The organism is Flavobacterium olei, assembly GCF_039749035.1.
GTDB classification, from domain to species: domain Bacteria; phylum Bacteroidota; class Bacteroidia; order Flavobacteriales; family Flavobacteriaceae; genus Flavobacterium; species Flavobacterium olei.
Genome location: NZ_JBDKWC010000002.1, coordinates 458883 through 516553, shown reverse-complemented (window position 1 = coordinate 516553; position 57671 = coordinate 458883). Strand labels below are relative to the sequence as shown.

39 protein-coding genes (1 of these 39 only partly in view) are annotated in these 57671 nt (G+C 36.2%); 5 read left to right on the top strand and 34 right to left on the bottom strand.

Annotated features, from left to right (window positions below; translation table 11 throughout):
* Positions 1 to 106, top strand: the 3' end of a protein-coding gene (locus tag ABEB31_RS06145) for a DUF4403 family protein (RefSeq protein ID WP_347050470.1). It extends 1304 nt beyond the left edge of the window; 106 of the gene's 1410 nt are visible here — the last part of the coding sequence; its start codon lies beyond the left edge, outside the window; the stop codon is at positions 104 to 106.
* Positions 107 to 116: 10 nt separating this feature from the next.
* Here the strand turns inward: ABEB31_RS06145 and ABEB31_RS06140 are convergent, their stop codons facing one another.
* The 30 genes from ABEB31_RS06140 to ABEB31_RS05995 form a co-directional block, all read right to left on the bottom strand.
* Complete coding sequence (locus tag ABEB31_RS06140) at positions 117 to 341, bottom strand: hypothetical protein (protein ID WP_347050768.1); 225 nt, start codon at positions 339 to 341, stop codon at positions 117 to 119.
* 43 nt (positions 342 to 384) lie between these two features.
* Positions 385 to 969: a DUF420 domain-containing protein gene (locus ABEB31_RS06135; protein ID WP_347050469.1), complete on the bottom strand. Its 585-nt coding sequence runs from the start codon at positions 967 to 969 to the stop codon at positions 385 to 387.
* Positions 970 to 971: 2 nt separating this feature from the next.
* Complete coding sequence (locus tag ABEB31_RS06130; RefSeq protein WP_347050468.1) at positions 972 to 1658, bottom strand: SCO family protein; 687 nt, start codon at positions 1656 to 1658, stop codon at positions 972 to 974.
* An 11-nt stretch (positions 1659 to 1669) separates the two neighbouring features.
* Entirely contained in the window at positions 1670 to 2311 is a 642-nt protein-coding gene (locus ABEB31_RS06125; RefSeq protein WP_347050467.1) for a hypothetical protein, read from the bottom strand.
* A 78-nt stretch (positions 2312 to 2389) separates the two neighbouring features.
* Positions 2390 to 2740 carry a cytochrome C oxidase subunit IV family protein gene (locus ABEB31_RS06120; RefSeq protein ID WP_347050466.1) on the bottom strand — a complete coding sequence of 117 codons (351 nt, stop codon included), beginning with the start codon at positions 2738 to 2740 and terminating at the stop codon, positions 2390 to 2392.
* Positions 2741 to 2759: 19 nt separating this feature from the next.
* A complete protein-coding gene (locus tag ABEB31_RS06115) occupies positions 2760 to 3746 on the bottom strand; it encodes a cytochrome c oxidase subunit 3 (RefSeq protein WP_347050465.1) in 987 nt (328 codons plus the stop codon).
* A 42-nt stretch (positions 3747 to 3788) separates the two neighbouring features.
* Entirely contained in the window at positions 3789 to 4376 is a 588-nt protein-coding gene (locus ABEB31_RS06110; RefSeq protein ID WP_347050464.1) for a cytochrome c oxidase subunit 3, read from the bottom strand.
* Positions 4377 to 4378: 2 nt separating this feature from the next.
* Positions 4379 to 5281, bottom strand: a complete 903-nt coding sequence (gene cyoE / locus ABEB31_RS06105; RefSeq protein ID WP_347050463.1) for a heme o synthase — start codon at positions 5279 to 5281, stop codon at positions 4379 to 4381.
* Between the two features lie 157 nt (positions 5282 to 5438).
* Entirely contained in the window at positions 5439 to 7562 is a 2124-nt protein-coding gene (locus ABEB31_RS06100; RefSeq protein ID WP_347050462.1) for an energy transducer TonB, read from the bottom strand.
* An 18-nt stretch (positions 7563 to 7580) separates the two neighbouring features.
* Entirely contained in the window at positions 7581 to 8324 is a 744-nt protein-coding gene (deoC, locus tag ABEB31_RS06095; RefSeq protein ID WP_347050461.1) for a deoxyribose-phosphate aldolase, read from the bottom strand.
* Positions 8325 to 8439: 115 nt separating this feature from the next.
* Complete coding sequence (locus tag ABEB31_RS06090) at positions 8440 to 8823, bottom strand: VanZ family protein (protein ID WP_347050460.1); 384 nt, start codon at positions 8821 to 8823, stop codon at positions 8440 to 8442.
* Positions 8816 to 9196, bottom strand: a complete 381-nt coding sequence (gene gcvH, locus ABEB31_RS06085) for a glycine cleavage system protein GcvH (RefSeq protein WP_294782401.1) — start codon at positions 9194 to 9196, stop codon at positions 8816 to 8818. Before gcvH ends, ABEB31_RS06090 begins: the two co-directional genes overlap by 8 nt.
* A gap of 84 nt (positions 9197 to 9280) precedes the next feature.
* Positions 9281 to 16510, bottom strand: a complete 7230-nt coding sequence (gene sov, locus ABEB31_RS06080) for a T9SS outer membrane translocon Sov/SprA (RefSeq protein WP_347050459.1) — start codon at positions 16508 to 16510, stop codon at positions 9281 to 9283.
* A 24-nt stretch (positions 16511 to 16534) separates the two neighbouring features.
* Positions 16535 to 17116 (bottom strand): Holliday junction branch migration protein RuvA, encoded by a 582-nt coding sequence (ruvA, locus tag ABEB31_RS06075; protein WP_347050458.1) that lies wholly within the window; start codon positions 17114 to 17116, stop codon positions 16535 to 16537.
* 78 nt (positions 17117 to 17194) lie between these two features.
* Complete coding sequence (locus tag ABEB31_RS06070; protein ID WP_347050457.1) at positions 17195 to 19486, bottom strand: NADP-dependent malic enzyme; 2292 nt, start codon at positions 19484 to 19486, stop codon at positions 17195 to 17197.
* 155 nt (positions 19487 to 19641) lie between these two features.
* Complete coding sequence (locus ABEB31_RS06065) at positions 19642 to 20067, bottom strand: CBS domain-containing protein (protein ID WP_347050456.1); 426 nt, start codon at positions 20065 to 20067, stop codon at positions 19642 to 19644.
* Positions 20068 to 20642: 575 nt separating this feature from the next.
* Complete coding sequence (locus ABEB31_RS06060; protein WP_347050455.1) at positions 20643 to 22655, bottom strand: OmpA family protein; 2013 nt, start codon at positions 22653 to 22655, stop codon at positions 20643 to 20645.
* Positions 22656 to 22663: 8 nt separating this feature from the next.
* On the bottom strand, positions 22664 to 23572 hold the full coding sequence (locus ABEB31_RS06055; RefSeq protein WP_347050454.1) for a PorP/SprF family type IX secretion system membrane protein: 909 nt from the start codon (positions 23570 to 23572) through the stop codon (positions 22664 to 22666).
* 47 nt (positions 23573 to 23619) lie between these two features.
* Positions 23620 to 32805, bottom strand: a complete 9186-nt coding sequence (locus ABEB31_RS06050) for an HYR domain-containing protein (RefSeq protein ID WP_347050453.1) — start codon at positions 32803 to 32805, stop codon at positions 23620 to 23622.
* Between the two features lie 513 nt (positions 32806 to 33318).
* A complete protein-coding gene (queG, locus tag ABEB31_RS06045) occupies positions 33319 to 34242 on the bottom strand; it encodes a tRNA epoxyqueuosine(34) reductase QueG (protein WP_347050452.1) in 924 nt (307 codons plus the stop codon).
* Complete coding sequence (locus ABEB31_RS06040) at positions 34239 to 35588, bottom strand: cytochrome P450 (protein WP_347050451.1); 1350 nt, start codon at positions 35586 to 35588, stop codon at positions 34239 to 34241. Before ABEB31_RS06040 ends, queG begins: the two co-directional genes overlap by 4 nt.
* A 12-nt stretch (positions 35589 to 35600) precedes the next feature.
* Entirely contained in the window at positions 35601 to 36623 is a 1023-nt protein-coding gene (gene ruvB / locus ABEB31_RS06035) for a Holliday junction branch migration DNA helicase RuvB (RefSeq protein WP_347050450.1), read from the bottom strand.
* A 108-nt stretch (positions 36624 to 36731) separates the two neighbouring features.
* Entirely contained in the window at positions 36732 to 38534 is a 1803-nt protein-coding gene (locus tag ABEB31_RS06030) for a cytochrome c oxidase subunit I (protein ID WP_347050449.1), read from the bottom strand.
* Positions 38535 to 38564: 30 nt separating this feature from the next.
* Positions 38565 to 39752, bottom strand: coding sequence for a cytochrome c oxidase subunit II (locus tag ABEB31_RS06025; RefSeq protein WP_347050448.1), 1188 nt, complete (start codon positions 39750 to 39752; stop codon positions 38565 to 38567).
* 19 nt (positions 39753 to 39771) lie between these two features.
* Complete coding sequence (locus tag ABEB31_RS06020; RefSeq protein WP_347050447.1) at positions 39772 to 41169, bottom strand: quinol:cytochrome C oxidoreductase; 1398 nt, start codon at positions 41167 to 41169, stop codon at positions 39772 to 39774.
* Between the two features lie 27 nt (positions 41170 to 41196).
* A complete protein-coding gene (locus ABEB31_RS06015) occupies positions 41197 to 41742 on the bottom strand; it encodes a c-type cytochrome (protein WP_347050446.1) in 546 nt (181 codons plus the stop codon).
* 8 nt (positions 41743 to 41750) lie between these two features.
* Positions 41751 to 42275: a DUF3341 domain-containing protein gene (locus ABEB31_RS06010; protein WP_347050445.1), complete on the bottom strand. Its 525-nt coding sequence runs from the start codon at positions 42273 to 42275 to the stop codon at positions 41751 to 41753.
* A complete protein-coding gene (nrfD, locus tag ABEB31_RS06005) occupies positions 42268 to 43671 on the bottom strand; it encodes an NrfD/PsrC family molybdoenzyme membrane anchor subunit (RefSeq protein ID WP_008466839.1) in 1404 nt (467 codons plus the stop codon). Before nrfD ends, ABEB31_RS06010 begins: the two co-directional genes overlap by 8 nt.
* Before the next feature lie 38 nt (positions 43672 to 43709).
* Positions 43710 to 46763 carry a TAT-variant-translocated molybdopterin oxidoreductase gene (locus ABEB31_RS06000; RefSeq protein ID WP_347050444.1) on the bottom strand — a complete coding sequence of 1018 codons (3054 nt, stop codon included), beginning with the start codon at positions 46761 to 46763 and terminating at the stop codon, positions 43710 to 43712.
* Positions 46764 to 46795: 32 nt separating this feature from the next.
* On the bottom strand, positions 46796 to 48127 hold the full coding sequence (locus ABEB31_RS05995; protein WP_347050443.1) for a c-type cytochrome: 1332 nt from the start codon (positions 48125 to 48127) through the stop codon (positions 46796 to 46798).
* Positions 48128 to 48346: 219 nt separating this feature from the next.
* On the opposite strand from ABEB31_RS05995, the gene ABEB31_RS05990 reads away from it, so the two are divergent.
* Entirely contained in the window at positions 48347 to 48736 is a 390-nt protein-coding gene (locus ABEB31_RS05990) for an SPOR domain-containing protein (RefSeq protein ID WP_347050442.1), read from the top strand.
* Positions 48737 to 48867: 131 nt separating this feature from the next.
* Here the strand turns inward: ABEB31_RS05990 and ABEB31_RS05985 are convergent, their stop codons facing one another.
* The 4 genes from ABEB31_RS05985 to rimP all read right to left on the bottom strand — a co-directional run bounded on the left by ABEB31_RS05985 (position 48868) and on the right by rimP (position 54159).
* On the bottom strand, positions 48868 to 49377 hold the full coding sequence (locus tag ABEB31_RS05985) for a DUF4920 domain-containing protein (RefSeq protein ID WP_347050441.1): 510 nt from the start codon (positions 49375 to 49377) through the stop codon (positions 48868 to 48870).
* 119 nt (positions 49378 to 49496) lie between these two features.
* On the bottom strand, positions 49497 to 52367 hold the full coding sequence (gene infB / locus ABEB31_RS05980) for a translation initiation factor IF-2 (protein ID WP_347050440.1): 2871 nt from the start codon (positions 52365 to 52367) through the stop codon (positions 49497 to 49499).
* Positions 52368 to 52426: 59 nt separating this feature from the next.
* Positions 52427 to 53680 (bottom strand): transcription termination factor NusA, encoded by a 1254-nt coding sequence (gene nusA, locus ABEB31_RS05975; RefSeq protein WP_347050439.1) that lies wholly within the window; start codon positions 53678 to 53680, stop codon positions 52427 to 52429.
* A gap of 14 nt (positions 53681 to 53694) precedes the next feature.
* Positions 53695 to 54159 carry a ribosome assembly cofactor RimP gene (gene rimP / locus ABEB31_RS05970; RefSeq protein WP_347050438.1) on the bottom strand — a complete coding sequence of 155 codons (465 nt, stop codon included), beginning with the start codon at positions 54157 to 54159 and terminating at the stop codon, positions 53695 to 53697.
* 173 nt (positions 54160 to 54332) lie between these two features.
* Between rimP and ABEB31_RS05965 the strand changes: the two genes are divergently transcribed.
* The 3 genes from ABEB31_RS05965 (at position 54333) to ABEB31_RS05955 (ending at position 57621) form a co-directional block, all read left to right on the top strand.
* Positions 54333 to 55157, top strand: a complete 825-nt coding sequence (locus ABEB31_RS05965; RefSeq protein WP_347050437.1) for a universal stress protein — start codon at positions 54333 to 54335, stop codon at positions 55155 to 55157.
* Positions 55158 to 55335: 178 nt separating this feature from the next.
* A complete protein-coding gene (locus ABEB31_RS05960; protein ID WP_347050436.1) occupies positions 55336 to 56757 on the top strand; it encodes an aldehyde dehydrogenase family protein in 1422 nt (473 codons plus the stop codon).
* A 60-nt stretch (positions 56758 to 56817) separates the two neighbouring features.
* A complete protein-coding gene (locus tag ABEB31_RS05955) occupies positions 56818 to 57621 on the top strand; it encodes a helix-turn-helix domain-containing protein (protein ID WP_347050435.1) in 804 nt (267 codons plus the stop codon).
* The last annotated feature ends 50 nt before the right edge of the window (positions 57622 to 57671 follow it).

Genomic DNA, 57671 nt, shown 5'->3' with positions numbered 1-57671 from the left:
AATGGAAGACATACAATTTGACAAAATTCAACTTACCAATCAGGCAATTATAGCGTTCATCAAAATAAACGGAACCGTAAACGTTTCTGTTAACGGTCTTAAATAAAAAAAGCAGTCTAATTAGACTGCTTTTTTTTATTAGTATACATTCGGTAAATCAAATAACCAATTATTCCTACCAGTAAGTACGGAATTACCATTAAATAAACGATTCCATCATTTACTGCCTCAGCTTTTTTTGTATTGGAATCGCCCGATAATGCTGCCCGGCACATCGCACACTGAGCATTGGCTGAAATGCCAATGAGAAAAAAACAAATGCAAAAAAACAAAGTTTGCATTTGGTTTCTCAAGCGTCCGGATATATTTTGAATATTATTTTTCTTAGTTTGCATAATAAGGAGAAATCATTAAAAACACTATAACTCCAGTCACGGCAACATATAACCAAATCGGAAAAGTGATTTTCGCAATCTTTCTATGTCGGTCAAATCTTTGTGCCAGTGCTCTGACATACGTAATCAGGACCAACGGAATAATAGCTATTGACAGTAATATATGCGTTATCAGAATAATAAAATAAACTAATCTCAATGAACCAACTTTTGCACTTTCTGCTGCATCCAGAATACCATCGTGATTTAAATCTCCAAACTTTGTTGAATCCGACGTCATGTGATAAGCAACATACATTACTAAAAAAGCCAGAGACAAAGCAATAGCAAAAGTCATCAATCTTTCATGTAGTTTCTGTTTCCCATTTTTTATGGCTAAAACCGCCAGAACTAAAACAACAGCCGTAATACCATTTGTTGTTGCATAAATAGGAGGCAAAAAAGACAAAGGTTCAACATCAAAACCAAAATCTTTAAGTTTAACCGCAAATAAAATTGCTACAACAACAGGAATCACAATGGAAACCGCAATAATAAGTTTGTTATATTTTTTTTCTAATGAATGATCTTCCATTGTTATTCTTCTAATAAAATTTTAATGTCTTCCTGAATATCGCGAACTCCTTTTTTATCTAAACCATCATAGTAGATATTTGGATTCCCGAAGTCGTCTTTTCGGCAGCGAATATTTCCGTCTTTATCTATCAGTGCAAATAAGCCTGAATGCTCGAAACCGCCGCTTACTTTACTATTTTCACCTGCATACAGATTAAACCCTTTATTAGATAAATCCATAATTACCTCTCTGTCCCCGGTTAAAAAATTCCAGGTTGAAGATTTCACACCTAATAATTTGGCATGATCTTTTAAAACCTGCGGCGTGTCATGCTTTGGATCTATAGTGATGGACACAATTCCGAAATTCGGATTTCCGAAGAAGGTCTTTTCGATTTCCAACATGCTCATATTCATCTTCGGGCAAATTGAAGGACAGGTTGTAAAAAAGAATTCTAAAACATACACCTTTCCTTTGTACGTTTCATTAGAGATTTTTACATTATTCTGATTCGTCAATTCAAATTTTGGAGCCGGACCAATAGTTAATAGTTTGGCGTCTTTTGAAGATTTTGCATTAACATTATCCAGACGGTTTCCTTTTACAACATCGCCGTTTTTGACACGGTCAACAATTTTAGGAATGGCATAAATTCCAAAAATCAAAATGATAAAGGAAATTCCGATATATGATTTGTTTTTAAACATTATAAATGATTTTAAAGTTGCTTTGTGGCATTATGATTTTTCTTTAAAGCTGCGCGGTATTCGTATAAAATGATTTTAAAATCATCAAGCATCTCATTGCTTAATTCAGAAGGGTGAAAAGTATCGTAGCCTTCCTTATACTCTTTTTGCTCTTTTCTGCCTCTTAAATTTCTTTCCTTATCAACAATATAAACATTCGAAGTTCCCAGGTTTTCATTTAATTTTCCTTTCAAATGCAATCCGTCATAAAATTTTTGGATTTCGGCTTTCGGAGCAAAAACAAAATGCCAGTTTTTAACATCTGTAAAAGGCGACAATGCATCGACAATTTTCTGAGCTTCGCTTTCAGTTCCTTCGGGACACAATACTACAAACTGCAGATCTTCAAAACCATTATATCGTTTGTATATTTTTTCGTTTAGATTAAAGTAATTCCCACGATTCTTCAGAATATCAGTACCTGCAAATCCCAATACTGTAATCTTTTTATCCAGAGAGATTTTTTTTCCGCTGAGAGATTTCCAATTTCCAAAATCGGCCACTTTTGGTGTTATTACAGGAAGAGTTGTAAAACTATTTACACCCGAAGCGAAAAACAAATACGCTACAATTGGCAGAACAAAAAGTACAAAGAGAACTATATTTTTTTTCATTATATAAATGGAAGAAATTGAAGTACAAAAATAAAAAAAGCTCCGTAAATCGGAGCTTCTTTTCGAATTAATATCATGTTAAAAATTCCATTTAATAGTAGAATCTTTAAAAACCCCATAAATATAATGTCCTTCTGTCAACAGAATAAACAATAAATATAATACCAGGAAAACTACAGAAGAAACAACAGACCATCTAAGGCTGCTTTTTTCTCCTTCCATGTGCATAAATGCCCATACAATAAAATATGCTTTAACCAATGTTAAGATATAAAATATCCAGTTTAACAAATTCAAACCTATAAAGTGAGTGAATTCTAATGAGGCTGGTTTAATAATACCTAAAATAACTTCTACTGTAGTAATTAGTGATAAGTAACCAAAAACTAACCAGATTCTTTTTGTATTTGATACGTGCTCGTGTGACATAATAATTAAATTCTAAAAATTAAACTAAGTAGAATACTGTAAATACAAATACCCAAACTAAATCTACGAAGTGCCAGTATAAACCAACTTTCTCAACCATTTCGTAACTTCTTCTTTTCTCGTATGTACCTAATAATACATTGAAGAAAATGATGATATTAATGATAACTCCTGAAAATACGTGGAATCCGTGGAATCCGGTAATAAAGAAGAAGAAATCAGCAAATAATTTATTTCCGTATTCGTTTCTAATCAGGTTAGCGCCTTCTACTACATATTTAGCATTAGCCAAATGAGCTTCAGATTCTGCTCTTGACAAAACAGTTTTTTTCTTTTGAGCTGTAAGTTTTTCAGTTCTGACCAGGATTTCAGGATGAGCTTTGAAACCAGCCTGTACTTCAGCAACTGAGTACGATGGCAATGACTCTGCATCTTCCATAAACCAGCTAGTTTTGTTTCTTGTTAAAGCCTCTCTTTGTTCCGGCAATTTAACAGCAAAATCAGCTAAAGCTACTCTTTTTCCATCTTTATCAACGAACTGAAGTAAACTTCCTCCAACTGTTTCAACTGCTCCATATTCTCCTTTAATGAAGTTTTTCCACTCCCAGGCCTGAGAACCAACGAAAATGAAACCTCCAATAATTGTTAAGAACATATAAATTGCAACTTTTGTCTTTTTCAACTGATGCCCTGCATCAACAGCCAAAACCATTGTTACAGATGAAAAGATCAAAATAAAAGTCATTAAAGCTACATAATACATTGGAGCCGGAACACCATGCATAAATGGAAAGTGAGTAAACACTTCATCAGCCAAAGGCCACGTTTCGATAAATTTAAATCTAGAAAAACCATATGCTCCTAGAAATCCAGAAAATGTTAAGGCATCTGATACGATAAAAAACCACATCATCATTTTACCATAACTTGATCCTAGTGGCTGGATCTCATGACCGCCTCCCCAAGTTTTTTCGTCGTTGTTTGCAGTAGTAACTGTCGCTCCCATAAAAGATATTCGTTAAAAAGTTCCCAAATTTACGTTTTTTTCTTATTTAAAGAAAAATAAAAATAAAAATAAATACACCCACAATAAATCCAAAAAGTGCCAATACATCGCACCTAGCTCTATGCCAAGAGTTTGAGTCGAATTGTATTTTTGTTTAAAATGATTATAAATTATAATTAAAAGTGAAATTATTCCGCCTGCAAGGTGCAACAAGTGTGTAACCGTTACAACATATAAAAAAGTTGTAGTAATTGAACTACCTTCTCCTGTGAAATAATAGCCCTGTTCAACGATTTGTCCAAATCCCTGGAATTGTAAAACTACGAACAAAATTCCTAACGCCAAAGTTCCCAGCAACAAACTGGTAACTGCGCTTCTATTATCTTTCTGAATGGCTTTTTTCGCCAGATGAAAAGTGATACTACACCCGATAATTACAGCGGTACTCCAATAAAAAGCCGAAGGTAGTTCGAAATTCTTCAACCAGTCTGCGCGTGACTTACTTACTACAAACGCACTTGTTAATCCGGCGAACATCATGGTCATACTAACCATTGCAAAAAGCAGAATCAGTTTTGCCGATTTTGACTTTTGTGCTTGTTCTTCATTTGTTTTCAATGTCATTTCCATAACTATCTTAAAAATTTATCTACTATATATACAATTTGTAAAAGTGAAATATACGAAACACTTACCAGCATTAAAGTTCTTGCTGCTTTTGCAGTTCTTATTTTATACAATCGAACTGCGTAAAAAAGCATCCAGATCCCCAAAAGAAAAACTAAAACTGCTGCAATTGGAGAAATAAATAATTGCCCTGTAAAACCCAATACAGGTAACAACGACGCTATAATAAGCCAAATTGTGTATAAAATAATCTGTAATGCTGTTCCTTTGTCTTTTTTGCCTGTAGGAAGCATAAAAATCCCTGCTTTTTCATAATCTTCATACAGAAACCATCCAATGGCCCAAAAATGAGGAAATTGCCAGAAAAACTGAATTAAAAATAAAGTTCCCGCTTCAATTCCAAATTCTCCCGTTGCCGCTACCCAGCCCAACATAAACGGAATTGCGCCCGGAAAAGCTCCAACAAAAACAGACAAGGAAGTCACTGTTTTTAATGGCGTGTAAACACTTGTATATAAAAATATTGAAATTGCAGCAAACATTGCCGACTTAGCATTTATCGTATAAAGAAGTGCAATACCAATAATGGTTAACAAACTTGCTACAAACAAAGCTGCTTTTGGAGACATGCGCCCGGAAGGAACAGGACGATTTTTGGTACGGTCCATAAGAGAATCGATGTCTCTCTCAATAACCTGATTAAAAGCATTAGACGCCCCCACCATACAGTAACCTCCAATTGACAAAACAACCAGAACACTCCATTGAAAAGGGTGATCGCTGTCTACACCTAATAAATATCCGGCAATAGAAGAAAACAAAACACTAATAGCCAAACCAGCCTTAGTAATCTCTTTAAAGTCCAGAAATATTGATTTGAGTGATAATGTTTTTTTTGCAGCGTTCAATACCGTTGTTGTTTGTGTATTTTTTTGAGTGGTGCAAATGTACAAATTAGATTGTAGAATCTAAACCTATAAAATTAGATTTTTTTCAATAAAACCTTTACAAATTCAGATCTCATCATACTTTAACACTATTATTTCGAAAAATCTTATTAAATAACTAGTAATCAAAATACCAGTTAAAAATATCCGAACGTAAACCAATACTAAACCAGGTAGTATTTTGCTTAAATGTGGTCGCAGTTTCCTGAGTCGGATCAAAATTTCTGTAAATAAGACTTCCAAATAATTTTAAATTCGTCATTGGATTAATGAGATAACCACTCTGAATGTCGGCAATAAAAACATTTGTTCTATTTCCCTGTCCAATTTTTACACCGCTGTCATACGGACGGTTTTCATCATAACTTTTATAGATATTTCCTCCGTAATTATAGGAATCTTCAGCGGTATCAAAATCTAAACCTCTGGTTCCTATTGTAAATTTTGCATCTGCAAACAAACGTCCTTTATGGTAACGCCCGATTACGATCAATTCTTTAAAATTACCTCCCCATTGGTGGCCAACACTCTGGTTATTGTGACCGTAATTGGTAATGGCTGCGCTATGCGAATACACATACGGACGCACACGATTCAATTCTACCTGAAGCAGCAAATCTTTTACATTAAACGCATTAAAATATTTTGCTCCAAGCTGAAACCCAAACTTGTTTTTCCAGCTTTTATTTCCTGCTCCCACATCTGAAACAGAAAATTCGTCAATTAAAAATTGTGAGTATAAATTGATACTGTTATTCCATTTGTATTTCCCTGTAATTCCAAGAAGTGCATTTCCGCTTCGAGAAGAAGAACCAAATTCTACGGCACGATAAAATATAATCGGATTAACAAAATTAATATCAAAACCTCTGTTATTGGTGTCTGTCCAGACAACAGATTCGAAAAAACCTAAATTCAATCTGTTCGAAACGTTCCAGCTCAAATAATGGTTTGCCATAAACTTTGTTGCATAGGTCTTCTCTGCGGTAACTTCGGGACGTACATCCTTAAGCCACATATAGGTATTTGTATACTTTATTTTCCAAAAATTAGTGTTTATTTTAAAATAAGGGTACGGACTTGCTCCATCACTTTCAAGCAAGGAACGATAACCATCACCAATAAAATTTCTTCCGTAACCTAATTGCAAATCAAATATTTTGCTTGGCGCGAAAGTAATATTCGCTTCCGCTAAAGGAAAATCGTAAGCATCGGTCTTAAATCGTTTTGCAATTCCGACTCCCGGAATAATCGCGGGATTTCCTCCGGAAGGCTTTATAGATTCTGCATAATCATTAAAATAACCTGCAAATCGCCCCTGACTTTCGAAAAAGGTAGTAGTAAAATTAATTTGTTTTCCCAAACCTCCTCTAAAATTAAGTGCTCGTGTATTAACGTAGGTGTAAGAAGCATCGCTGTCTGACGCTTTTCCTAATTGCAAATCGACAATTGGATTTAGAGAAAACCAGTAATCTTCTCCCTGAATCTGCACCATATTTTCGTTCCACCATTTTCTTCCGAGCCAGGTAGAAACATTTTTTTGCAAAGATTGATTTACGGCTTTTAAATTATAATATTTCGAAACTTCGGTATACGTATACGGTTTTGAAGCGGTATGATTATTACTCCCAACCTGATTCATCGCTGCATCAAATTGCGCATAATAACTATGTGAAAATGGAATATTCAGATGACTTTCAAATTCCGGATTATTGTATTTTTTATATACAATACTATCCAGTTCTGTCATTGGTTTTTCAAGTGGTTTTAAAATTTCTGCTGCTGCCCGCGCTTCTGCGGCAAGTTGTTCAGAACTTTTTAAAGGCAAATCTATATTGATAGTATATTTTGAATAAGTTGCATTTCCATTGTAAGTGGCCGGTCTTATTTTGGGAAATTTTCCGAAAACACGTTTTGCCTCTTCAGATAATTCTTCGCTCGCAGCCGAAACATAAATTATTTTAAATTCACCTTCTGCATTCACTTCAAAAAGCACTTTTACAGCTCCCTTGTAATCGTTTTGTTTTAAATTTTCCGGAATTTGAAAATTATTAAAAACAAAGTCCTGAACTTCTTTATAGAAACAATTTTCTAATTTTTTACCTTCCAGATTTTCACAGTTCGGAAAAACAGGAAACATCTCTGCAGTAAAACCCGGCTGAACAGCGGAATTTCTGTTCTGCTGCGATGAAACAATAAAGGATGAAAAAATTAAAACAAGGGACAAAAAAAACTTATTCACTTAGGTAGAGGTATTTATTTAATATTGATTTGGGGAAATTTCTCCGTTCACGATTGCTTTTGCAGCTGAAGTTCCAATTCGCTTCACTCCTAAACCAATCATTTCTGAAGCTTCTTCAAATGAGCGAACACCTCCGGCAGCTTTTACAGAAAGTGGAGAAGCGTTTTCGAGCATAATAATTATTGTCGGAATTGTAGCTCCATTAGGAAGACCACCTTCCGCTTTATAAAATCCTGTTGAAGATTTAACAAATACAGAATCAAAATCGTCTTCGCTAAAATTGGTTACTACAACATTTTTTATGAGTGCAGACAATTGAATAATTTCTTTATCTGTTAAAGCCGCAACTTCAATAATCCACTTTACTGTTTTATCACTTGCTAATCCGATTTGGGTTCCAATTAAGATTTCTTTTTTTACCAAATCGATTTCACCATTTTTGAAAGCTTCATAATTGCAGACAAAATCCAGATCATCTGCTCCGTTTGCAATTGCTTCATTTGCTTCCTTAATCTTATTTTCAAGACTTGATTTCCCCTCAGGAAAATCAATCACGGTTCCAACCAGTAACACAGAGTTCGCGTCTACAATCATTTTTTTGGCCATAGAAACATATTCCGGCCGAATCATGATTAGTTTAAATCCTTCCTGAATGGCCTCGGTAATCGCATTTTTAACGACCACAGTGTTTTCTGCTTCCGAAAGACCGGCTTGCGAGGCAGTTTTTAAATACGTCGAGTCTAAATATTGCTTTACATTCATTTCTTTACGGAAGTTGCACAAAACCAGCACAAAAGTACATTTTATTATGAAAAAACATAGCTTTTAATACTGGATTTTGTTGTAGAAAAAAACCCACCGAAGTGGGTTTCTGTTATTATATCTTATTGATTTGCTTTTTAAATGCTATAGCAGAAAAAACTGCTGTAAACGCTCCAAGTGCATTTGCCAGAACATCTGTAACATCTGCTGCTCTCGTTAACGTAAGAGCTCCTTGAAGAATTTCGATTGTGATTCCAAAAAAGACAGAAAAGATAAATGAAATTAAATAAGCCTTATAATCATCTGCTTCTCTTCCTTTCAATTCCTTTTTGAAAAACAAAATCCAGGAGATCGTAAATCCAAAATGAAAACAGAAATGTACAATTTTATCCAGACTTGGAATATTAACCGCAGGAAGATTACCTGAGTCTGTAAGACAAAAATAACCAATTATTCCGGTGCAGACAATCGCCCAAAGTAAAAGAAGTTGTTTAGGCACCTATTAACTCTTTATAAGCTTCATCAGACAACAAAGAATCGATTTCTGATGCGTCAGCAATTTTAATTTTAATCATCCATCCTGCTCCGTAAGGATCAGAGTTTACAGTTTCAGGAGCACTTTCTAAGTCTTCATTAAAAGCAATGATTTCACCTGTTAATGGTAAAAATAAATCAGAAACTGTTTTTACAGCCTCAACAGTTCCAAAAACTTCGTCTTTTGAAAGTGTCTGATCTAAAGTTTCTACCTCAACATACACAATATCCCCTAACTCTTTTTGTGCAAAATGAGTAATTCCTACAGTTGCAACATCTCCTTCGATGCTAACCCATTCGTGATCTTTTGTGTACTTTAAATTTGCTGGTATGCTCATAATTGTATGTTTGAAATTGATAATTTAAAATTTAAGCCACAAATGTAATAATCTTCTAATAAAATCCTGTTTAGAATCTTAAAATTAATTTCCGAAATTATAACGTAGTGTAAAACCTGACCTGATATTCGTTAATGGAAAAGAAGTTGAAATAACTGCTTTTGAGAACGAATGATCATAATAAAATATTGCTGTTAAATTCTTACTGAAAGCATAGTCTGCCGTCAATTTTAATGTCCAGATATTCTGCCCCGCTGCCAGCTGATTGTTATCATAATCTAAATACCTGACTAAAGTTTCATTATTTCTAAATGAAAAATCGGCTTTCAAATTGATATCACTTTTAATGATGCCTGTTGGATTATCTGCCAGTCTGGAGGAGAAAATAACATCTTTAAAACGATAGCCTAATCCTACAACATATTCAATTCCTTTAACCTCTGTCAATAAATTATTGTCAAAACTCATCGATAAAGCACGGTCTTTCTTAATTTCTGTTAACAGACGCAATGAACTTTTCAGCTCAAAATCAACCCGGATAAGCGGACTAAACTGCTCTACTAAATTGGCATTCGACATAATCGTTTTATTGTAGAAATTGGTATTAATATCCTGTCCGTTTGGATTTTCCAGATAATCAAAGTTTGATCTAAACTGACTAATTGTATAAGAAGCCCTGTAATTATGCTGCAAAGAAAAACGTTTAAAATGGTCTTTAAAATACTTATAACGCATTAATCCATTATACTTAACCGTCCAGTTTGGAATCGGGAAACTTTTAAAAATACCCGTCGAGCTTTTTTCTGCATCAGCTCCTGTGTAGGCAGCCATAAACGAAGGCAGCAAAACAGCCTGATTACTTTTTGAGAAACCAATTGGATATCCCTCATTAGCAACATAAACCTTATAATTAGGATCTGTTTCTGCAGGAATCGGATTATTTGCATCTCCATATCTCGGAATCTCTCCTCCTCCATAATGGTCTGCAGCCAAACGATTTGCTACAATTAAACGGTTATTTCTAAAATCATCAAAAGCTGCTGACTGTGTTTCATTACTTGTTGAAAATGCTGTTTTAATCAAAACTGTCGAAATAGAAAACATTCCATAACTGTAAGGTGATAACTGTACATACGGATTTTCACGCGTTTCATCAATATTATATTGTTCCGATGAATTTTCAGAGTACGCGCGGTCCATTGCCAAATCAATTTTCAGATCGGGAAATAAATCCACATTTGCCATAATTTTCAAAAGCTTATTACTTACCTGCGTAAAGTTTTGATTAAATTCCGGATAGTTTGTCAGCCAGCCATTTTTCGCAGATTCGTAACGAATATCATCCTGACTTCCAAATACAAATCCTAATGACGGTTTAGATGTTCCAAAGAAACCAACTCCAGGTAAATAACCAGGAAGAACTGTTCCGCTATTTTTTGTATAATTGATCTGAATATTTTTAACACTTGTCAGAACCCCTATTAAACCATCACGGAACGGACTGCTGCTCGTGGCCGATTTTGCAGTATTCGTTATTTTCTCTCCAGGTTTTGGTGGGGCTGTCGGTTTAGCTTTTGCAGCCGGTTTTCCTCCCGGAGTCAGCCCTAAATATTTATACAATGTATTCATATTTAAAGTAGTAGTCAGAGTATTCGAATTAGCGTTCTGGATGGTATTTCCTAAATCGTACATCGTTGTGGTTCCATCTTCATTTTCCTGTTGAAATTGAGAAAATGCTGTCGAAGACCTCAGCCAGTTATAATCTGCCGTATAGGAATACGTTGCTTTAACAAAACCAAAAATTGGAATTTTATTAATTGGAATATCATAATTTAAAACCAATTGCTGTGTATGATTGTTCGGCGTTCCGATATCCAGATAATCATCCCAAATATTAAAATCTTCTTTTGGTGTATTATCGTCATTCAAAAAGTTTCGCACAATGTTATTTGAAGCTGCGGTATAATTCAATTTTAATGACTTAGTTAAATTAAATCCAAATCCATATTGATAATTAAACGCAAAATTTCTTCTGTACAGCGGATCTATTTCAATTCCCTGAACACCCTCTACTTGTCTGTATTGCTGACGGTTACTTTGTCTTAAAATATTCGAATTAAAAGAGATGTTCGAAGGAAGATAATTTAAATTGAAATCACTTAACAATTTCCAATATTCACTTTTCTTCATGAATTTGGTTTTCTTGAAAGGTGTAATTTCTTTGGGCTGAAAAGTATATGCATAATTTACCGCCGTACTCGATTGTTCATCCTGATAATCTTCTACTTCATAATCATGTCTTTCCACCTGATTGTACGATTGGGAAAATGTAAAATTCTCAACATCATACACATGAGGTTTTTGCTCAGCTGCTCTGTCTTTTCTAACTCCGATAAAGTTGATACTCTTACGTTTAGTATAATCAACCGCACGCGTTCTGATATTATCCTTTTGATCTGGATCAGTAGTTTCAGCAAGCAATTGTTTTAATTTAATATCCTGATTAAACGGATCATATTCTGGCGTAATAACCTCTTCCCCAATTGCATAATTGAACGGAAGATTTATACCCCATTTTTGAGGAAGTAATTTTCCCAGATTTAAATTCGTCACGATATTATATTGCTGTATGTCTTCACGATCTCTCTCATTTGCACCTTGCTCAAGAGAACCAAAACCAATTGTGCTCTTTTTACCCGAAGCAGACATGGTCATCAAATCGGCCATGTTAGTATCGACATTTAACAAAGCCGCCATACCTCCTTTGTTCTCCAAATCAGACATACGAAGTTCGTTAAACCACACTTCTCCTTTAATACCTTTATGATCGGTAGCACTTTTTACTCCGACCATTAAGTTTCGGACTAAACCAAAATTGGGATTTCCTTTAATACCTAAAGTCAATTTTCCATCCTGGTCACCACCCTCTACCTCGGGATCACGGTCAGGATAGTAAATACCATTTATATCCCTTTTTGCCGAATTTATGTCAATATTCATTGCCAATATTTTCATTCTTGTCAGCAAAGACAGAGCAACATCAATATTATTTTGTTCGAGCCAGACCTGATCCGGACTTATTCTACAATCTGCTCCACTGTTTGTTACTTTTAATGGAATTTCAATCTGATAAAAGTTTTGTGTAAAATCGTTACCAAAACGAATAAAAGCAATCATTTCATCGTCAAGAAGCGGACTTTCACTAGGAAGAGATTCTGCATGCAGGAACATTTTCAATTTTTTGTACTGACGCATATCAACACTTACATTTTTGAAAACCGCTCTTGAATCCTCATATTCCAGTCCTGAACCTCCGATACGCACCGCTAAAGACTGCTCGTTTTGATTGATAATGGTGTTATTGTTGTAGAATTGCTCTCTCTGAACTCCCGGCGGAATTACGTAGTTTACCGGACATTTTGTACCGTTTTCCTGAATATTAACAGCTGCAACATCAAACTCCGTTCCGTCATTAGAAGGATCGGTATCATTTGCATCAAGGGTTCCTGTATATCTTCTCCATTCTCCACGTACCAAATCCAGGGCTCCAAAACGAACGGTCATCTGGTCATTAAAACCTGTCATAAACATACGCATAAAACGAATGGATCTGAAATCGGTAATATTACCAATTGTATTTTGAGGATTTGCCACCGGGATTTTAAACTGAATCCATCTTGCGCGGGTAGTTGATCCGTTTGGTAATTCAACATCTCCAACATCTTCGGGTTCACGAATATCTGTAATATAATTTTCACCAATCTGCATTCCCGGCCTTAAATCAATACTGTATTCATAATACGCATTGATTGTACTCATAGTATTATCACGGTTGATATCTTCAACATCGGGAAGCGTTGTTGAGCCACGGTTCGGATCATCAACACTTACAGCTGAGTTTCCTTCAGTTCCGTTATATTTTTTATAACGATCCAGAACTCCTCCATCCGTATTTAAATAATACGTATAATTATCTGCTGCCGGGTCAGGTTCACCGGCATAGTTGTTATAGACAGAACCTTCATTTACATCTGACAAACCATCTAAACCAATATCCTGATTCTTACGGTTATCTGCATTTGTATCAAAGGCATAAATTAGGGATTGAGAAGCCGGCACATCTCCCCAAATCGGAGGTGGATTAACCTTAATCTGATCGGGTCCTAAACCATTTTCATATTGTTTTCTTCCGTCTTTTAAAACGTCTTCAGATACTTCTCCTAAATTGAAATAAATTTTACCACTGTTAGAGGGCTGCGCTTCGCCATTTCCTACATAAGGATCAAGAACCCAGAATTGAATATATTCCACATTTCCCTGCTCGAAATTTGTGGAGTTTAAAGCACGCATAATTCCTCCAAAATTTGTGGCAGGATTACTCGTTCCAAAATCAGGATTGTTATTATAAGGTCCTCTTTCAGATGGATAATAGGATAAATCCAGTGTGTTAATAACCTGAATTTGTCCCTGTGCAATATCTGTATTGGGATAAAGTTCTCTGCTATAAATCCTTCTGGTAGAATTAAATGATAAATCATCATTGGAAATCCCAGATGGCTTAGAGGCGTAAAAAACCGGATCGATTGTATACCATGACAGCTTTGCGCGTTTGTAGCCGTATTCTAATGTGTTAGAAGCGGCATTAAAAGTATTGTCATTTGCCGAAGTAATAAAAGGCGTAGAGGCCAAACTCCACGCGTACGCCGACCTCATATCTATAGTGGTCTGCGACCCTTCGAAATCATCAATGTAAATTGTCGCTTCACCTTCAAAATCACTTGCTTTTGGAGCATCCGGTTTTAAGAAAGCTACTTCTCCACGAATAGAAAGATTAGAAGGAACATCTGTATCAACATTCGGAAGTTTGTTGGCCAATCGGGTTAAAAATGGAACTTCTGTTGAATAATTTCCGTTAAACCCAAAAATTGTATTGTTTACCGATTCCTGTCCGTAACTTGATTTTTGAGTAAAAGGACGCTCGGTCATTTTTAAGAACGTTCCCCCAACTACAAACTTATCAGAAATTTTATGTTCAACATTTAATCCCATAAACCTTCTTGTCTGTTGTCCGAAAATAGAATTATTTTCTAAGGATACTTCGATAGGTGTATTTGATGCCTGTAGTGAAGGATCCAGAATCTGAACCCGCCCCAGCTGATAATCGACACTATAATCTATTCCCTCAACAAGTCTTCGGCCTGCTGCCATTACAACTACCGATCCTTGCGGAACATTAAAGGCACCAATTGGAATACCACTGCTTCCTGAAGATTTATATTTTCCTCTTAATAAGAATTTGTTTTTATCACTGTCCTGTAAGGCACCGGCCTGCGTATTCTCATACATATTCCTGAATACATATTTACGCTGATTCGCATTATATGTAGTAGGATCATCATATATTTCACCCGGACTTGTTCTTAATTTTTCGAAAAGACGTGATCCAAATGGCTCTTTTCTGGTAAAGATGATTCGCGCATTCTGAACATCTACTGTTACTCCTGGAACATAATCAAAAAAACCATCTCCTCCGGTTTGCGGATCGTTATTATAATTTAATCGGTCTAAATCAAAAACATTTAAAAGCGGTGTATTTTCAACCATCATGTCTGGCGCAGGGTTGGTCGGAAATGACGTTCCCTGAACTGGAGAAATATAATTGATTGGCGAAGGATCTGTGTAAAGAATATTCAGCCTGAAATCTTCCTGTTTAATCTGATACGCCTGTGGAATCTGATAAACGTTTTTCATCATCAAATTCCAAACCGGATTATTTACGTTTGTCAAACTGCTTTTCAGCATTTTTAAGACTAAACTTTGTGTTACAATCGCCTGGTTGGCATTGTTATTTCCTGTTACTACTGTCGCATCAACACCATCACTTCCAAATTCTCCAACCTGATAAACCTCGCCTCCCAGCGTATATTCAAAGGCCACAGCTAAGATTTCATCATTTGCCAGACGCTGTTGTAAGGAGATATATCCTAATTGCGGATTAAAGGTATATTCACTCGACGTTAATTTTCTGGCATTTTCTAAAATAGAATAATCTGTTCCTTCACTTGTATTTGCATTGTTGAATCCTGATTTTGCTGTTACAATTTCTCTAATATTAGAGTTTAAAAAGGATCCTGCCTGTCCTATTGTTTCCGGATTGTATTTATTGTTTGAGTTATCTGTCGGAGAATCTATCGCTTTATTAAAAAATCCTGCTGTAGATGTTATAACCACCACCTCATTATCGGGCGTACCGGAAAGCTGACCTTCTCCCAAATCCTGAAGCGCAATAACATTTCTTAAGTTGTTATTATTGGTTGTTACCCTGTTTTGCTTATTGGTTACCCAAACCTCCAATCTTGTAATTTGGGCACGGCTTCGAATTAAAGGATAACCCACTAATGAAGCATCATATTTATCCCTGAAATATTGCGATAAAAAGAAATGTCGGTCATTATCATAATCTAAGGCAAACAAATCAAAGTTCTGAACCGTCCCTCCACCTTCTGCGACTATACTTTTGGTCTGTGACTTTTGCTCGGAGAAAACTCCCGTTACAGTTGTTTTACCAAATTGCAATTGCGCCTTTACCCCAAACAAACTTTGGGCTCCCCGAATCAAAGTACTATTCAGCGGCATGCTTACATTACCAACCTCAACCTTTTGAATAATATCATCTTCTGAAGGTGTATAAGCCAGTTTAAATAAATTCTGGAAAGCAAATGTGGATTGTGTGTCGTAATTTGCATTTACTTCTAAACGCGTACCTATTTTCCCCATTAAGCTCATACTGATCCTTTGATCGAAATCAAATGTCAGACTTGATCTGTTTCTCGGAGAAAACGAAGGATTATCTTGTTTAGTATACCTCAAACCAAGATCCATTTCAACTGATCCTGTGGGTTTTACATCAATAGTATTACTTCCAAAAATGCTTTCAAAAAGACTTGAATTTATGTAATAACGCGGTAATAAATCTTTTTTGGCAGCTTCAGCTCCCGCTTTTTTGCCATCTATGGCATCTGATTTTTTTCTGAAATAATTTCGTCTGGATTCTTTAAGCACCAGATCTTCGTATTCTTTAGGAGTAAGAATTAAAGGATAATTAATGGAAAAACCATCAACAGAATTGGTGTAGATATAACGATCTGTAATGGGATCATATCTATAGGCTGACAATACACTTGGGGGGTCTTCAAGCTCAATTTTACCTGTTGAAAACTGAGTTTTAGTTGTATCTTGTGTCGCCGGGGTAACCTGCGCCCGTAAAACATTACCGCAGAGTAAGACCAGCAACAAAATACAAATTTTACGCATAGAATTCTTTTATATAAAATGAATTTATAAGCTTTTTAAAGCTTTTTTGATGATTGTTTCTACAGTAGCTTCCGGATCTTCATTAACAATCTTTTCTACCACTTTTTCAGAAGCTTTTCGGACAAAACCTAATACTTCTAGAGCAGATAACGCTTCATCTCGATTTCTATTGTTCTGTACGACTAAAACTTCGTCTAAATCGTATAATTTAACAACTTTATCCTTTAAATCAAGTATAACCCTTTGTGCTGTTTTATTCCCTATCCCTTTGATAGACTGTATTATGCCCACATCTCCCGATGCAATAGCATTAATAATTTGTCTTGGCTCTATCGAAGAAAGCATGGTTCGTGCTATTCCTGCTCCAATTCCCGAAACAGACAAAAGCATTCTAAAAATTTCACGCTCCGATTTTTCGGCAAAACCATATAAAGTATGCGCATCTTCTTTAATTTGAAGATGCGTATACAATTTTATATTTTCAGAATTAGGAATTAAAGAATAGGTATGTAAAGATATATTTACCTGATAACCAACTCCTCCACAATCAATTACAACTTCTGTAGGATTCTTTTCTACTAATCTTCCCTGCAAATGTGCTATCATAAATATAATTTACTAGTATCAAATATAATAAAATTGCCACAAAAATACGACAAATTTATCCAATCCCTAATAGAAGGTTTATTGTGCTATTTTGTTCTTTTTAATTTCTTTTTCCTGCGCATCAATCACAGCAATTGCAGCCATATTTACCATTTCTTCTACGCTTGCGCCCAGCTGGAAAATGTGAACAGGCTTGCCCATACCCATCATGATAGGACCGATAGAATTCACTTTATACAATTCTTTTAATAATTTATAAGTGATGTTTGCCGATTCAAGATTAGGAAAAATAAGGGTGTTTACTTTTTTACCTGCTAATTTTGAGAAAGGGAATTTCTCCTGAAGCATCTCAGGATTTAAAGCAAAATCGGCCTGAATCTCTCCGTCAACAATTAATTCCGGGTGATTTTTATGTAAATACGCTACAGCTTCTCTAACTTTTGATGCACTTTCGCTGCTTGACGAACCAAAGTTTGAGAACGAAACCATTGCAATAACCGGCTCAATGCCAAACATTTTTGCTGTTTTAGCAGTCATAATGGCAATATTAATCAAATCCTGAGATGATGGATTAATATTGATTGCTGTATCTGACAAAAACATAGGTCCACGAGAAGTCAGCATCATATTTGCAGTGGCAATTAAGGAAGCATTTTGTGCTTTTGGAATTAACTGCATCATTGGTTTTACAACCGAGGGATAACTTCTGGAATATCCTGTAACGACAGCATCTGCTTCACCTTCATTGACCATCATTGCAGCGAAATAATTTCTTTCGCGCATAAATTTTTCTGCATCTAGTTTAGATACTCCTCTGCGTCCTCTTGTTTCCCAGAATGAATTTGCAAATCGATCACGTCTTGTTTCTTCTTCATCTGTTTTAGGATCGATAATTTCAAGATCTGCATCAAAACCTAACTCCGTTTTTAGCTCTAAAATTACTTCTTTGTTTCCTAATAAGATTGGAAATCCGATTCCGTCTTCGTAAACAATCTGAGCTGCTTTTAATACATTTAATTGATCTGCTTCTGCAAAAACAATTCGTTTAGGATCTAATTTAGCACGATTTGTAATCAAACGCACCATTTTATTATCATTACCCATACGTTCGCGAAGCACATCTTCATACGCTGCCCAGTCTGTAATAGGATTTTTGGCAACTCCGGATTCCATTGCTGCTTTTGCAACTGCCGGCGCTACAACTGTAATTAATCTTGGATCGAATGGTTTTGGAATAATATATTCCTGACCGAAACCTAGTTTTGTTGCTCCGTATGCGACGTTTACCTGCTCCGGAACTGGTTCTTTTGCTAAAATGGCCAATGCTTTTACAGCCGCCATTTTCATAGCTTCATTAATTTTGGTCGCTCTTACGTCTAAAGCTCCTCTAAAAATATAAGGGAATCCTAAAACGTTGTTTACCTGATTAGGAAAATCTGAACGTCCTGTCGCCATAATAACATCTTTACGAGTTTCTACAGCTAAATTATAATCGATTTCCGGGTTCGGATTGGCCATGGCAAAAACGATAGGGTTATCGGCCATTGTCAATAACATTTCAGCAGACAAAATATCTCCCGAAGATAATCCGATGAAAACATCTGCTCCTTTTACTGCTTCTGCTAATTCGATTTTAGGACCGTCTATAGCATATTTTAATTGTAGACTTGAAAGTGCAGGATTGTCTTTTGTTAAAAGTCCTTTACTGTTATACATTAAAATATTTTCGACTTTTACTCCAAGAGAAACATATAAATCGGTACATGCAATTGCAGCCGAACCTGCGCCAGAAACTACCATTTTAATATCTTCTGCTTTTTTTCCTGCTAATTCCAGAGCATTGATCAAAGCTGCAGAAGAGATGATAGCCGTACCGTGCTGATCATCGTGCATAACCGGAATATTCAGTTCTTCTACCAGACGTCTTTCTATTTCGAAAGATTCAGGCGCTGCAATATCTTCCAGATTGATTCCTCCAAAAGTTGGCGAAATATTTTTTACTGTCTGAATAAATTCTTCAACGTTTTTGGTGTCAATTTCGATATCAAAAACATCAATATCAGAGAATATTTTGAATAATAATCCTTTTCCTTCCATTACCGGTTTTCCAGCCTCAGGACCAATGTCTCCAAGACCTAAAACCGCTGTACCATTTGATATTACGGCAACTAAATTTCCTTTTGCGGTATATTTGTAAACGTCTTCAACGTTTTTTGCAATTTCTAAACATGGCTCTGCAACTCCCGGCGAATAAGCCAATGATAAGTCTCTCTGGGTTGCATATTTTTTTGTTGGAACTACCTGAATTTTTCCTGGAGTCGGTTCTGAGTGATACAGTAACGCTTCTCTTCTTTTACTCTCTTTGTTCATTATTTTTAGCTTTTATTCTAGCTTACAAAGATATAAGTCTTGTTTTAAAAAGGCGTATTTTTGAGGTTTTCTTTTCTTAAATTGTATTTTGAGAAATAAAAAAAGTCCAATAGAAACTGGACTCATTTTAAATTTTTATGTTTTTTAGCTCCTGTTTATTGAGAAATATAGGAATTCAGATGCTGAATGGTATCTTTCTGAATTTCTATAATTGCCTTCACTACATCGCTGATCGAAATGATTCCAATCACTGTCCCATCTTCTACAACAGGGAGATGTCGTATTCTTTTTTCGCTCATAAGTTCCATGCAGTCTTCAATATTATTTGAAAGTTTTACTGTAAAAACATTACTTTCCATAATCTCATGAACAAAAGTTTCTTTAGAAGATTTATCCTTTAAAACAATTTTTCGGGCATAATCTCTTTCAGACAATATTCCTTTCAGTTGGTTATTGTCGATAATCAAAATTGCGCCGATATTTTTGTCTCCCATTACTTTTAAGGCTTCATAAACCGTTGTATTGGAAAGAATGGAATACACATTTCTTCCTTTTGCTTTAAGTATTTGATCTACAGTCATAATGAAAAATTTTTAGATCAATAAAGTTAAAACAAAAACCAACACAATCTACAGCGAAATCGATTTTTTAAAAACCCAACTTATTCATTTTAAACAAAATACATCATATTTTGATTTTCTAAAAACATCTGCTAAAAGAAGAAAACTTTTGAAAGCGTTTTTTGCGAAAAAAGTGCTTTTTTAACTTTTGATAAATAGAATTAAAAAATCAAAGCATCTTTACTTTTATAACATTTAAAAATAAGGCTCCAGCAGAGCAAAATATTTATAGCATAAACAACAATATAAAAAAAGCTACAGCGGAGCGACATTTCATCCCGCTGGGGCTTTGGGTATTGGTGGCTTAATATGTTTCTATAAATATTTCGTCCCTCTGAGACTTAAATAAAACCAACAAAAATGCGATTGATGTGAGTTTAATTTTAGAAACTGTTTTGCAAATGATCCCGTTGGATGAACTGGAATTTTTAAGTCAGTTTAATGAAAGGTTTGTTTTAGATGCTGCTCTTATTAAGGAATAAAGAAAAAACCCTTTTCTAAAATTTAGAAAAGGGTTTTCATTGGTTAGTCATTCATTAAATTGAGAGGATAATAAATTCGCTTCGTCTGTTTTTCATGTGTTGTTTTTCTGAACACTTCACTCCGTCAGCACATTTATTAACCAATTGCGTTTCGCCAAAACCTTTTGCCGTTAACCTGTCTGAGTTAATTCCTTTTTGTACCAGCCAGTTTCTTGTTGATTCTGCTCTTTTATCTGAAAGAATCATATTGCTTTCTGCTGAAGAACGACTATCGGTATGAGACCGAATATCCAGCTTCATATTCGGATACTGATTTAAAAGACTGACTACTTTTAATAATTGTGGTTCTGATGTTTTTTTGATTGTCGCTTTTCCTAAATCAAAAAAGTTCATTGGAAGATTTAACAATTTTGTCAGATCTGCACCCACCTTCACAGTACCCAATTTTACCTGATTTATAGCTACTTTTTTAATCTCTATTTTTTTTGCTGCAAGCGGGACAAAGACTTTATTTAAAGAAATCGTTTGTGTGGTTTGTCCTGCATCTTTCAGAATAGTTACCGGAATTTCTTTAGCATTGTAATCGCTTTTTGAAGTTCTGATAGTATATTTTTTTCCACATTTTAAATCCGGAAAAACATAATTTCCTTTTTCATCTGTAACAACTGTTCCTGCTGAATCGAAATTATCATTAAAAATGGTCAATGAGGTATTCGCCAGAACTTCGTTAGATGCTGCATCGGTTACCGTTCCGGACAAGTTTTGTTCGCAAATTAACCTTTTGGTTTCTGTAAATCGATAAACATCATCTAATCCATGGCCCATTTCTCTGTTAGAGGAAAAATATCCATTTCTGTTTTTACTGTCAATACTAAAAGCAAAATCATCCTGTTTACTATTTACCGGTTCCCCCACATTTAATACGTCATCAAAATTTCCGTTTGGTTTTATTCTGGAAACAAAAATATCCAGTCCGCCTAATCCCGGACGACCGTCTGTGGCAAAATAAAGTTCGTTGTCGCCTGAAATAAACGGAAAAGTTTCCCTCCCTTCTGTATTGATTGCAGGACCTAAATTTTGCGGAGTTCCAAAAGTTCCGTCATCATTAATCGAAACTTTAAAAATATCCGACTGCCCTAACGTTCCCGGCATATCTGATGCAAAATACAGAACTTTTTCGTCTACGCTAAGAGCAGGATGTGCCGTACTGTACTGGTCACTATTAAAAGGAAGTTCTTTTTCGTTTTTCCATACATTATCAACCAATTCTGCTTTGTATAATTTTAAAAGCGTAACATCTTTATCGTTATTTCCTCTTCTGCCGTTGGTAAAATTATTTCGGGTAAAATACATTGTGCGTCCGTCTTTGGTAAAAATCGGAGTTGACTCGTTGAATTTGTGTTTCTTTCTCTTTACTAATATTTCCGGTTTTCCTACGCTTCCGTCTGGCATTAAAGTGGCCGCATACAATCTTGAAAAAGAATGATTGGTCCACTGAAAATTGGCTCTTACCACTCCGCCTGTATCGCGTGCAGAAGTAAAAATTATTTTATCATTGTAAACAGTACTTCCGTAATCTGAAGAACCCGAATTGACTCCGGCATCACCAATTTCGAATCGGCCTGAGTTTTCTTTTATGATCTGTAGATAATTTTTATCATTGCGAATTAAATCGGCTCTTTTTTCTAAAACCGCTTTTTGATTGAATTTCTGTAAAATTTCATCCGATTTACGGTAATTACCTGCAGATTTTAAAGATTGTCCGTAACGGTACAGATATTCAGATTCCTGTTCAGGATTTATCTTAAACAATTGTTCGTACCACTTTAGCGCACTGGTAAGTTCTCCGTTAAAATAATAGGAATTGGCCAGACGCTGTACAATTTTTTCGTTGGAACTGTTTTCACCGGCTATTTTTTCGTAGACTTTTATAGCATCCGCGTAAGCGTATTCATCGTATTTTTGATCTGCATATTTGGTATTCACCGTCGTGAATGGACTTTGCGCATTCGCATTTAAAAAAAAGCAGGTCAGTAAAAAAATCAGGATTAAATTTTTAACTTTCATAGGCCTAATTAAAAGAATCTTGGAGAAATCATTTTACTGTAATTATTGAAGAATTCGAATCTTAAGAAAATTTCATGTGATCCTGAATTGTATTTTCTCAGTTGTGTCGTTTCGTGATCGTAGCCATAACCTATATACATTCCTTTGGAAACCTGAAATCCAGCCATTGCACTAACTGAAGCACTCCAGCGATACGCAAGTCCCAGAACGAATTTATCATTAAACATAAAATTACCTGAAACATCTACCTGCAACGGCGCTCCTTCTACCATTTTTGCCATTAAAGCCGGTTTGAATTTTACATATTCGAGACGATCCAGATTAAATACATAACCCGCAATTAAATAATAATTGATTTTGTCTTTGAAAATCGCAGTATCGTCTGAATTATAACGATCTGTCTCGATAAAATTCGGAACAGATAACCCGATATAGGCACGATCTGAGTGATAGTAAATCCCCGCTCCTACATTTGGTGTGATTCTGTTTTTCAGGTTTTGAAACTGCTGATCGTTCTGATCTTCCATACTCAGTTTATTAATACCGAGATTGAAAAGATTTGCTGTTGCTTTTATTCCGAAAGACAATTTCCAATCCGGAGAAGTTGGTATTGTATAAGATAAATCTGCAGATAAAGTGTTTTCTGTCGTTGGTCCGATTTTATCGTTTACTAATGAAACACCAAGTCCAAGATCACTATTGTTTAAAGGGGTATTAACAGAAAACGTGCTTGTTTCCGGCGCACCGTCTAGTCCTACCCATTGCGTACGATACAGTCCAAAAACGCTTAACGCACCTCGTGAACCAGCATAAGCGGGATTAACTTCGATTGTGTTGTACATGTATTGTGTAAACTGTGCATCCTGTTGTGCATTTGCCACAATCGAAAAAAACATAAAAAGTAAATATTTTTTCATTTATTTAGGTTTAAAACGGCTTAGGGTGAACTAAGCCGTAATCCATTTTATTTATTGATGTATAAGTAACCCGATTTCTCGTTTGGATGGTTAGCACTGTCTTTGTATTTCAGGATGTAGAAATAAGTTCCTACCGGCAGACCTTCTGTCTGTTTGATAGTCGAACGTCCGTTTGAATATCCGACAAAAACACGATCTGAATTGTTGTATTGATCTATAGCAAAAACCAAAACTCCCCAACGATTGTAGATTTCAACCGTATTATCCGGATAACATTCGATACCTCTGATATAGAATCTTGCATTCTTATCATCTCCGTTTGGAGAAAATGCATTCATAACTTGTATAGAACACCCGCTTAGATCCAAAACAGTTGGACTGTCTCCGCTGTTACTCATATCATCTGACTGATCTTCTACTTCAACTCCTCTTGCACTTCTTCCTTTTACACTTGCCTGGTTACTTACACTGCCTCTGTTAATATCTTGCTGAGTGATTTTGTACACTGCCGTAAAGTTCGTTTCGTTAGATTCATTTACCGCCAGATTAATTGCCTGTCCTGAAACTATAACTCCCGGCAACGGATCATTTAATGTAATACCAACAAGAGGTACATTTCCTGTATTGGTTACGGTAAACCTGTATGAAATTGTCTCGCCTGCATTTGCAAAACCACTTTTGTTCTCGTCATTGAAAACTGCTGTTTTAATAACAGATATAGAAGGAACTTCAACAAAAACAGTTAATACAGCTGTTGAACAATTTGCAGGATTTGCTTTTTCGCAAACCTGATAATTTAATGTATACGTTGCTCCCGGTGTATTTGGTTTAACATTTACTGTTCCGTCTGTATTCCACTCAAAATAAGTACTTGTTGTTAATGGCTTAATGATAACATTTGCCGGATTAATTGGCTGTCCGTCAATTAGGTCATTATCTAAAACATTCACAAATTCTAAAGAACCGTTAATTCCGTCGACGCTGATATTAGTATCGTTTACTAAATTAAGCTGACCTGCATTTGGAGTAACCGGATCTGCGCTGTTTTGAACTGTAATCTTAACTATCGCCTGACTGCAATTTGATGTATTTGCTGCCTCACAAATTTGATAGGTCAATTGATAAATTCCGCTTGGTGTATTGGCTGCTATGTTGACTGATCCGTCTGAATTCAATACCAGATTTGGATTTGCAACAACTGTTTTCAAAATAACATCTGAAGGATTTGGTTTTACTCCGTTTAAAATATCATTTGCAAAAATATTAAGTGAAGCATCTAGTCCTTTTTTCGAATCTACGGGTCCCGCCACGTCATTATTTGCAATAATTTGAGAAGCTACCGGCGCTGTAACAGTAACACTTACTGTATTTGAACTGCAGTTTCCTGAATTCAATTTCTCGCAGATGGTGTACGTTAGTTCATAATTTCCTGCAGGTGCATTAGCTCCAAGAGTTAAAGTTCCGTCCGCATTTAACACCAAATAACCTTTTGGATCTGCTTTTTCAACAGTCAGTTTTACATCTAAAGGATTTAGTTTCTGACCATCTTTCGTATCATTATCCAAAACATTCACACCTAAACCCTGTGCTTTATTTGAACCTGTTACCGGTGGAACTTCATCTGAATTAGCCACAAGGTTTGCTGCTGTAACCGGGACAATTGATGTAACCGTATCGCAGTTTCCGGAATTATTGTTATCGCAGATCGTATATTTTACCTCGTAATTTCCAGCTGCTGTGTTTGGCGCAACTGTGATTGTGTAATCTGCGTTTAATGTTAATCCTGTCGGAAGTGTTCCCACTAAAGTGAAAGTCACTTCTCCCGCATTGGTGCCGATCACAACCGGACTTCCGTTTAAGGTATCATTTGCAACCAACGAAATTGTATTGTCGCCTATGTTTCCGTTAATTGGAGTGATTGTATCTGCGATGGCGTCGATAACCGGCGCTGTAACGGTAACACTTACTGTATTTGAACTGCAGTTTCCTGAATTCAATTTCTCGCAGATGGTGTACGTAAGCTCATAATTTCCGGCAGGCGCATTAGCTCCAAGAGTTAAAGTTCCATCCGCATTCAATACCAAATAACCTTTTGGATCTTCTTTTTCAACAGTCAGTTTTACATCTGAAGGATTTAGTTTCTGACCCTCTTTCGTATCATTATCCAAAACGTTCACACCTAAATCCTGTGCTTTATTTGAACCTGTAACCGGTTGAACTGCATCTGCATTGGCCACAAGGTTCGCTGCTGTAACCGGAACAATTGATGTAACCGTATCGCAGTTTCCGGAATTATTGTTATCGCAGATCGTGTATTTTACCTCGTAATTTCCAGCTGCTGTGTTCGGCGCAACTGTAATTGAATAATCTGCGTTTAATGTTAATCCTGTCGGAAGTGTTCCCACTAAAGTGAAAGTCACTTCTCCGGCATTTGTACCGATCACAACCGGACTTCCGTTTAAGGTATCATTTGCGACCAACGAAATTGTATTGTCGCCTATATTTCCATTTATTGGAGTGACCGTATCTGCGATGGCGTCGATAACCGGCGCTGTAACGGTAACACTTACTGTATTTGAACTGCAGTTTCCTGAATTCAATTTCTCGCAGATGGTGTACGTTAGTTCATAATTTCCTGCAGGTGCATTAGCTCCAAGAGTTAAAGTTCCATCCGCATTCAATATTAAATAACCTTTTGGATCTGCTTTTTCAACAGTCAGTTTTATATCTGAAGGATTTAGTTTCTGACCATCTTTCGTATCATTATCCAAAACATTCACACCTAAATCCTGTGCTGTATTTGATCCTGTAACCGGTGGAACTGCATCTGCATTGGCCACAAGGTTTGCTGCTGTAACCGGGACAATGGATGTTACCGTATCACAGTTTCCGGAATTGTTGTTATCGCAGATGGTATATTTTACCTCATAATTTGCAGCTGGCGTGTTCGGCGCAACTGTAACTGAATAATCTGCATTTAATGTTAATCCTGTCGGAAGTGTTCCCACTAAGGTGAAAGTCACTTCTCCGGCATTTGTACCGATCACAACCGGACTTCCGTTTAAGGTATCATTTGCAACCAACGAAATTGTATTGTCGCCTACATTTCCATTTATCGGAGTGATCGTATCTGCGATGGCGTCGATAACCGGCGCTGTAACAGTAACACTTACCGTATTTGAACTGCAGTTTCCTGAATTCAATTTCTCGCAAATGGTGTACGTAAGTTCATATTTTCCTGCAGGTGCATTAGCTCCAAGAGTTAAAGTTCCATCCGCATTCAATACCAAATAACCTTTTGGATATGCTTTTTCAACAGTCAGTTTTACATCTGAAGGATTTAGTTTCTGACCATCTTTCGTATCATTATCCAAAACATTCCCACCTAGATCCTGTGCTGTATTTGATCCTGTAACCGATGGAATTGCATCTGCATTGGCCACAAGGTTGGCTGCTGTAACCGGAACAATTGATGTAACCGTATCGCAGTTTGATGGATTGCTTCCAAGTTCGCAGATTGTATATTGTACATTATAATTAGCTGCAGGTGTATTTGGTGCAACTGTTATCGTTCCGTTTGCATTTAATGTTAACCCTGTTGGAAGTGTTCCAATAATAGCAATCGTTACGTTTCCTGGATTTACTCCAATTATAGCATTCTTTCCATTTAAAGTATCGTTATCAATTAATGAAATTGTCGTTGTCCCTCCAATATTTCCATTGATTGGAGAAATATTATCAATTAATGCTTTTATTTCATTTTTTACTTCAACTGTTGCTGTTGCCGTTTTACAGTTCGAAGGGGTTGCTCCGCTTTCACAGATGTTATAAGTAAGTGTGTAAGTTCCCGATGCCGTGTTTGCCTCCAGCGTAAGTTCCCCGTTCGCATCAACACTTAAAGGACCTTCTGTTTTCGGCGTCACAGCTGTATTCGCTGAAGTTACCGCTGTTCCGTTAAGTTTGTCATTCGAAGTTACATTTCCAACATTGACTACTGTTGTTCCCGATACCTGATTGTTGTATGAATCTGTATTGGCTACAAGTCCGTTAATCACTTCAACTGTTGCTGTTGCCGTTTTACAGTTTGAAGGGTTTGCTCCGCTTTCGCAGATTGTGTACTCAATTGTATAAGTTCCCGATGCCGTGTTTGCCTCCAGCGTAAGTTCCCCGTTCGCATCAACACTTAAAGGACCTTCTGTTTTCGGCGTCACAGCTGTATTTGCTGAAGTTACCGCTGTTCCGTTAAGCTTATCGTTCGACGTAACATTTCCAACATTTAATGCTGTTGTTCCCGATGTTTGGTTGGTGTATGAATCTGTATTGGCTACAAGTCCGTTTACCACTTCAACTGTTGCCGTTGCCGTTTTACAGTTTGAAGGGTTTGCTCCGCTTTCGCAGATGTTATAAGTAAGCGTGTAAGTTCCCGATGCCGTGTTTGCTTCTAACATAAGTTCCCCGTTCGCCTCAACACTTAAAGGACCTTCTGTTTTTGGAGTTACTGCTGTATTTGTTGAAGTTACCGCTGTTCCGTTCAGTTTGTCATTCGAAGTTACATTTCCAACATTTACAGCTGTTGTTCCCGATGTTTGGTTGGTGTACGAATCTGTATTGGCTACAAGTCCGTTTACCACTTCAACTGTTGCCGTTGCCGTTTTACAGTTTGAAGGGTTTGCTCCGCTTTCGCAGATTGTGTACTCAATTGTATAAGTTCCCGATGGTGTTTTTGCTGCTAAAGTCAATTCTCCGTCAGCATCCACTTTTAAAGGACCTTCTGTTTTCGATGTCACATCTGTATTTTCTGAAGTTACCGCTGTTCCGTTCAGTTTGTCATTAGACGTAACATTTCCAACATTTAACGTTGCTGTTCCCGATACCTGATTGCTGTATGAATCTGTATTGGCTACAAGTCCGTTTACCACTTCTACTGTTGCCGTTGCCGTTTTACAGTTTGAAGGGTTTGCTCCGCTTTCGCAGATGTTATAAGTAAGCGTGTAAGTTCCCGATGCCGTGTTTGCTTCTAAAGTAAGTTCCCCTTCAGCATTAACACTTAAAGGACCTTCGGTTTTTGGCGTCACAGCTGTATTTACTGAAGTTACCGCTGTTCCGTTAAGTTTGTCATTAGACGTAACATTTCCAACATTTACAGCTGTTGTTCCCGATGTTTGGTTGGTGTATGAATCTGTATTAGCTACAAGTCCGTTTACCACTTCAACTGTTGCCGTTGCCGTTTTACAGTTTGAAGGGTTTGCTCCGCTTTCGCAGATGTTATAAGTAAGCGTGTAAGTTCCCGATGCCGTGTTTGCTTCTAACATAAGTTTCCCGTCAGCATCCACACTTAAAGGACCTTCTGTTTTCGGCGTCACAGCTGTATTTACTGAAGTTACCGCTGTTCCGTTAAGCTTGTCATTAGACGTAACATTTCCAACATTTAATGCTGTTGTTCCCGATGTTTGGTTGGTGTACGAATCTGTATTGGCTACAAGTCCGTTTACCACTTCAACTGTTGCCGTTGCCGTTTTACAGTTTGAAGGGTTTGCTCCGCTTTCGCAGATGTTATAAGTAAGTGTGTAAGTTCCCGACGCCGTGTTTGCCTCCAGCGTAAGTTCCCCTTCAGCATCTACACTTAAAGGACCTTCTGTTTTTGGAGTTAATGCTGTATTTGTTGAAGTTACCGCTGTTCCGTTCAGTTTGTCATTCGAAGTTACATTTCCAACATTTACAGCTGTTGTTCCCGATGTTTGGTTGCTGTATGAATCTGCATTGGCTACAAGTCCGTTTACCACTTCAACTGTTGCCGTTGCTGCACTACAATTATTGGTATTCGCTTTTTCACAAATTTTATAATCGAAAGAATAAGTTCCAGTCGGAGTATTTGCATTTACCGAAACAGCTCCGGTTGTTATGTCAAAAGTTAAAACTGAAGGCAATGTTCCTGAAAGAGAAAGACTGACATCACTTAGAATCACATTGTTACAATTTAGAAAATCATTACCCAAAACATTCGTAATTGCTGTCCCTCCAACTAAACCATTAAATGAAGAAGCAATATCATTTTGTGCTTTAATAGGACCGACCACTTTTACAATTTGATTGCAAGTTTCTGTATTTCCTGCAGCGTCAGTTACTGTCCAGACAACAGTTGTATTTCCCACAGGATAAGAAGCAGGTGCATTATTAATTACAGAAGCAACTGAACAATTATCAGCTGTTACCGGAGTTCCTAAAACTAGACCCGTTGCTGTACAAGAATTTACATCTGATGAAACTGTGATGTTTGCCGGACAGGTAATGGTTGGCTTCTGATTATCAGTAATTGTTACAGTCTGCGTACACGTTTGAGTATTTCCAGAATTATCCTTTGCTGTCCATGTCACAGTGGTAACTCCAATTGGATATGTATGTGGCGCATCGTTAGTTACAGAAGCTATTCCACAGTTATCAGCTGTCACCGGAGTTCCCAAAACCACACCTGTTGCTGTACATGAATTTGCATCTGTTGTTTTCGTGACATTCGCAGGACATGTAATAGTTGGCTTCTGATTATCATTAATTGTTACAGTCTGCGTACACGTTTGAATATTTCCAGAATTATCCTTTGCTGTCCATGTCACAGTGGTAACTCCAATTGGATATGTAGATGGCGCATCGTTAGTTACAGAAGCAATTCCACAATTATCAGCTGTTACGGGAGTTCCCAAAACCACACCTGTTGCTGTACATGAATTGGTATCTGTTGTTTTGGTAACATTCGCAGGACATGTAATAGTGGGCTTCTGATTATCACTAATTGTTACAGTCTGCGTACACGTTTGAGTATTTCCTGAATTATCCTTCACCGTCCACGTTACAGTTGTAACCCCAATTGGATATGCAGATGGCGCATTGTTAGTTACAGAAGCAACTCCACAGTTATCAGCTGTTACCGGAGTTCCCAAAACCACACCTGTTGCTGTACAGGAATTTGCATCTGTGGTTTTCGTGACACTTGCCGGGCAGGTAATGGTAGGTTTTTGAGTATCATTTATAACCGAAACTACATTACTTGTGCTGGAACAAGATTCGCTATTAGTTCCAACTACATAATATCCGGTTCCTGCTCCAATATTTGACCAGCTAAGTCCTGATCCATTCCCGCTTTTTGCTGTCTGAACGGCAACATTCCCTGAATTGTATAATTGATAACTAACTCCAATAACGGAAGTTGTAGATGTAATTGTACCCCCTGCTGAAGGTGTACATATTGTACTTCCTGATAAAGAAAGGGCAATTGGTAATGCTTTTGGAGTTATGGATACACTAGCTGAATTATTTGCTGCATTACTATCAATCACTGAAGCAGAAAAAGCAGCTGTATTATTGTAAATTCCATTTGATTTTACAGTAGCAATAACTTTTAAAGTTGCTGACATAGAGGGATCTAAGTCTCCAATACTCCAAACACCTGAGGTTGAATTATAAATTCCGACAGAAGCCGTTGAACTAACAAAAGTATAACCCGAAGGCAACAAATCATTTACAGAAACACCCGTCGCATTATTAAGTCCTAAATTACTGGCTGTTACTGTAAATTCAATATTAGAATTTACACATGGACTAGCTATATTAACCGTTTTTGTTATTCCTAAATCTGTACACAAGGTTACACTAACTGGTTTTGATTGTGCAACTGAACCGCAGGCTAAAGTTGACGATACAGAGTAAGATCCAGATTTAGCTGCTACATATGAATTTGAGTTAGCTCCCGAAATGGCTACTCCGTTATAAAACCATTGGTACGGAGAAAAATTAGCAGGAGTAGTTAACGTTGCTGAGCTATTCGTACAGCCTCCCGCTGAAATATAATTCATTGTAGGGTCTTCTGGTCGGGCAGCGAAATTAGAGAAAAAACCTGCCATAGAAAATCCTCCACCTTGCTGTACAATAGATACAGTAAGTTTGGCTGTACTGGAAATGGACAAAACATTTGGACTACCTATCTGAGTATCTTCAAAATTAATCAAATACCAACCAGTACTTCCAAGTTGGTGTCTAGCCCCAATGCCGGCAATAGTTTCTATGTTAGCTCCGTTTACCATTACTTGTGACGAGGCATCTTTTAAAAGTATATATCCAAAATAAGGAAGTGAACCTGTACCGTAGTTTCTGAATTTTGCCGTTTCAACAAAATTCGATCCTCCACATTCCGACACTGGTGCAATAGTTGAAACATCCACTTCACAAGATTGTGCTGTGCCAGAGTATACAACTACATTATTTGTTGCTAAAACCCTTGAAGCGGAAAAGTTAGTATTTGAGATCCCGTTAAGAAACGTATAAAAATCCCCTGCGTTTACTAATGTCTTTGTAACAGTTGTGATTAAAGCACCTGTCGCAGAAAATGAATTAATTGTAAGTGTTGTGTTCGGTTTTGTAGCTATTACAGTAGTTTGTTCTGCTGCATCTACCCCTTTTCCTCTTTCGATAAAATATTCAGATCCTAAAACAGCTTCGGGCGGAATTTGATTGTATGCTGCGTCACCACAACCTCCGTTTGGAGTATCAATAGCGGCCGAAGTATTCATTACAATAGGATTAGAAGACTCAACCAATGACCCCATCGGAGCTTTAAACAAATAACTCTCTCCTGCGTTTAACGTTGCGATTACATTACCATTCAATTTAATGGAGGTGCCATTGTTAATTGCCAACATACTGTAGATAGGACGTTGATCGCCATAACCACCAAAGTTTCCTAAAGAACCATCTCGATAATATCCCACTCTAAACCTCACACCAATACCTGCATCACCAAAACTTGTTAAGGCAGCATTCCCTTTAATATCCTTATCTGTTCCGTCACCGCCTAAAGCATCAGACGCAACGTTTCTTAAGTTTATCGAAACTGGCGAAGTAGCGCTTACAATTAAACCGGCTGCATTTAAAACTGTATCTAATGCAAGAGCTGGTGCAGCACTTGGTTTGCCTGCAAATCTATAGATAGCCGGTGCTCCTTTAACACACGTAAGAGTTGTTACATTTGTTCCATCACTTTTAGACACAGTAACCGTAACTGTAGTGGTGGAATTAGTAGCAATTACAATTTCATTAGCTTTACTAAAGTACTGCCAAGGGGCCGGAGCAATATAGTGCTTTGTATAAAATTGTGCCGAGGCTTTATACGCATTTAGTAATAAAAAAACGATCAGTAAAATTAGTCTGAAAAATCCAGACCGGTTAAATGTAAAGTTACGCATAGACAACTTGAGTTTGTGGAACAGTGATATCTAATACTAAAAAACCGATGATAGTTTTTAGCATATAGGTGAAATACGATAAAAATTGGATTGCGGATTTTCTACAGGAAGTAAAAATCTTCAATAGGCTTACGAATAAGCATTGCAGCGTTTGGACCATAGTCATGATAGGTTCAATACACAAATGTGTTTTTTAGTTAAAAGTAATTTTTGGAGCGGCGAAAGTATGTAAAGTGCTAATTACTAACTACATTAGTCGACAAAGTGCAAAGAAACTCGTCAAACGACAGTATTTAACATATATCGAAGCCATTTAATTTAAAGAAATGTTAGGGATTTGATAACAATTAGTCCGAATTTACCTGAAGAATTATTAAAAGAAGCATTTCTTACCTTAAATATTGACGAAATGACAATAAATTGTAAGAAATTAAAATAAGTATTTACTTATACATAAATTACAAGTAGTTAACAATCAAGTGTTTAAAAAATAAAAACTTTAAGTTAATGTAATCATTGCAAAAACTTAATATTACGTTTTAACCCGTCAAATTTTGTTCTCTTGACAGGTGAATTTTTGAAAACAAGTTTGAAGGTTTCTTCAGTAATTTCAAGCCAGTCTTTTTTTGTAAAAGAAAGCAATTCCGGGTTTGGATTAAAGAGAGGTTCTGAATGGGGTTTAGAAAATCGATTCCACGGACAAACATCCTGGCAGGTATCACAGCCAAACATCCATTCGTCGAATTTTCCTTTCATTTCGTAAGGAAGATTTTCTTTTAATTCGATGGTATAATACGAAATGCATTTACTACCATCCACAATATAAGGTGCGACAATTGCCTGTGTAGGACAAGCATCCAGACAGGCTGTGCAGGTGCCACAATGATCTGTAACAGCATGATCGTATTCTAATTCTAAATCTATTATTAATTCTGCTATAAAATAAAATGAACCTACTTTCTGAGTGATTAAATTGCTGTTTTTTCCAATCCATCCCAAACCGCTCTTAGCGGCCCAGGCTTTATCCAGAACTGGCGCAGAATCTACAAAAGCGCGTCCTGACACGTCTCCTATATTTTCCTGAATGGAATGCAAAAATTCTTTTAGTTTATCCTTAATTATAAAGTGGTAATCCTGTCCGTATGCATACTTTGAAATTTTAAAAGTTTCATCGTTTTGAAAAGATTCCGGATAATAATTAAGTAGAAGAGAGACGACGCTTTTGCCGTCATCAACCAATAAAGTCGGATTCAGACGTTTGTCAAAATGGTTCTCCATATAAGCCATTTGACCATTGTGGTTATTTTTTAACCAACTCTCAAGCCTCGGCGCTTCCTGCTCCAAAAAGCCTGCTTTAGAGATACCACAAGATAGAAAACCAAGTCTTTTAGCTTCCTCTTTAATAAATTTCGAATATTTTTCTTTAGAATTAATCATTCTCTTTCAGAAAAAGTAACTTCTATACCGACTGGTTTTAAGGTAATTAAGGGATTAAATCGGGCAGTAGTTTCTGTCGAAGTAATTTTATATTTTTTTACAATGTGAGAAATTGCCAAACACATCTCGTAAATAGCAAAACCAGCTCCAATACACATCCTTGGTCCTGCTCCAAAAGGATAGAAATATTGCATTGACTTTTTTTTCTGTTCTCCTAAAAATCGATCTGGATTAAAATCATCCGGACTTTCCCAATACTTTGGATTGCGATGCAATTCGTAGAACGAAACGCCAATTAAGGTTCCTTTTTTTATATTATAACCACTTAAAACATCATCTTCAACATTTTGACGGTCCGTAATCCACGCGGGAGGATACAAACGCATAGACTCATTTAATACAGCATTGGTGTAAGTCATTTTTTGAAGCTGCTCGACAATGTCGCTAGTTTCTGACTCAATTTTAGTTATTTCATCAAATACTTTTTGCTGAATATCGGGATGGTTCCCTAATAAGTGAACTGTAAAAGTCAGAGCATTGGCTGTAGTTTCGTGCCCGGCTATAAAAAGAATTTTAATTTCATCTATTAATTGCTCTATAGACATTGGCTCGCCGCTGTCTTCATAGCGCGTTTCCAAAAGCATATTAAGCAAATCATTCACTTTACTTTCTGAAGTGATTCTTTGCTCAATAATTTCCCTAATTATCGAATTGTTTTCTTCCGCTAATTGCAGATGCTTTTTTACCTGACCGCTCATAGAAAACCACCATGCTTTATGCGGAAGCCTAATTTCTTTAATGAGAAAATTTTGAACAGCTTCAATAATATATTTAATGCGTTCTAACTTTTTCTCGGCTATCGAAAATTGAAACAATGATTTTGCCACAACATTAAAAGCCAGCTCACTCATTACCGGAAAAAGATCGATTTTTTTATCAGTCTGCAATTCTTTTAATTCTGAAATAATAGTCAATTGCATGTTTTCTACCAGCTGATTCATTTTCTGTTTATGAAAAGCGGGTTGAATCAGTCTTCTTTGTTTTAACCAAAATTCCCCATCAACGGTCAAAAGTCCTTTTCCTAAATATTTAGAAAGGTAAACCGACTGGAATTTAGATTTATGATAATTCTTTTGGTTTTTCTGTAGAATATATTGTGCTACTTCATTATCTCTTGACAAAATAATATAGCGGGATCTTCCGATTTTAATAGAAAACGAATCGCCGAAATCTTCAAAGTATTTTGTATGGTACGGAATTGGATTTCGACGCACCCCTTCCGCATTCAAAAGAAATTTTAAAACTGAAAGCTGAGGTGGATACTTATATTTTTTACTTACAGACATTTCGATTCGAGATTAAAACAACCCTCCCTGAATATTTAAATTTATTTTTCCAAGATGTTTGTATGCCTTGTCTGTAACTTCTCTTCCTCTGGGAGTTCTCATAATAAATCCTTCCTGAATCAAAAATGGTTCATAAACCTCTTCAATAGTTTCACTGCTTTCACTAACCGCTGTTGCCAGGGTTGAAAGTCCAACCGGTCCCCCCTTGAATTTGTTTATAATAGTCAGTAAGATTTTATTATCCATTTCATCAAGACCGTGTGCATCTACATTTAATGCTTTTAGAGCATATCTTGCAATCTCAAGATCTATTGTACCATTTCCCTTTATTTGGGCAAAATCACGAACTCTTCTCAATAAAGCATTTGCAATACGAGGTGTTCCGCGGCTTCTGCCGGCAATCTCAATCGCTGCCGCCAGGTCAATAGGCATTTTTAAAATTGAAGAACTTCTTTCTACGATTGTTGTTAAAAGTTCGGTTGTGTAGTATTGCAAGCGAGATGAAATCCCAAAACGTGCACGCATCGGCGCAGTTAGCAGCCCCGATCTTGTAGTTGCACCAATTAAAGTAAAAGGATTTAAATTAATTTGCACAGTTCTGGCATTCGGACCAGATTCAATCATTATATCGATCTTAAAATCCTCCATTGCCGAATACAAATATTCTTCAACGACAGGGCTTAGACGATGGATTTCATCAATAAATAAAACATCCCGTTCATCTAAGTTGGTTAACAGTCCGGCCAAATCACCTGGTTTATCCAACACAGGACCTGAGGTAATTTTAATTCCCACCTCCAGTTCATTTGCCAGAATATTAGCAAGTGTTGTTTTACCCAATCCCGGAGGTCCATGGAATAATGCATGATCCAGTGCTTCACCGCGCTGATTTGCAGCAGCAACAAAGACTTTCAAATTTTCCAAAACTTGATCTTGCCCCGCAAAATCATCAAACGATAGCGGACGTAATCTTTTCTCAAGATCTAACTCTTCAGAGTTATATCCATTAGTAGTAGGATCTAGATTCTCATTCATACTGCAAAGATATATAAACTAATCAGTATGTAAAACAGTAAAACAGAACGATTAAAACTTTAACTAAACAAAAAAGACTGCCATTTCTGACAGTCTTTCCTATTATTTCTAGTGGTGTAAAACTTCTTCACCTTCTTTCATTGGTACATTTTGAGGAACAAAATCTACATCGTGATTTGGGTTACTATAGTCATACGGCCAACGGTATACGTGAGGAATTTCTCCTGGCCAGTTACCGTGGATATGTTCAACAGGAGTAGTCCACTCCAAAGTTGTAGATCTCCATGGATTCTGAACAGCTTTCTTACCGTAGAATATACTACTAAAGAAGTTGTATAAGAATACTAATTGGAACGCACCTCCCACAAGAGCAAATGTTGTAATTAAAACATTCACATTTTGTAAATCATCAAATAATGGGAAGTTTGTGTTTGTATAATAACGTCTTGGTAAACCAGCTAATCCGATAAAGTGCATTGGGAAGAAAACTCCATAAGCACAAACTGCAGTAATCCAGAAGTGAATATAACCCAGGTTTTTGTTTAACATTCTACCATACATCTTAGGGAACCAGTGGTAAATACCAGCAAACATTCCATAAAGAGCAGAGATACCCATTACTAAGTGAAAGTGTGCAATTACGAAGTATGTATCGTGAACGTTAATATCTAAAGTACTATCTCCTAAGATGATTCCAGTTAAACCTCCAGTAATGAAAGTAGAAACCATTCCGATAGAGAACAACATTGCTGGATTAAATTGTAAGTTACCTTTCCATAAAGTTGTAATCCAGTTAAACGCTTTTACAGCAGATGGAATCGCAATTAATAGAGTTGTAAATGTAAATACAGAACCTAAGAACGGATTCATACCCGAAATAAACATGTGGTGACCCCAAACGATAGTTGATAAAAATGCAATTGCAAGAACTGACATAATCATTGCTCTGTATCCGAAAATTGGTTTACGAGAGTTCGTAGCCATAATTTCAGAAACAAGACCCATTGCCGGTAAGATTACAATATATACCTCAGGGTGACCTAAGAACCAGAATAAGTGTTCAAACAATACTGGAGAACCACCTTGGTAATGTAAAACCTCTCCTGCAATATAAATATCAGACAAGAAGAATGAAGTACCGAAGCTTCTGTCAAAAATTAATAATAATGCAGCTGATAATAATACTGGAAATGAGATAACACCAATAATAGCTGTTACGAAAAATGTCCAGATTGTAAGTGGAAGTCTTGTCATAGACATTCCTTTAGTTCTTAAATTAATAACCGTAACGATGTAATTTAAAGATCCCATCAAAGAAGACGCGATGAAAATAGCCATCGAAACCAACCATAAAGTCATACCCGTTCCAGATCCAGGAATAGCTTGTGGCAAGGCACTTAATGGAGGGTAGATAGTCCAACCTGCGGAAGCCGGTCCAGCTTCAACAAATAACGAACATAACATAATAACAGCAGATAAAAAGAACAACCAGTATGAAATCATATTCATAAATCCGGAAGCCATATCTCTAGCTCCAATCTGAAGAGGAATAAGTAAATTACTAAAAGTTCCACTCAAACCAGCAGTTAGAACAAAGAATACCATGATGGTACCATGAATTGTAACTAATGCCAAATAAATATCATTTGCCATCACACCATCTGGTGCAAATTTATCTCCTAATAAAACATTGAATATCTTGAAAGACTCTTCAGGCCATGCTAACTGCATTCTAAAAAGCAAGGACATTGCAATACCTATAATACCCATAATAATACCGGTAATCAAATATTGCTTAGCAATCATTTTATGGTCTATACTAAAAATATATTTAGTAATAAACGTGTCTTTATGATGATGTTCGTGCTCGTGATCGTGTCCGTGATCGTGATCGTGCGCTTCTGCTGACATATATGTGTACTTTAAATTTTCTTAATAATTTTATTTCATCGCAACTTTAGCTACAGCTGCTTTAACTGTATCAACAACTGTTTTAACAGTATCAATTATTTTAGCAGTAGTGTCTGTTGGTGCAGCTCCTTCAGCTGGCTTTTCAGCAGCCGCAGCCGCTTTAATATCCTGAGCCAAAGTCGTTTTCTCGCTTAACCATTTTTTATAATCTTCAGGAGTATCTACTACAACTTTCATTTGCATATTATAGTGAGAAGCTCCACAGATTTTATTACATAATAACAAATAGTCAAAAGTATAAGGATCTAAAGCTGTTCCGCCTTTTGCAACTAAATCAACACTTTTTTCAGCTCTAAGTTTATTAATGTGTGCTACTTTTTCTTTCATAAAATCCAACTCTCTATATTCAGTAGTTGTATATGTAGGAACAAAAGCAAATTCAGTTACCATACCGGGAACACAGTTCATTTGTGCTCTAAAGTGAGGAAAGTAAGCAGAGTGCAATACATCCTGAGATCGCATTTTGAAGTGCACTTTTTTACCCTTAGGGATATGTAATTCAGAAACTACGATATCATCCTGCGAGTTTTTATCAGACATATCAACACCTAAAGTATTAACACCTTCAATTAAACGAACGTTAGCTTTACCTAAAACATTATCCTGACCTGCATATCTTGCAGTCCATTTAAATTGCTGAGCATATAATTCGATCTCAATTACATCTTCATCTTTATCCACAAACATAATGTTGTTCCATGCGTATAATCCATAAAGAATTAAACATGCCAAAACTACAGATGGAATGATACTCCAGATTGCTTCTAATTTATTACTATCAGCAAAGAATAATGCTTTTCTATCTTTATTACCTCTGTTTTTAAAAGAAAACCAATATAATAATCCTTGTGTAATGAATTGAACAACAAAAATTAAAACCCAGGTAATATTCATTAAGTTATCCACTAAAAGTCCATGCTCAGAAGCAGGAGTATGAAGTGCTAAACTTCCCCATTTTAGTAAACCGTAAATCGTAAATATGTATATAAAAGCTAAGAAGCCGAACATAACATACCCCTGAACATTATTATCATTATCTGATGCAACCTGCGAATCGTCCGAAGATGCTCCCACTTGTGTAAGATCAAATATCTTCGTCAATTGCCATAATGCAATCGCTAATAAAACTAAAACTATAATTACCAACAAACTTGTCATCTGTTTACTTCTTTAAATATTAATAATGAAAATGTTTACTTTCTTCAATGAAAGGATTTCTTTTAGCAAGCAAAGGAGATTTTGTTAATGCTGTAAAGACAACAAATATAAATAACCCTAAGAAGAAAAGAACAGATGCAATTTCAGGAACTCCAATAAACCATCTGTCTCCAACTGTGCCAGGCATAATCATATTAAAGAAATCAATATAGTGACCTAATAATATTACAACACCAGCCATAACAATAACCCAGCTAAGACGTTTGAAATCGGTATTGATTAATATTAATAATGGGAAAACAAAATTCATAACAACCGCTCCAAAGAATGGCAAATTATATAATTGAATTCTTGTTACAAAATAGGTAACCTCTTCAGGAATGTTTGCATACCAGATCAACATAAACTGAGAAAACCATAAGTAAGTCCAGAATACACTAATACCAAACATAAATTTTGCTAAATCATGGATATGACTTGTATTTACAAACTCTAAATATCCTTTAGATTTTAAATATACTGTTACCAAAGCAATAGCAGTGATACCACTTACAAAGAATGAAGCAAATACGTACCATCCAAATAAAGTACTAAACCAATGCGGATCAAATGACATAATCCAGTCCCAAGACATAATAGACTCAGAAACAATGAAGAATACAAGGAATCCTGCAGAAGCTTTAAAGTTCTTTTTGTAGTAAAGATCGTCATTAGCTTCGTCCTGAGCTAAACAATTTTTTCTGGAGATATGACGGTATAAGTTCCATCCTGCTAAAAAGATCGCCGCACGGATGATCCAGAAAGGAAAATTTAAATAACCTGATTTTCCGGCAATGATAGCATCATAATTGGCATGTTTAGGATCTGTAACACCTTCTCCTAACCACACAAAAATATGATTAAAATGTAGTCCACATAATACTAAAATTATAAAGAATATTATAGAACCAGCTGGTAAATAAGCTGTAATTCCCTGCATAACTCTAAATAAAACTGGAGACCAACCTGCCTGAGCAACTTGCTGAATAGCATAAAATGCAAGAACTCCCATTGAAAGCAGTAAAAAGAAAATACAAGCTACATATAATGCAGACCATGGCTTATTTTGCAATTGGTGCAACACATGCTCTAAATGCTTTTCATGCTCATTAGCACCAGCAACTTCTTCATGCTCTGCTACTTTATGCGTATCATGTGAAACTTCGGCAGCTTCATGATGTCCTGCTGCCTCTTTGTGAGATGCCTCCGCTTTTTCTTCATGTGCAGTACCATGAGAACCATGTTCATCTGCAGCTAGTATTTTTTCAACTTCTTGAATATCTTTTGGTGCGCTTAAAAAACCATACCCAATTCCTAATATACCAACGGCCATTAGGATGATAGAAAAAGTTTTTAATTTACTTGAAAATGTATACATATCTATTACGATCAGTTTGTTCAACAATTATAATTGGCTTTTTAGTTTCAGAACATAGTCAGCAACTAACCAACGTTCGTGAGCACTTAATTGATTTGCATGTGAACCCATTGCATTTAAACCATAAGTCTCAACATGAAAGATACTTCCCTCTGTGATTTCTCTGTCTTTATAGCTAGGTACTCCAAGAAATTTTTCTCTTTCAACCAATTTACCTTTACCGTTACCAGTAGCTCCATGGCAGCTGATACAATAAATCTCGAAAAGCTCTTTACCTTTTCCAGAATTTTTTTCAATTGAATCCAATGGAGACTTTAAATTAGCTTTTGCCAACTCATAACCTGCAGTTGAATTTTCATATTCGTAAGGTTCAAAACCTCTGTTGATAGTTCCTTCAACAGGAAGCTGTCCTTCTTTTCCTCCCTTAAATACTTTTGCTTCTGTGTAAGGCTCGTAAGCAACAGATTCATACATATTTGGAAAATACTGATAGTTCGGTGCCGAATTATTGTGGCAAGATGAAACTAAAATAGTTATACCAACTAAAAGTGTTATTTTATATATCCTTTTCATAGCTACAATTAATTCTTTTCAATTACTTTAACTTCAACAGCTCCGGTTCCTTCAAAGAAAGAAACTAATTCTGCTTCGTTATCATTTACTGCAACTTCCATTAAGAAGTGGTCATCAGTTGTTCTTACATCCGGGTTTTCAGCTTGCTTAAATGGCCATAATCTACTTCTCATATAAAAAGTAATTACCATTAAGTGAGCTGCAAAAAATACAGTCATCTCAAACATAATCGGCACAAAAGATGGCATATTCTGGATAAAACTGAAACTTGGTTTACCACCGATATCCTGTGGCCAGTCATGAATCATGATATAACTCATCATTGTTGTAGCAACAGAGATACCAACACATCCGTATAAGAAAGCACATATTGCTAATCTAGTTGGCGCTAATCCCATGGCTTTATCCAATCCGTGAACTGGGAATGGAGTAAAAACCTCTTCAATATGATGATGTGCAGCTCTGGTCTTCTTTACTGCATTCATCAAAATGTCATCGTCATTATAAATGGCGTATATTACTTTATTACTCATGATGTGAATCTTTACTATTTGCTCTTTCTCTAATGTAATTATCTCCAGTTCCTTTCAAAATTGTTTTAACCTCTGCCTGAGCAATTACAGGGAAAGTTCTTGAGTACAATAAAAACAATACGAAGAAGAAACCAATTGTTCCAATGAAAATTCCAATATCAACAAATGTTGGTGAGAACATTGTCCAAGAAGATGGAAGGTAATCTCTATGTAAAGAAGTAACAATAATTACGAATCTTTCGAACCACATCCCGATGTTTACTACAATCGAAATGATAAATGAGAACATGATACTAGTTCTTAATTTTTTGAACCACATAAACTGAGGTGAGAACACGTTACAAGTCATCATAGACCAGTAAGCCCACCAGTAAGGTCCTGTCGCTCTGTTTAAGAATGCATATTGTTCGTATTCTACACCTGAATACCAAGCTACAAATAACTCAGTGATATACGCAACACCAACAATAGAACCAGTAATCATGATAATGATATTCATTAATTCAATATGTTGTAATGTAATGTATGCTTCAAGGTTAGAAACTTTTCTCATTACGATCAACAATGTATTTACCATCGCAAATCCTGAGAAAACCGCTCCTGCAACGAAGTACGGAGGGAAGATTGTTGTATGCCATCCAGGAATTACCGAAGTAGCAAAGTCCATAGATACAATTGTGTGCACAGAAAGTACAAGAGGAGTAGCTAAACCAGCAAGTACTAAAGATACTTCTTCAAAACGCTGCCAATCTTTTGCTCTACCACTCCATCCAAAACTTAAGATAGAATAAACTCTTTTATTAAACGGAGTTATAGCTCTATCACGAAGCATAGCGAAATCCGGTAATAAACCAGTCCACCAGAAAACTAATGATACTGAAAGATAAGTTGAAATCGCGAATACGTCCCAAAGTAATGGTGAGTTAAAGTTAACCCATAGTGATCCAAATTGGTTTGGTATAGGCAATACCCAGTATGCCAGCCATGGACGACCCATGTGGATAATTGGGAATAAACCTGCTTGTACTACTGAGAAAATGGTCATCGCTTCTGCAGAACGGTTAATCGCCATTCTCCAACGTTGACGGAAAAGCAAAAGTACTGCAGAAATTAAAGTTCCTGCGTGACCGATACCAACCCACCAAACGAAGTTCGTGATATCCCATGCCCAACCAACTGTTTTATTTAATCCCCATGTTCCAATACCGGTAGACACAGTGTAAATAATACAACCTAGTCCCCAAAGGAAGGCTATTAATGCAATAGAAAATACAATCCACCATTGCTTATTTGCAGGACCTTCAACAGGCGCAGCTACATCTACTGTTACATCGTGATAAGATTTATCACCTATAACTAAAGGTTTTCTAATGGGTGCTTCGTAATGAGACGACATAATCCTTTATATTGTTTCTTAATTAATAATTTTTTGTACTACGTATTTCTAACTTTAACATGGTAAACCACATTAGGTTTTGTTCCAACATGCTCCAATAAATGGTATGATCTTTCATCGGCAGCCAATTTAGCTACTTTACTATCTTTATCATTAACATCTCCAAATATCATCGCTCCAGAAGAACAAGCGCTAGAACAAGCTGTCTGGAATTCTCCATCAACAACTGCACGTCCTTCATTTTTCGCTTTCAATTTTGTAGCTTGTGTCATTTGAATACACATAGAACATTTCTCCATAACTCCACGAGAACGAACATTTACGTCTGGGTTTAATACCATACGACCTAAATCATCATTCATGTGATAATCGAATTCACTGTTTTTGTTATACAAGAACCAGTTAAAACGACGTACTTTATATGGACAGTTATTCGCACAATAACGAGTACCAACACATCTGTTGTATGCCATGTGGTTTTGACCTTCACGACCGTGAGATGTTGCAGCAACAGGACAAACTGTTTCACATGGTGCATGGTTACAGTGTTGACACATTACCGGCTGGAAAGCTACTTGTGGATTGTCTCCAGGTTTTTCCATTTCATTAAAGGTAGATAATGAACTAGATAATCCCGCAATTCCTTCTTTTCTTTCGTTATCACCTTCAAAAGTACTTTCAGAAGAATAGTATCTGTCAATACGCAACCAATGCATATCACGGCTTCTTCTTACTTCTGCTTTACCTACAACAGGAACGTTATTTTCTGCATGACATGCGATAACACATGCTCCGCATCCTGTACAAGCATTTAAGTCGATTGAAAGATTGAAGTGGTGCCCTGTTGAACGATCAAATGATTCCCATAAATCGACAGTAGTAGCCTCAACCTCCTGGTGATCTAAAGATACCATTGGTTTTTCATTCCAGTGTTCTGCATCCTTAGTATTAAATACCTCTAATGTGGTTTCTTTAATAATATCCCCTCTACCCATTAACGTTTTTTGACCTTGAACACAAGCAAACTCATGCTCTCCTCCAGCTTTCGCTATAGAAACAGATTGAACACCATTGAAACCTTTATATAAAGCGTAAGCATTTAAACCTACCTGCATTTCTTCTTTTAAAGACGCTTTACGTCCGTATCCGACAGCTAAACCTACAGTACCAACTGCCTGACCTGGCTGAACGATAACCGGTACATTTTCTAATTTAACGCCATCTGCAGTTGTTATAGTAGCATAACTACCATTTAAACCACCGTTTGCAACGATTTCATTAGATAGACCTAATTTTTTAGCATCAGTGTTAGAAACTGTTACATAGTTATCCCAGGAAACTCTTGTAATTGGATCCGGAAACTCTTGTAACCAAGGGTTATTTGCTTGTTGACCATCTCCCATACCTGTTTTAGTATACAATACTAATTCAAAGTCTCCGGCAGATTTAGATCTAGAAAGTGCATTTGCCGCAGCTGCAGCATCAACAGCACCTCCAGAAAGCGCACTACCAATACCTACAAAAACTCCATCATGTAATACTTTATTCCACGAAGATCCCGCAGTTAAACTAGCAGAATTTGCTTTTAAATAATCATAAAAAGTACCGCCAGTACCATTTAATGATAATAAAACATCCTGAAATTGTTTAGTATTAAATATAGGACGAATAGTTGGCTGTGTTAAACTGTAAGTTCCTTTTGTAATTTCAAGATCACCCCATGACTCTAAGTAATGAGGAACCGGAGCAGCAATTGTAGAAACAGAAGCAGTTTCATCTTCTTTTAATGCAAAAGCAACAGAAGTTTTAACTTTTTTCAATCCAGATGCAAAAGCAGCTGAATCAGCTAAAGTATAAACCGGATTAACTCCACTCATAATTAAAGTATGAACACTTCCAGCGTTTAAGTCTTTAATTAATTGTGAAACAGCCGCATTAGAACCTTTTCTAATTTGTCTTGTTCCAACAGTACTAAAAGCCTCACTAGCTAACGCCTGGTTGATAGCTAAGACTAATAGTTGAGCATTTTTATCTTCAATTCCAGATACTAAAACTCCTTTTGATCCGGCAGCTTTAAGTTGCTGAGCAGCTTTCACTACTTCATTTTTAAACTTACCATCCAAAGTAACAGGAACAGAAGCACCTACAATAATATTATAAATTTGAACTAAAGCTTGTTTTTGGTCAGCTGTAGTCATTGGAACACGCTTATCAGCAGCCGCTCCAGATAATGTCATATTTGATTCAAACTGAAAATGACGGGACATTTTTCCGTTTTGAGGAATACGTCCTTGTGCATATCCAGCATCATATCCGCCACCTTGCCAGTCTCCTAAGAAATCAGCACCAACAGATACAATTAAAGAAGATTTAGAAAAATCATAATCCACTAAAGCTCTTTCACCATATACAGCCTGAAAAGCATCCAGTGCTTCTGACGAAGAAACCGCATCATAAACAACATGTTTAGCGTTTGGATTCTTAGCAATAAACTCTGCTATTAATTTTTCAGTTGAAGGACTAGCTAATGTGTTTGTTAATAACACTACCTGACCTCCTTTTGCTTTTGCCTCAGCTAAACTTGATTTAATTTTTAAATCAACAGCCGACCATGTAGAATCTTTTCCGTCTACTTTTGGTTCTCTCAAACGACTACTGTCATACAATCCTAAAATAGAAGCATGAATTCTAGCATTCGCTGAAAATTTAGCTCCAGCAATTGTATTGTTTTCAATTTTAATTGGACGACCCTCACGAGTTTTCACCAAAAGATTTGCAAAATCAAAACCATCAAATACAGTCGTTGCATAATAATCTGCAACCCCAGGAATGATTTGTTCTGGTTGTAACACATAAGGGATAGACTTGTGAACAGGACCTTCGCAGGCAGCTAATGTAACAGCTGCAGTACTAAACCCTACGTACTTTAAAAAGTCACGACGTGAAGTTCCAGATGTAGATAAAGCATCAGCGTTACCCAAAAACTCATCGGTAGGAATTTCTTCAACGAATTCGTTATTTCTAAGCGCCTCAACAATAGAGCTATTTTCTAGCTCTTCAACACTTTTCCAGTATTTTTTGTTTGATGACATTGTATATAAATATTAAAATCTTAATAATTCGATTAATAGTGGCATTTACCGCATTCTAAACCTCCCATTTGCGCTGCAGTTAATTTCTCTACACCGTATTTTTTAGAAAGTTCAGCATGAATTTTATCATAGTAAGCATTACCTTCCATCTTAACATCAGTTTTTCTATGGCAATCAATACACCATCCCATTGTTAATTTAGAATATTGCTTCATGATTTCAAATTCCTGCACTGGACCGTGACAAGTTTGACATTCAATGCCCGCAACTGAAACGTGTTGTGAGTGATTAAAGTAAACAAAATCAGGCAGATTATGAATACGAACCCATTTAACAGGTTTTGTTTTTCCAGTATAAGCCTGTTTAGTCTTATCCCATCCAACAGCATCATATAATTTTTGAATTTCACCATCGTAAAACGCTTTGCTATACTCAGCAGTAGCTGTAGTTTCAGCAACTTCTGAAATATTTTTATGACAGTTCATACAAACATTTAAAGAAGGAATACCAGCAGTTTTACTTACACGTGAAGCAGAGTGACAATATTTACAATTGATCTCATTATCACCAGCGTGAATTTTGTGCGAATAATGGATTGGCTGAATTGGCTCATAATTTTGATCTACACCTACCTGCATTAAGTAACCGTAAACAAAATAACCACTAGCCAAAAGTAAAAATATAGCAGTAACCAATACTAAAAACTGATTTCTTGCGAATGCTTTCCAGATTGGAGTTCTTGCTTCTTTTGGAGCTACTACAATACCATTTTTATTTGCCACCTTAGTTAACACTTTGTTCACCATGAACAGCATTACTACTAAAATAGCCATTACAAGAGCAAGAGCTCCTAAAATAATATTGTTTGAAATTCCACTTGCTTCAGGCTGAGGCCCGGTTGGCAATTGTGCATTAGCACCTGCAGCAGGTTCAGCTTTTACTTCAGAAGTATATGCTATAATATTATCAATATCCCCTTCAGACAATTGAGGAAAAGGAGTCATTACTGCTTTATTGTTTTCCTCAAAAAGTTTAACTGCAACAGGATCACCTGACTTAATCATGTCAGAACTGTTATGCACCCACTTGTAAAGCCAAGCTTTATCATGTTTAGCAGCTACTCCTCTTAAAGCAGGACCAGTTGATTTAGCATCTAATTTGTGACATGCAGCGCAATTTGCATTAAAAAGTTCCTTCCCTTTTACCGGATCACCGTCTCCTGCAGCCGGAGCAGCAGCAGCAGCTTCAGTCGCCGCCGGAGCAGCAGCATCTTGAGCAAATGAAGTTAGGGAGAAAATTAACGTCAGCGATAAGCCAAACAGCAATTTTCTTGAGATCGAATTATGGTTACCCACCTTTTTCATATAGTATAAATAATTGTCTACTAATTTTTGGTATGATTTTTTCTATGTTATATCAGGAAAAATCTATACCCTCTTTTAAAACTTGCACAAAAATACGACTTATGAACTATTCTCAAAACCTTAAAATAGTCTTAAATATCAATTTATATCAATTCTAAATAATATTAAAATTTTACACTCAGACTTTAAATAGTATTTTTGCATAAAAACCATCACATTATGAGAATTTTAAGCCCTTCTAAAAGCCTTTTACTAACAATTATAACGATTGCTTTCGCACATAACATTAACGCTCAAGATCAAAATTTAACAGTGAACCAAGACCCTAAATTTGAGCAGTTACTTAACGAGAAACGTAAAATTAACACGTCAATAAGCACAAACGATACCTACAGAATCCAAATCTTTAGCGGCAAAAGCGACGAGGCAAAAAAGACATTATCCGATTTTAAAAGAGAAAATTCTGATATAGACGGAACAATAATTTTCAGTACTCCTAACTATAAGGTCATAGTAGGAAACTTCAAAACCAGAATTGAAGCAGAAAGAAATCTGGCGGAAATTAAAAAACGATATAAGAGTGTTTTTCTATTAAAACCCGGAAGATAATTTTAAAAAACAAAGGCGAGATACCCATCTCGCCTTTGTTTTTTTATTCTATTATGTCTAATACAAAGTAATTTAGCTTAGTCCTGTAACTAAGCTTTTCATGCTCTACAAAAAAATCTTATAACAGATTTTTAATTCACTACTTTAATACCGCTGGCCAAAAAACGGATTTCTTCTTTGGGTGCGGTAATAGCATCTATCTCAGATTTTGATTTCTTTGCGTCTTTCGCATAGTGCTTAAGCTCATCAAGAGAAGTGATTTTACTTTCTGCATTTCCTTCCAATACTACATTTTTGCCTTTTAGTGCAACAGGGACAAAGAATGCATAATCTTTCATTTTGACAAAGAATGATGCACCACTTTCCGTTTTTAACGTAATCCAGCATCCTCTTTTTGGACAAACTCCGGTAACCTCCCCTTTTACAGCAATGTTTTCTAATTTATTATCGACGCGTAATTTGCTTTCTAATTGTTCAACAGGCATCGCAGTATTTATTGAAGGCTTAGAAATATCATTCCCATAAAAATCTCCAATTATGGCATTTCCCGCAGGTGGCGCAGGCTTTTCTACTGCTTCTTGCGCAAAGCAAATCGAGGAAAGACTTAAAAATAACACAGCGGTATATATTCTTATTTTCATAATTACTAAATTTAGTTGAATCAAAAATAATACTAAAACCCGAATAATATGCTCCAAAAATTAGCATATAAAAAAAGTCCCAATTTTCATTGAGACTTTTTTTTTATAATTACGAAATATTATTTTAATTTCTTTTTAATAGCTACTTCATGGTAAGCTTCTATAGCATCATTAATTTCGATATCATTATATCCTTTGATCTGGATACCGCAATCATAACCTTTAGAAACCTCTTTAACATCATCTTTGAATCGTTTTAAAGCAACTAACTCTCCGGTATGAACAACAACACCATCTCTGATAACTCTTATTTTAGCTGCTCTTAATATCTTACCGTCTGTCACCATACAACCAGCAATTGAACCTACTTTAGAAATTTTGAATATCTCACGGATTTCAGCAGTTCCTAAAATTTCTTCTTTCATCTCTGGCGCCAACATACCTTCCATAGCATCTTTTAAGTCATCGATAGCTGCGTAGATAATAGAGTAGTAACGGATATCAATTTCTTCTTTATCTGCAAGCTGTCTGGCATTTCCGGCCGGACGAACATTAAATCCGATAATAATCGCATCTGATGCAGAAGCCAGGTTAACATCTGTTTCTGTAATTGCTCCAACTCCTTTATGAATAATATTGATCTGAACTTCTTCTGTAGAAAGTTTAGAGAATGAATCAGACAATGCTTCAACAGAACCATCCACGTCCCCTTTAAGGATTACATTCAATTCTTTAAACTGACCAAGAGCAATACGACGTCCAATCTCATCAAGTGTAATATGTCTTTGTGTACGAACTGACTGCTCACGCATTAACTGAGAACGTTTAGAAGCAATTTGTTTCGCTTCTTTCTCATCTTCAAATACATTAAATTTATCACCCGCAGTAGCAGCTCCATCAAGACCTAAAACAGATACCGGAGTCGAAGGACCAGCCTCAAGAACAGTATGCCCTCTCTCGTCATGCATTGCTTTTACTTTTCCGTGGTGTTTACCAGCCAGCATATAATCTCCAATTTTCAAAGTTCCCTGCTGAACTAAAATTGTAGACACATATCCTTTTCCTTTATCTAAGAATGCTTCAACAACAGTTCCTTGTGCAGCTTTATTTGGATTTGATTTTAAATCAAGAATTTCTGCCTCCAGTAAAACTTTTTCAAGTAATTCTTTTACACCTGTTCCTACTTTCGCAGAAATATCATGTGACTGAATTTTTCCACCCCAGTCTTCAACAAGTAAATTCATACCAGCCAAACGTTCTTTGATTTTCTCAACATTCGCGTTTGGTTTATCAATTTTGTTTATGGCGAATATAATCGGTACTCCTGCAGCCTGTGCGTGTGAGATTGCCTCTTTCGTCTGCGGCATGATATCATCATCGGCAGCTACCACAATAATTGCGATATCTGTAACCTGAGCTCCACGTGCACGCATCGCGGTAAACGCCTCGTGACCCGGAGTATCTAAAAACGCAATTTTCTGACCATTATCAAGAGTTACCCCATAAGCTCCAATGTGCTGTGTGATTCCTCCAGACTCACCGGCGATAACATTTTCTTTACGAATATAATCCAGTAAAGATGTTTTACCGTGGTCAACGTGACCCATTACGGTTACAATTGGCGCTCTTGTTACTAAGTCTTCTTCTCTGTCTTCTACAACTTCAATTGCTTCTTCAATATCTACTGTAATAAACTCTACATCATAACCAAACTCATCTGCAACGATAGTTAAAGTTTCAGCATCAAGACGCTGGTTCATTGTAACCATGATACCTAAAGACATACAAGTTCCAATTACCTTAGTAATCGGTACATCCATCATGATTGCAATTTCACCTACAGTGACAAATTCAGTAACTTTAATTGTTTTACTTCCTTCGTCAAGAGCTCTTTGCTCATCATCAGATTTCTGACGGTGCGTTTCTCTTTTATCTCTTCTATATTTTGCCGCTTTAGATTTTCCTCCTTTACCCTGAAGTTTTTCAAGAGTTTCTCTAATTTGGTTTTTTACTTCTTCTTCTGTAGGCTCAACTTTAGCCACAATTGCAGGACGGTTTCCTTTTACAAAACCTGGTCTTGCACTTCTGTTAGCATTAAAACCTCCACCACCAGTATTTGGTGTAATTTTATTTGGATTTGGCGTTCCCGGCGCATTTCCTGTCGCAGGTTTTGGCGCACCAGGAGTACCTGGTTTTGGAGCAATTCTTTTACGCTTATTTTTATTTGCGTTATTATTGTTCCCTGTCCCCGGAGCTCCAGGTTTATTTTGAACCGCTTTAGGATCTTCTTTCTTTTTCTTTGGCTTATTAAATTGAGATAAGTCAATGGTTTGCCCCGTAAGAGTTGTTCCAGAAAGCTTTTGATATTGAGTAGTAATCGTTTCTTCAGAAGTTGCCGGATCAGTAGACACGATTGGCTCCTGAGCAACTTTAGAAGATTCTGTTTTAACTTCTTTTTTCTCAGTAATAATAGGTTCTTCTTTTTTCGTTTCTGCCACTGGCGTTACTGCAGGTTCAGCTTTTACCGTTTCATTTTGAACTGGTTTTTCTGCCTCAACCGGCGTAACCGTTTGTGGTTTTTCTACTTTTGAAGTTTCTTCAGCAGGAGTAACAGCAGGTTTCTTTGGATTTAAGTCAATTTTACCAACTTGTACAGGACCCGAAACAACAGCTCTCGCTTTTATTATTTCTTGTTGTCTCTGACGCTCTTCATCTTGTCTGCGCTTGTCTTCAATTTCTTTTTCACGTTCTACACGTAAAGCTTCTTTTTCTTTTCTTTTCTCTTCTCCAACTTCTTTGGAAGCCTCCTTATTCCCCTTATCGCCCGCAAATTGGCTTTGAAGGATATTAAATTCGCTATCAGAAATTTTAGCATTTGGATTTGCATCAATAGCAATTCCCTTATCCTTTAGATAATCCACAGCTCTTTCTAACGAAATATTTAATTCCCTTAAAACCTTGTTTATTCTTATTACTCTCTCTTCAGACATATAACCTTTTTATTATTACCTTTTTCGTTGTGTTGTTAGAGCAGACATTCAGCTATTGCTTAACTATCAAACTCTTCTTTTAGTATTTTCATAACATCCAGAATCGTTTCCTCTTCCAGATCTGTTCTTCTAACTAAATCTTCTACGTCGTGTTTTAAGATACTTTTTGCAGTATCCAAACCTATTTTTGCAAACTCTTCAATTACCCATTCTTCAATTTCATCTGAAAACTCTGTCAACTCTACATCGTCTTCATCTGCAACAGCACCGGCAACGTCTCCTTCACGGATAACATCTAATTCATAACCTGTCAACTGACCTGCTAACTTAATGTTGTGACCGCCTCTACCAATTGCTTTAGAAACTTCTTCTAATTTCAAGAAAACTTCAGCTCTTTTACTTTCTTCATCAATTTTGATAGAAGAAACTTTTGCAGGGCTTAAGGCTCTTGTTATAAATAATTGAATATTGCTTGTATAATTAATGACATCAATATTTTCATTACCAAGTTCGCGTACAATTCCGTGAATACGGGAACCTTTCATTCCCACACAAGCTCCAACCGGATCAATTCTGTCATCATAAGAATCTACCGCTACTTTTGCTTTTTCACCAGGAATACGAACTACATTTTTAACCGTAATTAAACCGTCAAAAACCTCTGGAATTTCCTGCTCAAATAATTTTTCTAAAAACTTCTCAGAAGTTCTTGACATAATAATCTGAGGTTTATTCCCTTTTAATTCTACGCTTTCAATAATTCCGCGTACATTATCTCCTTTACGGAAAAAATCTGACGGAATTTGTTTTTCTTTTGGAAGAACGATTTCATTTCCTTCATCATCAACCAGAATAACAACTCTTGGACGCACGTGATGTACTTCAGCTGTATATATATCACCGATAATATCTTTAAATTGTTTGTAAAGATTTGTATTATCGTGTTCGTGAATTTTAGATATTAAATTTTGACGAAGTGCTAAAATAGCTCTTCTTCCTAAATCAATCAATTTTACTTCTTCAGAAACCTCTTCACCAATTTCAAAATCCGCTTCAATCATTCTTGCTTCTGTAAGCGTAATTTCCTCATTTTCAAAATCAAGATCTTCGTCAGCAACAATTACTCTTCTTCTCCATATCTCCATATCTCCTTTATCAGGATTAATGATAATATCGAAGTTATCATCAGAACCGTATTTTTTCTTCAATGCATTTCTAAACACGTCCTCTAAAATTGCCATAAGCGTTACACGATCAATAAGTTTATTATCTTTAAACTCTGAGAATGAATCGATTAATGCTAAATTTTCCATGCGAATTCTTTAAATTAAAATGTTACTGTAACAATTGCCTCTTTAATTTCTGTATAAGGTATTTGTTGCTCTTTTTGAACTGTTTCTTTTCCTTTTCCTATTTTTTTCGGTTCTCTTGATTTCCAAGACAAAATTATAAAAACATCGTTAGCTTCCACTAATTCTGCTTCAATTTTTTCTGTATTTGTAGTAACAATCAACGTTCTACCAATATTTTTCTTATATTGTCTTGTCATTTTTAAAGGCGATCCTACTCCAACTGATGCTACTTCAAGCGAAAAATCCTGCTCTTCACGATCCAGATTGTTCTCGATTGCCCGACTAATATCGATGCAGTCCTGAAGCGCCACTCCGTTATCTCCGTCTAAACCAACACTAATTTTAAAAGAATCTGAGATGGCCAAATCAATCAAAAAGACTGATGGTTTTTCCAGAAGTGCTTCCGTAATTAATCCGTTTACTTTTTCTTTAAATGTCATAATTTTATAAAAAGAGGGGACACTTAGTCCCCTCATTATTTAGATTTTAATAAATAACAGTGCAAATATAGTGATTTTTTTGTAAATCAAATAAATTGATTGCTCTAAAAATATTTCTTACCTTTATAATAGCGCAAAAACATAGAATTATTCACAATTATAACCTCAAAATCATGAAAAGAATTCTAGTACCTACCGACTTCTCAGAACATGCAGAAGATGCTTTAAAAGTTGCCGCTCAAATAGCAAAAAAGAACGATTCTGAAATTATTCTTCTCCACATGCTTGAATTACCACATCAATCCAATGATGCTATTTTAGGCGGAATCAGCATTCCTGAAACCATGCTTTTCATGAAAAAAGCAAACGAAACTCTTGATGAAGTTGCTTCAAAACCTTATCTTGACGGGATCGCCGTTACTGAAGTCGTTAAAATGGACAAACCCATACACGGCATCACGCAAATCAGTAAGGATTATGACGTCGATTTAATTGTAATGGGATCTCACGGATCAACAGGTATCGAAGAACTATTAATAGGTTCTAATACTGAAAAAGTGGTACGCAACTCAGAAATTCCTGTTCTGGTTATCAAAAACAACATAACTGATTTTAATGCATCCAACATTGTTTTCGCATCTGATTTCTCAGACGAAGCAGAAAAACCTTTTGAAAAACTTTTAAATTTTATAAAATTATTTGATTCAAAACTACACTTAGTCACTATATGTACGCCAAACAGCTTCAAACCAACACATGTAAGCGAAAAAGCGATGACCGATTTTATTTCTCATTTTAACATCTCCAATTATACAACTCAAATTTACAACGACACGAATATCGAAAAGGGAATTATTAATTTTTCGAATAAAATAAATGCAGACCTAATAGGAATGTGCACGCACGGAAGAACCGGATTTGCCCATTTTTTTAACGGAAGCATAAGCGAAGGTTTAGTGAACCATGCGGTTAGACCTGTTATTACTTTAAAAACGTAAAAATTTAAACGATATATTATTTATAAGGCTTCTCTAATTGATTTTTTTACCAACACTATTCGTTAATAATCTACCTGAAAAAATGAACCTTAGAACAAAGTCAGTTTGAGCTTTACAACAAAGTCTGCAATGATGTTAATTTCGAAATTTGCCTAATAATAATTCATAACAACACAATATGAAAACGATAGACAAAATTTACATTAACGGAGAATTTGTAACACCTCAGGGAACAGAATATTTTGACCTTATTAGTCCCACAACAAATGAAAAACTGGGAGAAGTTCTTCTGGGAAACACAGAAGACACCCAAAAAGCTATTGACGCCGCCAAAAATGCTTTTAAATCTTTTTCACAAACAACAGCAAACGAAAGAATTCAATATCTTAAAAATATAAAATCTTCGGTTGAAAAAAGGAAAAATGATTTTATTAATATTATGACAGAAGAATACGGAGGCACATTGCGATTTGCAACTGTAAGTTACGATTATATGCTAAAAAGCTTTGACTCTGCAATTTCCCTCCTTAACAGCTATGAATTTATTAAAACGATGGGTGAATCTGAAGTTCAAATGACACCAATTGGCGTAGTCGGAATAATTATTCCATGGAATTCGAGCAATGGTTTTATATGCAGCAAATTATCTACAGCTATAGCAGCCGGATGCACATCGGTAATTAAACCAAGCGAAATGAGTGCTCAGCAAACACAACTTATTACAGAATGCCTTCATGAAGCCAATCTCCCAAATGGGATTGTTAATATCGTTAACGGCTTAGGTGAAGTGGTTGGGGCAGAGATAAGCAGAAACCCTGATATTGCTAAAATCTCTTTTACAGGATCCACAACTGTTGGAAAAATTATTGCCAAAGAGGCCGTAAATACCATGAAGAGAATAACACTGGAACTTGGCGGTAAATCTCCCAATATTATTTTAGAAGATGCCGATTTCGAAAAAGCGATTCCACTTGCGATAAGCGCAGCATTTATGAACAGCGGACAAGCCTGTATTGCCGGAACGAGATTACTGATTCCCGAAAGTAAACTGGAAGAAACAAAATTACTTGTCAAAGAAGTTATTTCAAACACTATTGTTGGAGATCCAAAAAACGAAAGCACAGCAGTTGGACCTATGGTAAGCACTAAACAATTCAATCGTGTTCAGGATTACATTCAGACCGGAATTAATGAAGGAGCTGAAATTCTGACCGGCGGACCAGGAAAACCAATGGGATTGGAAAAAGGAAATTTTGTTAAGCCGACCGTTTTTATTCATGTAAATAATCAGATGCGAATTGCGCGAGAAGAAATTTTTGGTCCCGTTTTATCTATTATCACCTATAAAACAGAAGAAGAAGCAATTGAGATTGCCAACGACACCTCTTACGGCTTACAAGCCTATGTAAGCTCGTCAGACTCTAAACGAGCATATCGCGTGGCTTCTCGACTTAATGCAGGACGTGTGCAGATAAATGGAATTGGCCACGACCCGATGGCACCTTTCGGAGGATTTAAACAATCCGGAATTGGCAGGGAATTTGGAACTTTAGGATTGGAAGCCTATCTGGAACCAAAAGCTTTAATTCAACAAATATAATTTTTAAAGATCCGGAAATCCCAAAAAAAGATTATCCGGATCTTTTTGTAATTTTACAATATGAGCACAAAGACGGTAAAACCTAAAATATTGTATTCCTGTTATTATTCCCGAAGTCGCGAAGGAGAACATTTTATACCCGAACATGTTTTCAGTTATCAGATTTCCGGCGATATGATTGCCTCAGATACTAAAAATACTTTTTACTCCAAGGAGGGCGATTTTCGCTTTAGCAGAAGAAATCATTTAGCAAAATTTACTAAAATCCCGCCTCAAGGAGGAGAATTTAAAACCATTTCTCTTTACCTGGATCAGGAAATTCTTTTGGAAGTAAGCAGAGAATACAATTTAATAGCCGATAAAAAAGTGGACTCTGATGCCATGTTTGCTTTACAACCACATCCGCTCTATAAATCTTTTATGGAATCATTGCTCTCCTATCTCGAAGTTGAACAGGAAAACAATGAAACTTTATTTAATTTAAAAATAAAGGAAGCCATTCATCTTCTGTTAAAATTAAACCCAGAATTGAAAGATATTTTATTTGATTTTAATGAACCCGGCAAAATTGATCTTGAAGCATTTATGAATAAGAATTTCCATTTTAATGTTCAAATGCATCGATTTGCGTATCTAACCGGCCGTAGCTTAGCAACTTTTAAAAGAGATTTTCAAAAAACATTTGATCAGGCGCCCGGAAAATGGTTACTAAACAAAAGACTTCAGGAAGCTTATTACTTAATTACGCAGGGCAAATCTCCATCTGAAGTATATATTGGAGTAGGTTTTGAAGATTTGTCGCATTTCTCTTTTTCATTTAAAAAGAAATTCGGAATTGCTCCTTCTTCGTTAAATCAAAAATAAATCCAATTTTTTTCGCATAAAAAAAGCCTCTCATATCCGAGAGGCTTTTT

Excerpts from the sequence above, each read along its gene's own strand:
- ABEB31_RS06025 (WP_347050448.1), bottom strand. The coding sequence starts at position 39,752 with ATGACAAGTTTGTTGGTAATTATAGTTTTAGTTTTATTAGCGATTGCA.
- ABEB31_RS06015 (WP_347050446.1), bottom strand. The coding sequence starts at position 41,742 with ATGAAAAGGATATATAAAATAACACTTTTAGTTGGTATAACTATTTTA.
- ABEB31_RS06040 (WP_347050451.1), bottom strand. The coding sequence starts at position 35,588 with ATGTCTGTAAGTAAAAAATATAAGTATCCACCTCAGCTTTCAGTTTTA.
- ABEB31_RS06050 (WP_347050453.1), bottom strand. The coding sequence starts at position 32,805 with ATGCGTAACTTTACATTTAACCGGTCTGGATTTTTCAGACTAATTTTA.
- ABEB31_RS06055 (WP_347050454.1), bottom strand. The coding sequence starts at position 23,572 with ATGAAAAAATATTTACTTTTTATGTTTTTTTCGATTGTGGCAAATGCA.
- ABEB31_RS05990 (WP_347050442.1), top strand. The coding sequence starts at position 48,347 with ATGAGAATTTTAAGCCCTTCTAAAAGCCTTTTACTAACAATTATAACG.
- ABEB31_RS06125 (WP_347050467.1), bottom strand. The coding sequence starts at position 2,311 with ATGAAAAAAAATATAGTTCTCTTTGTACTTTTTGTTCTGCCAATTGTA.
- ABEB31_RS06120 (WP_347050466.1), bottom strand. The coding sequence starts at position 2,740 with ATGTCACACGAGCACGTATCAAATACAAAAAGAATCTGGTTAGTTTTT.
- infB (WP_347050440.1), bottom strand. The coding sequence starts at position 52,367 with ATGTCTGAAGAGAGAGTAATAAGAATAAACAAGGTTTTAAGGGAATTA.
- ABEB31_RS06010 (WP_347050445.1), bottom strand. The coding sequence starts at position 42,275 with ATGAGTAATAAAGTAATATACGCCATTTATAATGACGATGACATTTTG.
- ABEB31_RS05960 (WP_347050436.1), top strand. The coding sequence starts at position 55,336 with ATGAAAACGATAGACAAAATTTACATTAACGGAGAATTTGTAACACCT.
- ABEB31_RS06060 (WP_347050455.1), bottom strand. The coding sequence starts at position 22,655 with ATGAAAGTTAAAAATTTAATCCTGATTTTTTTACTGACCTGCTTTTTT.
- ruvB (WP_347050450.1), bottom strand. The coding sequence starts at position 36,623 with ATGAATGAGAATCTAGATCCTACTACTAATGGATATAACTCTGAAGAG.
- ABEB31_RS05985 (WP_347050441.1), bottom strand. The coding sequence starts at position 49,377 with ATGAAAATAAGAATATATACCGCTGTGTTATTTTTAAGTCTTTCCTCG.
- ABEB31_RS06030 (WP_347050449.1), bottom strand. The coding sequence starts at position 38,534 with ATGTCAGCAGAAGCGCACGATCACGATCACGGACACGATCACGAGCAC.
- ABEB31_RS06140 (WP_347050768.1), bottom strand. The coding sequence starts at position 341 with ATGCAAACTTTGTTTTTTTGCATTTGTTTTTTTCTCATTGGCATTTCA.
- ABEB31_RS05965 (WP_347050437.1), top strand. The coding sequence starts at position 54,333 with ATGAAAAGAATTCTAGTACCTACCGACTTCTCAGAACATGCAGAAGAT.
- ABEB31_RS06135 (WP_347050469.1), bottom strand. The coding sequence starts at position 969 with ATGGAAGATCATTCATTAGAAAAAAAATATAACAAACTTATTATTGCG.
- deoC (WP_347050461.1), bottom strand. The coding sequence starts at position 8,324 with ATGAATGTAAAGCAATATTTAGACTCGACGTATTTAAAAACTGCCTCG.
- nrfD (WP_008466839.1), bottom strand. The coding sequence starts at position 43,671 with ATGTCGTCTCATTACGAAGCACCCATTAGAAAACCTTTAGTTATAGGT.
- ABEB31_RS06130 (WP_347050468.1), bottom strand. The coding sequence starts at position 1,658 with ATGTTTAAAAACAAATCATATATCGGAATTTCCTTTATCATTTTGATT.
- ABEB31_RS05995 (WP_347050443.1), bottom strand. The coding sequence starts at position 48,127 with ATGAAAAAGGTGGGTAACCATAATTCGATCTCAAGAAAATTGCTGTTT.
- ABEB31_RS06115 (WP_347050465.1), bottom strand. The coding sequence starts at position 3,746 with ATGGGAGCGACAGTTACTACTGCAAACAACGACGAAAAAACTTGGGGA.
- queG (WP_347050452.1), bottom strand. The coding sequence starts at position 34,242 with ATGATTAATTCTAAAGAAAAATATTCGAAATTTATTAAAGAGGAAGCT.
- ABEB31_RS06110 (WP_347050464.1), bottom strand. The coding sequence starts at position 4,376 with ATGGAAATGACATTGAAAACAAATGAAGAACAAGCACAAAAGTCAAAA.
- rimP (WP_347050438.1), bottom strand. The coding sequence starts at position 54,159 with ATGACATTTAAAGAAAAAGTAAACGGATTAATTACGGAAGCACTTCTG.
- ABEB31_RS06000 (WP_347050444.1), bottom strand. The coding sequence starts at position 46,763 with ATGTCATCAAACAAAAAATACTGGAAAAGTGTTGAAGAGCTAGAAAAT.
- ruvA (WP_347050458.1), bottom strand. The coding sequence starts at position 17,116 with ATGATAGCACATTTGCAGGGAAGATTAGTAGAAAAGAATCCTACAGAA.
- ABEB31_RS06020 (WP_347050447.1), bottom strand. The coding sequence starts at position 41,169 with ATGTATACATTTTCAAGTAAATTAAAAACTTTTTCTATCATCCTAATG.
- nusA (WP_347050439.1), bottom strand. The coding sequence starts at position 53,680 with ATGGAAAATTTAGCATTAATCGATTCATTCTCAGAGTTTAAAGATAAT.
- ABEB31_RS06065 (WP_347050456.1), bottom strand. The coding sequence starts at position 20,067 with ATGACTGTAGATCAAATACTTAAAGCAAAAGGAAGAAATGTGTATTCC.
- gcvH (WP_294782401.1), bottom strand. The coding sequence starts at position 9,196 with ATGAGCATACCAGCAAATTTAAAGTACACAAAAGATCACGAATGGGTT.
- ABEB31_RS05955 (WP_347050435.1), top strand. The coding sequence starts at position 56,818 with ATGAGCACAAAGACGGTAAAACCTAAAATATTGTATTCCTGTTATTAT.
- sov (WP_347050459.1), bottom strand. The coding sequence starts at position 16,510 with ATGCGTAAAATTTGTATTTTGTTGCTGGTCTTACTCTGCGGTAATGTT.
- ABEB31_RS06070 (WP_347050457.1), bottom strand. The coding sequence starts at position 19,486 with ATGAACAAAGAGAGTAAAAGAAGAGAAGCGTTACTGTATCACTCAGAA.